The organism is Streptomyces sp. NPDC055189 (assembly GCF_053606765.1).
Map to the genome: position 1 here is coordinate 114,164 of NZ_JBSGSG010000014.1, position 48,883 is coordinate 163,046.

Here is a 48,883-nt window from a genome sequence, read left to right on the forward strand (position 1 = left end):
AGGCGGAGTGAGGGTGCGGGCAGCATGCCGGGTGCAGGACATCGGCGGTGATCCGGCGACCTGCAGGGCTCTCGCACGGGGCGAACGTCGTGCGAGAGCCGGTGGCCGTCAGGCGCCGGGCAGGCTCACCGTCCCGTAGATCGGGTAGTGATCGGACTTTCCGGCGTCGGGGGTGACAGTGCACGAAGTGAACTGTGCGGTGTCCGGGGCGAAGATGTAGTCGATCTTGATCTTCCGGCCACTGAGCGGCTTCGTCACCTCGCCGTTCCGGGGGCTCCCGGCGATGCTCCCTTCGTCGCACTCACGGTGCGCCGCGTAGGTGTCGGTCAGGACCGTGTTGGGGCCATCGGATTGCGTGTAGTCCGGCGGTACGGAGTTGAAGTCACCGCCGAAAACGACCCGGTAACCCTTCTTCTCGTACTCTGCCACGATGCCCCCGAGCTCCTTCGCCTGCTTGGTGCGCCACACCCCGTCCTTGTCGCCGTAGTCCGCCCCGCCCGCGCTGAAGTGGGCATTGCACACCATGACGGCCCGTGAAGGCAGAGCGGCACACAGAGCCGAACGCTCCTCGAACTCGGAGGTGTCCGGAGACGAGAGGGCGTGCTGCTTGTACCAGGCGTTCTCGTCGGGCACCGCGATGGCCACGCCGTAAGCTCCCCGGTCCGCGCTGTCGGGCTTGGGCCCCATGGCGCATTGTTTCTGGACCGGGGGACCGCCCGATTGGTGGTGGAGGGGGGCGAAGCGCACATCCCACCCGCGCCCAGTGCCACCTTCTGCTACAGGTTTTTCGAGCATCCACTCGACGCGCTTGGCATGCTTCTCGCAGAACTCCTGGAAGAAGATGACATCAGGATCCTTGAGCCGGCTCTGGATCTGCTCGTTGAGTTCAGCGTAACCGGCGCGTTCGTCACTCCACCCGCAATCGTCGTTGTTGTTCGCGCACACGTTCCACGACATCACGTCGAGAGTCGATGCGGCCGCCGGGCCCGGCGTCGGCAGGGCGCCGCCGCCGGCACTGGTCACGGGTTCCAGAACGAACTTCTCCCAGGAGCCGACCGAGGTGGCCCGCGCCCGCAACAGACCGTCGCCTGTTTCGCTCGCGTCGGCGGAGACGTACATCGGTGTCGTGCCGTCCGTCTCGCTGACCTTCAACGCCAGCACCCGCGACCCCGCAGGTGACCCCGACGGCGCCCCCGTGGCGTAGAACACCGGTGTGAACTGCTGCCACAGCCCGAGCCCGGCGCCCCGAGCCCTGAGCATCCCCTTCTGTTCCCCGCCGTACTGGAACTCCGCCGTGACGAAGAATCCGGTGACCTCGGACCGGAAGCCGACTGTCTTCGCCCTGTGATTGGTGTGCAGCGTGAGCCGCTCCCAGGAGCCGACCGAATCGGCGCGGGCCTGCAGCCGCCACTGCAACTGCGTGTCCGTCTCCTGGAGCGCGACGGAGACGTACTTCCCGGTCGCCAGCGACTTCAAGGCCCACTTCTGACCGGCCGATTTGGCGATTGCCTCGGCGTCCTGTGACACCTCTGCAGCGCCTGCCGATGGCGCGGCAAGCACCTGCAGTCCGGCTATCACGGCACAAAATGCCGCGAGTAGCCTAAAAAATCGACGCATCCTGTCTCTCCCCCCTATGTGAACACGTGTGCTCATAGGGGGAGCACTCTAAGTGATTGGCTGTCGATGTTGACCAAGAGGTCATCATGTAGCGGGCTGCATAGTGCAGTTGCAGGTCCCGAGTCTGGTTCTGCCGGAGTGCGGCCGGTCAGCCGGCGTGACAGTCGTCGCACACCCCAGTCAGTTCGAGAGTGTGGTCCACGGCGTGGAAGCCGGTGGAACGCGTGACCTCGGCCGCCCACCGCTCGACCTCCTCGGAGTCGACGGCGAGACTGAGTCCGCACTGTCGGCACAGCAGATAGTGCCGGTGACCATCGGCGGGCCGGGGCCGGTAGAGACGTTCGCCGTCGCCGTCGCGCACCATGTCCACCTGGCCCGCGGTCTCCAGCAGGTGGAGTGTGCGGTAGACGGTGGTGAGGCCGACCTCGATCCCGTCTGCCGTGAGCGCCGCGTGCAGGGTCTGGGCCGAGGTGAAACCGTCGCAGGTGGCCAACGCCGCGAGGACGGCCGCCCGTTGCCGGGTGGATCGCCACTCGCCGCGGGTCGTTCCGTACATCGCTGTGCCTCCGTCACAGTGGGGACGGCCGGGCGGGGCGCCCCGAACACGCTCGGCCGCCCCGTGTGGGTCAGACGGCTGTCGCGAGGGGCGGCGATCCGTGTGCGTGCTCGAGTTCGCAGACCTCTCCGGTGTCCCATCCGGGGAAGGGATCGGACGCGGGCTCCGGCTCTCCCCCGACCATGAGGCACCGGGCCAGGGCGGTACGCAGGGTGTCCGCCCGCAGGCCGACACCGATGAACACCACCTCCTGCGCGTACGGCACCTCACCGTCCCGCGTTCCCGAGGGCTCGAACCGGGCGACGGAGCCGGCCTGGGACCACAGGCCCGTCACCCCGTCGCGTCCGGCCAGGGTGAAGAAGCCCTTGGAGCGCAGGATGCGTCCGTGCGATCCGCTGTCCAGCTCCCGAGTGACGAAGTCCCAGAGCCTGACGGGGTGGAAGGGGGCGGCGGACCGGAAGACGAGGGAGGAGATGCCGTACTCCTCGGTCTCCGGGACGTGGTCGCCGTTGAGTTCTTGGACCCAGCCCGGTGCCTGCTGGGCGCGTTCCAGGTCGAAGCGGCCGGTCTGGAGGACATCGCGGGCGTCGACGCGGCCGTGCACCGAGGTGATCAGCCGCGCGTGGGGGTTGAGCCGGGTGAGTACCCCGCGAAGCCGGTCGGCGTCGGCTGCGTCGACCAGGTCCAGCTTGTTGAGCACGAGCACGTCGGCGAACTCGACCTGGTCGATCAGCAGGTCGCTGACGGTGCGTTCGTCGTCCTCGTAGGGCGCCAGTCCGCGTTCGGCGAGGTCGTCACCTTCTGCCAGTTCGGTCAGGAAGTTGGCCGCGTCGACCACGGTGACCATGGTGTCGAGGCATGCCACCTCGTCCAGGGTGGCTCCGTCGTCGCGGGCGAAGGCGAACGTGGCGGCCACCGGCATCGGCTCGGAGATGCCGCTGGACTCGATGAGCAGGTAGTCGAAGCGGCCCTCCCTGGCGAGCCGGTCGACCTCCTGGAGCAGATCGTCCCGGAGGGTGCAGCAGATGCAGCCATTGGTCATCTCCACCAGCCGCTCCTCGGTCCGGGAGAGCGCGGCCTCACCCCCGCGCACCAGGGCGGCGTCGATGTTGATCTCGCTCATGTCGTTGACGATCACCGCCACGCGCAGTCCCTCGCGGTTGGTGAGGACATGGTTGAGCAGGGTCGTCTTTCCTGCGCCGAGGAACCCCGACAGCACGGTGACCGGCAGGCGTCGCGACCGCATCCCCTCAACCCTCCGGGCGCAGCAGGCCGCGCCGGTAGGTGTTGCTCCGGGACATCTTGCGTTTGGGGACGGCCATGGCGGGGCCCTTTCGACAGGATTCGACAGGAATGGTGTTCGGGCTGATCGGGGGGTCGGGTGTACGGCTTTCCAGCCCACGCCCGCGTCGACGGACCAGCAGCGTCGCCTGCACCGTGGACCCCGACGCTACATGAAAACGGTGTTCATTGTTAACGGGGCGGGGTGGGGCGGTGTAACGGCTCGGCGGGTCAGAGGGTTTGCCAGATCCGGGCCAGCGCCGACGTGGTGAGAACCTGGTCGGGGTGTCCCTGCCCGGCGAGGCGGCCGCCCTGGAGCAGGAGGCAGGCGTCCGCCGCGCGTGCGGCCTCCAGATCGTGTGTGGCCTGGACGACTGTCACGCCGTCGGCGACGAGAGCGGTCAGCAGCGTCCCGATCCGCTCCCGCGCCTCCGGATCCAGGCCCGTGGTCGGCTCGTCCAGTAGTAGCAGGTCCGATTCCTGCGCCAATCCTTGCGCGATGAGAGCGCGTTGGCGTTGTCCACCCGAGAGTTCTCCCAGTTGGCGTGCGGCGAGGTCGCCGATGCCGAGGCGGTCGAGCGCGGCGTCCACGGTCGCGTGGTCCCGGCGGGTCAGTCTGCGCCACGGTCCGCGCTCGCCCCAGCGTCCCATCTGGACGGTCTGCCGGACGGTGAGGGGCAGGGTGTCGCCGACGGCGCCGCGCTGCGGCACGAAGGCGGGCGGCAGGTCTCCGGCGTGGAGCAGTTCACCGGATGTCGGGCGGATCACACCGGCGAGGGCGCCGAGCAGGGTCGACTTGCCGCTGCCGTTCGGGCCGACGAGCGCCGTGGTCGCCAACTGCGGTATCTCGGCGCTGAGTTGGTGCAGCACGGGGCGCCCCGGATAGCCGGCGCACAGGTCGGTGAAGCGTACGTGGGGGATCCGTTCCCGGGGAGCGGCGGGCGTGGGGACTGGTTTGTTGAACATGATTTTCATTGTAGTGTCCCCGGCATGGAATGGTTGACGGCCCCGTTCGAGGTCACCTTCGTGCAGCGAGCCCTGTGGGGCGGAATCCTGGTGTCCGCGATTTGTGCGCTGGCCGGTACCTGGGTGGTGCTCAGGGGGATGGCCTTCCTCGGCGACGCCATGTCCCACGGCCTGCTGCCGGGAGTCGCACTGGCCGCGCTGTTCGGCGGGAACCTGCTGGTGGGCGCGGTGGCCAGTGCGGCTGTCATGACAGCGGGCGTCACCGTGCTCGGGCGCACACCGAGGCTGTCGCAGGACACCGGCATCGGGCTGCTCTTCGTCGGCATGCTCTCGCTCGGCGTGATCATCGTTTCGCGCTCGCAGTCCTTCGCGGTGGACCTGACCGGCTTCCTCTTCGGCGACGTCCTCGCCGTCCGGCAACAGGACCTCTTGCTGCTCGCGGCGGCACTGCTCGCGGCGCTGGTGGTGTCAGTCCTCGGCCACCGCGCCTTCCTGGCCCTGGCGTTCGACTCACGCAAGGCGACGACCCTGGGGCTGCGCCCGCGCCTGGCCCACGCCGTGCTGCTTGGCCTGCTCGGTCTGGCGATCGTCGCCTCGTTCCACATCGTGGGAACACTGCTGGTCCTGGGCCTGCTCATCGCCCCGCCCGCGGCGGCCCTGCCGTGGGCACGCAGTGTCCGCGCGGTCATGGCGCTCGCCGCGCTCCTCGGCTCCGCCGCCACCTTCGGCGGCCTGCTGCTGTCCTGGCACCTGGGCACCGCCGCCGGCGCGACCGTCTCGGCCCTGGCGGTGAGCCTGTTCTTCCTTTCCCACGTGGTGTCCGGCCTGCGTCACCGCCGTACGCGCCTCGCGCCTGCCCCCGCACTCGAAGTCAACTGAAAGAAGCTTGAGGCGAACGTCATGACCGTCCGCAGAAACGTCACTCCGTGGGCTTCGGCCGCACTGGTACTCACCGCATTGCTCACCACGAGCTGCTCGGGTGAGAAGAGCAACGACGCACGACCGGCTAAGGGCTCTTCGTCCGCCACCCCGCACGGCTACGTGGAGGGAGCACAAGAAGCCGCCGAGCAGCAATCCCGCCTGCTGCTCAACGACCCCGACAGCGGAAGCAGCCGGGTGCTCGACCTCATCACCGGCAAGGTGCACAACACGGCTCAGGTGAAGGGTGCCGCCCGGCTGGGCACCGATGGAAGGTTCGGCTACCTCCACGCATCCGGCAAGACCCACGTGCTCGACAGCGGCGCCTGGATGGTGGACCACGGGGACCACGTCCACTACTACAGCGCGGCGATACGGGACGTCGGCGAGCTCCCCGTGGGCAGCCGGGCACAGGTGCGCGGCGACAAGGCGGTGTCCGCGGTGACCGACCAGGACGGGAAGACCGTTCTGTACGACCGGGGCAAGCTGGAGAAAGGCAAGATCACGTCCTCCCGGACACTGAAAGGCACCTACTCCGGCGCCGTCGTGCCGTACGAGGAGCACCTCCTGGCCTTTGCCGGCGAAGGCAGCACCACGAAGCTCGTGGTGCTCGACCGCAACGGCAAGCGCGTCGCCTCCCCGGACGCGGAGTGCGAGGAACCCCGGGGCGACGCCGTCACCCGACGCGGCGTGGTCCTGGGCTGTGCCGACGGCGCGCTGCTCGTCCGTGAGGAGGACGGCGCCTTCACCGCCGAGGAGATTCCCTACGGCGAGGACGTACCGGCGAAGGAACGCGCCGCCTCCTTCCGCCAGCGCCCCGGCAGCGACACTCTCACCGCACCGGCCGGGAAGGACGCCGTATGGGTCCTGGACGTCACCGAACGGAAGTGGACCCGGGTGGAGACCGGGCCCGTCGTCGCGGCCAACACCGCGGGGGAGGGGTCCCCGCTGCTCGTCCTGGAGACCGACGGCTCGCTGCACGGCTACGACATCGCCAGCGGCAAGGAGACCGCGCAAACCAAGCCGCTCCTGACCGGAGAGGTGCGCTCCGGCACCGACTCCGGCGCCCCTGTGGTCGAGATCGACCGCAGCCGCGCCTACGTCAATGATCCCAAGGGCAAGAAGGTCTTCGAGATCGACTACAACGACGACCTGCGCGTGGCACGCTCCTTCGATCTGGACATCGAGCCGGTCCTCATGGCGGAGACCGGCCGATGAGCGGGGCCGCGGCGAAGCAGCGCGTACGGGTGGGCACGGCGCGGCTGCGCAGTCTGATCGTGGGCCTGCTCGCCCTGGTGACGGCCGCGGCCGCCTCCGCCTGCACCACCGGTGAGGAGCAGCCCCGGATCGTCGTCACGACCAACATCCTCGGTGACATCACCCGCGAGATCGTCGGCGACGAAGCCGAGGTCACCGTCCTGATGAAGCCCAACGCCGACCCGCACTCCTTCGGCCTGTCGGCCGTGCAGGCCGCCCAGCTGGAACGGGCCGACCTGGTTGTCTACAACGGTTTGGGGCTCGAGGAGAACGTCCTGCGGCACGTGGACGCCGCTCGCGAGTCCGGCGTCGCCACCTTCGCGGCGGGGGAGGCGGCCGACCCGCTCACTTTCCACTCGGCCGACGACGGCGGCCCCGCGGACGGGGACGGCCGGCCCGACCCGCACTTCTGGACCGACCCGGACCGGGTGCGCAAGGCCACCGGCCTGCTAGCCGACCAGGTGGTCGAGCACGTCGACGGTGTGGACGACAGCGCGATACGGGCCAACGCAGCCCGCTACGGCGAACAACTCGCGGACCTGACCGGCTGGATGGAGAAGTCCTTCGACCGCGTTCCGGAAAACAAACGCGCGCTGGTGACCAACCACCACGTCTTCGGCTACCTCGCCGACCGCTTCGGCTTCAAGGTGATCGGCGCGGTCATCCCCAGCGGCACCACGCTGGCCTCACCCAGCTCATCCGACCTCCGCTCGCTCACCCTGGCGATGCAAAAGGCCAACGTACGCACCGTGTTCGCCGACTCCTCCCGGCCCGCACGGCTCGCCGAGGTCCTGCGCACCGAACTGGGCGGCAAGGTCCAGGTCGTCGAGCTGTATTCGGAGTCGCTCACCGCGAAGGGCGAGGGCGCCGACACCTATCTGCGGATGATGCGCGCCAACACCACCGCCATGACCGACGGCCTGACCGCCGCCACCAGCGGCGACTGAACTGCGAACGGCAACACACACCGGCCGATCGGGCCGAGAACCTCGCACACCACTGCCGCCACCGCGCGGCGAGGAAAAGGGAGAACGATGAACAAGTCCATACGCAGCAGAGCCCTCACGGGCACGGCACTCGCCCTGGCGGTAGCCACGGTCCTGACCGCCTGCGGAGGGAAGGACAGCTCCTCCGGCGCCAAGACGGCGGACAGCGCGACCGATGCACCCGCCGCGGTCAAGGACCCGCTGGTCGCCAGCTTCGACGGCGGCCTGTACATCCTGGACGGCAAGAGTCTCAAGGTGGCCAAGACCATCAAGCTCTCCGGCTTCAACCGGGTCAACCCGGCCGGCGACAAGGACCATGTAGTCGTCTCCACCGACACCGGCTTCCGCGTGCTGGACGCCACCGGCCAGGCCTTCACCGACATCGAGTACAAGGGTGCCAAGCCCGGCCACGTCGTGCGTCACGCGGGCAAGACGGTGCTCTTCACCGACGGCACCGGAGAGGTCAACGTCTTCGACCCCGCCGACCTGAGCAGCGGAAAGAAGCCCGACGGACGCACCTACGCCTCCGCCGAGGCACATCACGGCGTTGCCATCGAACTGGCCAACGGTGAACTCCTCAGCACCCTGGGCACCGAGGAGAAGCGGACCGGCACTCTGGTCCTGGACAAGAACAACAAGGAAGTCACGCGCAACGAGAAGTGCCCCGGCGTCCACGGTGAGGCGGCTGCCCGGGACGAGGCCATCGCCGTCGGCTGTGAGGACGGCGTACTGGTCTACCAGGACGGCAAGTTCACCAAGGTCGACGCCCCCGACGACTACGGCCGCATCGGCAACCAGGCCGGAAGCGACGCATCGCCGGTCCTGCTGGGCGACTACAAGACCGACCCGGAGGCCGAGTTGGAGCGGCCCACCCGCGTCTCCCTCATCGACACCGAGAAGAAGAAGCTCAGCCTGGTCGACCTGGGCACCAGCTACTCCTTCCGCTCGCTGGCCCGCGGCCCGCAGGGCGAGGCACTCGTCCTGGGCACCGACGGCGCGATCCACGTGATCGATCCGGAGAGCGGCAAGATCGAGAAGAAGATCCCGGCCGTGGGCAAGTGGCAGGAACCGCTGGACTGGCAGCAGGCCCGGCCCACCCTGTTCGTCCGCGGCAACACCGCCTACGTCTCCGACCCCAGCAAAAAGACGCTGCAGGCCATCGACTTGACGACCGGCAAGAAGACCACCTCCGTCACCCTGCCGCAGAGCACCAACGAACTGTCGGGAGTCGTCGCGGAACACTGACCGCACGCGCTGTCCCCGCAGCTCCAGAGCCGCGGGGACAGCGCGGTGTGAGCGCTGTTATGAAGTGGTGCAGGGCTCGCACAGGAGCCCCTGGGCGAAGCGCTTGAAGGCTGCCTTGGTTCCTGCTCCGGCAACTCCGTCGATCCTGCCGTTGTAGTTCCAGTTGTCATGCCGGAGCTTGCGCTGCAACGCCTTGATCGTTCCGCTTCCGACGACTCCGTCGATGTCGCCGGTGTACCCGTGTTCCCTGAGGTGGCGCTGGAAAGCCTTCCAGCTTGCGGTGCCGAGGTATCCGTCGATCGCCCCCTTGTAGCCGTGGTGTCCCGCCAGCCACTCCTGGACGGCCTTGGCCTGCCTGCGGTCGAGACCGAGATTGACAACAGCCTGTGTGGTGATGCCAGACGAACTCATCGTTGCTGCCTTCGGCGCCTCGGCGGAAGACGCCGCGAAGCCGGTTCCCGCAGTCGCCAGGCTCGCTCCGGCGATGGCGGCAACCAGAGCAAGGCCGACGAGTGGTCTGGTCAGAACCTTCGTACGCATATACCGCTCCCCGTTGATGAACCGCACTCGGCGCGAGTGCGCCAAGCTGTTCGTGGAGGCTATGCGACGCGTGGGGCAGCTCCCCACGCGTGTTGATCTGTTGTGACTGCTGAGTGACGGAACCGGTGCACTGGGAGTGCCGAGCGGTGGCAGCCAGGCTTGTCAGTGCCGACTGGCACGATCAAGGGCATGACCAGCCGCACCGACGCCCCCGTCCCGCTCCCGGCCAACCACCGCATCTCCGAGACCTACGCCGACTGGGCGCGCACCCGTGATCCGGGTGCCGAGCCCGCCGCGCGCGCCGTGCTCGGCTGACCAGTTGTTCGGTGTGGCGGTCGGGAGTTGAGGAGTGTGTGTCGGGCAGGGCCGGACGCATGAGCGCGTGTCCCCGCTCAGTGAGCGGGGTTCGTGCGCAGGTGGGCGGCGCCCGAACGCACCGCCCACCCGAAGACCGCGAAGGCGACGACGCCCACCACGACCGAGTCGTACGGCGCGGGCAGGCGCCCGGAGCCACCGAACGTGCCCAGCCACGACAACAAGGTCAGCGCCGCCAGGATGAACACGAGCCAGGCGCCCAGGCGCAGTTCCCCGGCCGCGGAGCCGCCTCCCGTCCTGCGTCGTTGCAGCAGGAACAGCGGGACACCGACCAGGACGAGCGGCAGGGCGAGTCGCAGATCGTCCCAGCCCGACCAGTAGACGAACTCGATCGCCACGGCGAAACTGACCGGCGCGATCCAGCGCACCCCCGGCATGTGGCCGTCCGCCAGGGGCACGCCGCGCTCCCGGTCGTGCGCCCGGAAGGACGCCACGGCCACCGCCGAGGCAGCGTAGATGATCAGGTACATGTCGCCCATCACGCTCACGATGTCCTGCCAGCCGCCGAACGGCAGCATGAAGAGGATGATCACCGCGAGGTTGAGGACCAGGGCGCGCCGCGCGATGCCGGAGCGGGGATCGATGCGCATGAAGAAGCGGGGCAGCAGGCCGTTCTTCGAGAGGGCGTAGGTGTGGCGGGCGTCGATCGCGACGCCCACGTAGGCGGAGCCGCCGGGGGAGACCACCGCGTCGGCGTAGAGCAGCGTGGCAAGCCAGTGCAGGTTCAGGACGAGGGCGAGCTGCCCGAACGGCGACTCGAAGTTGACCCCCTGCCAGCCGTGCGCGAGCAGGGAGTCGGGCACCGTGTAGAGGAAGGCGAGTTGGAGCCCGAGGTAGACGAGCACCGCGAGGCCGATGCCGGTGAGGACGGCGGCGGGTACGTTGCGGCGCGGGTTGCGGGCTTCTCCGGAGAAGTCCAGCGGGGCCTGGAACCCGTTCACGGAGTACACGATGCCGCCGCCGGCCAGTGCGGTGAGGCAGGCTGCGTATCCGTACGGGGCAAACCCGCCGTGGTCCGTGAGGCGGCCCGAGTGGGTGCCGGAAAGGAACAGGGCGGCCACCGTGAGCACCGGGACGATGACCTTGAACACCGACACCAGGTTGTTCACGCGGGCGAACATCTTCACCGCGAACCAGTTCAGCGCGGTGAGCAGCACGCTCAGTGCGGCGGCGACACCCAGGCCCGACGCGGTGATGCTGCCTCCGTGGTAGAGCCCGGGCACGTAGTGGTCGGCGTACTGCATGATCGCGCTGATCTCGGCCGCGGTGCCGCCCACGGAGAGCATCACGGACCAGCCCACGACCGTGCCGACGAGACGGCCGTTCGCGTACAGGGGCCAGCGGGCCGTGCCGCCGCCTTCCGGCCTGGTGGCGCCGAGTTCGACCATGACCAGGGCCACAAGGGCGCAGAGCACACCGGCCGCGATCCAGGAGAGCAGCGCGGCGGGCCCCGCGGTCTGGGCGGCGTACATGGCGGCGAACAGCCAGCCCGAGCCGAGGATGTTGGAGAAGCCGATCGCGGTCAGGCCCCAGAACCCGAGGTCCTTGCGCAGCCGGTTCTCCTCGGCGCGGACGTCCGGGGCACCGGCAGTCTCCGCCGGCATTTGCTGTGCCACGTGGCAAACCTCCTCGACGATCACGGACCCAAGGGGTCAGCGTGCCACGCAGCACCTCGTGTGTATCGAAGGGTGGGCGTCCCGCGCCGTCGGGCAGGCCGCGTCCTTGCCGCGGTCACATAAGCAGCAAGGCGGCGCGGAGAACAGAGCGCTGATGGTCAGGCAGCGGGACGAAGCCACGCACGTGCTCATCCTGCCCGCACGGCCCAACCGGTCTCTGAGCTGTAGAGACGGCACTTTCGGCGGGCGCGGTGCTGTAACAGCGTCCGGGGCGGCGCCTCGGCGTGCAAAGGATCGGCTGCTGTCATTTCCGCAACTTCCCTTTCTGGTAGGGGTGTTGATCGGCACAATGGCGCATGTGCCACATGACGAATACATCGAGTTCACTCTCGGCGACGGGGCGGAGGTCCGCCTCGAACTCGCGCCGGTCGGCGAGCGTCCTCCTCCGCCGCAGGGCGACGCCGATCTGCCGGACGGCATTGCCGGAGGGACTCCGGTGGGGCGGGGCGCCCGCGTCGGGGCGCTGGCCACGGATGCGCTGCGGACCGTGCTGAGCCCCCTGGGGCCCGTCCTGCAGCAGGTGCACGACGCGGTGCGCAGCATCCCCGACCCGCCGCACGAGATCAGCGTCGACTTCGGGATCCAGGTCGGCCAGGACCTGAAGATCGGCATCGTCGGCGCAAACGGCCAGGCCAGCATGACGATCTCGGCCACGTGGCAGCTGCCTGGCGAGAGACCGACGTGACCTGGTTCGCGACGGCACTGGATGAGACGGCCGCGGACGCCCGCGGCGGGCTGGTGCGGGTCCTGTCCAAGGACGGGACGGCGACGGCGGGGGCCGGGGTGTATCTGGCGGGAAGATCCCTTCTGACCTGCGCTCATGTCGTCAATGCGGCGCTCGGGCTGAGCGTCCTGAACCCCGGGGATCCCGGCAACGTCGTCCTCGACGTGGCCTTCCCCGCGTTGTCCCCCGCCCACACCTGGCGGGCGCGGCTCGCGGCCTGGATACCTCCGCGCTCCCAGCGCCAGGGGGCCATCCCCGATGGCACCCTGCGCTGGGACGGCGACCTGGCCGTCCTGGAGCTGGAGGACGATCCGCCCACGCCGGTGGGCCCGCTGCGCTGGCTGGAGATGGCGATGGGCCAGCAGGTGCGTGCGTGGTACGGCGGCGGGCAGGCCTTCTCGTACGCCGATGTACGCGTCGCCTCGTACGAGGACGGGGTCGGCTACCTCGACGGACAGCTGTCGGGTGCGGCGATCGGTGAGGGCTACAGCGGCGGACCGCTGTGGTCGGTGACCGACCGCGCTGCCGTGGGCCTGGTGATGGGCCGGATCAACGCCCCGGACACGGCGTTCGCCGCGCAGCACACCGTCCGCCGTAGCTGGGGACGGAGCTGGCAGTCGGTCATGGCGGAACTGCACCGGGCCGGGGCCGTTCCCGGACCGCACCTGGCCGCCCTGGCAGCAGGACCCGCTGCCTTCGGCGTGGACGAGTCGGTGCGCGACATGATGGTGGGCCCGCTGCACACCCTGCTCGGTGACCCCGCGGCGCGCGCCGCGCACGCCGGGGCGCTCGCCCCCCAACTGGGCCTGCGGGCCCCCGTGGACGGCAGCGCGCCGTCCGTGGAGGAGCTGGCGCAGTTGCTCGGCGGAACGGAACGCGCGCTGCCCACGCTCGCCGAGTCGCTGTCGCCCGCAGTGGCCGACGATCCACGCGGCCGAGTCGAACTCGACCGGCTGCTGGCCGTGGGCCGGTTCACCGACGCGGCCCGCCTGCTGTCGGTGGCCGAACACCGCGTCCTGCTGGCCAAGTTGCAACACCTCGCCGCGTCGGACCCGGGGTTGCTGCACCGTGCCGCCAACGCGGCGCTGCCCTACCTCGACCTGCCCCGCTCGCTGCAGACCACCCGCCTTGCGCCGTCCGCCGTGCCCGGCGTGCTGCGGGAGCTGGAGACCTGGCACGGCGACGGATCGCCGGTGCCCGAGGAGACCCCACGGCTGCCCGCCCTGCTGCGCGTGGTGGAGTACGTCGCCGCCGAGACCGGTGGGCTGGCCTGCCAAGCGCTCCAGGAGTGGAGCCGGCGGGTCGCGACACGCCTGGGCGTGCACGCGTCGGCGCTGCACGAGCGGCGGGCCGACGCCGAGCGCTGGTCACGACGGACCGTCCCGGCCGGATCCCGGATCCTGGTGGAACTCGACCGGTATGCCAAGGACCCCGCCGGGACCTATCGCTGCTCGGTGTGGCGGGTGCGGCCCGACGGCAGCGCCGCGCGCGCCGTCACCGGCACCGAACGGCCCCGCACCGGCAGGGAGATCGCGCATCTGATCCGCGACGCGGCGGACTCCGCCGACGACGGGGTGGCGCTGGTCGCCGTGTCAGTGCCGCCGGACGCGCTCGAACTGCCCGTGGACGAGTGGGACGGGGCGGGTGCCGACGAGGACATTCCCGCCCCGCTGGGCGAGGACTTCCATCTGGTGCTGCGCTGCCCGAAGCTGCGCACCCGCTCACGCACCGGAGCCGCCGACCTCAAGCGGCGGTGGCGGGCCCGTGCCCAGAGCCCGCCGCTCGTGGCGGATCACACCGTCGGCGGGCGCGCGGGGCTCATCGGCATGCTCAAGACAACCCACAGGGACGGTGCCCGCGTCTACCTGCAGGGGTCCGCCGAACACCGCGGCGAACTCCTACCTGTCTGCCTGGTGATGGGGGTACCGATCGTGCTCTGGGACCGAGAGGACCGCGGAAACCGCGCGGAGCACGACTGCGGATCCGACAGCGGTCCGCCGCTCGCCGCAGTCGTCGCAGAGGGGAGCGTCGACGAACTGCCCGAGCGGCTGCGGCACTTCAGGGTCCGGGGCGCCGCGCAGGCCGCCGGGGCCGCGCGCCCGTCGCTGGTGTGGGAGGACACGGGACTGCCGCTGCCGGACGAACTCCGGCTGGCCGACCCCTCGCAGGGAACGGAGCAGGCGCTATGACGAGCGGCGACGAATGGCGGCTGTTCCGCGGTGAGGGCGGGGTCCGGCCGGTGGACTTCCCCCAGGCTCCGCCGTGGCGGCGGTTCACCGATGCCACGAACGGCCGCGGCCGGCCGCGCCCGTATCTGATCGGGCGAACCGAAGCCGACGTGGTCAGCGCCGCCCTGCATCTGCGCCGACCGCTGCTGGTCACCGGACATCCGGGCACGGGGAAGTCGTCACTGGCCCACGCCATCGCCCGCGAGCTGGCTCTGGGCTCCGTACTCCACTGGCCCGTCAACAGCCGTTCGGTCCTCAAAGACGCCCTGTACGGGTACGACGCGGTCGGCCGGCTCAGAGAGACCCATCTGCGCAAGGAACGCGGCGACACCGAGCCCGACGTCGGCACCTTCATCCGGCTGGGCCCGCTCGGCACGGCGCTCGTACCGCGTGATCGGCCACGCGTCCTGCTGGTGGACGAGCTGGACAAGGGCGACGTGGACCTGCCCAACGACCTGCTGACCGTATTTGAGGAAGGCGAATTCGAGATCCCCGAGCTGTCCCGGCTGTCCGAGGCCCAGTCCGAGGTGTCCATCTTCACGCACGGCGCGGACGACGACCTGATCAGAGTGGCCAGGGGACGGGTGCGGTGCCGGGAATTTCCCGTCGTGGTCATCACCAGCAACGGCGAACGGGACTTCCCGCCGGCCTTCATGCGCCGCTGCGTGCGCCTGGACCTGCCCGACCCGGACGAGGCGCGACTGCGCGACATCGTGGCCGCGCACCTCGGCGAGGAGGCACTCGCCGGTGTCGACGACCTCCTGCACACCTTCCTCAACCGGCGGGCACCCGGCGAACTCGCCACGGACCAGCTGCTCAACGCGGTGTTCCTGCGCAAGGGCGGAGTCGACCTCGACGCCGACGGGCTCCTTGACGCCGTTCTGCACCGGCTCGGCGGGGAGATCTGAGCGGCCATGGGACTCGGAGGCCCGGAACGCCGCGTGGGGCGGAGCGCCTAGATGCCGGGCGCGGAGGAAGGGCGAAGTGCCGCCGGGCCATCGGGCGACGATGACCGGCCGCCCCTGACCGCACTGGGCAGACTGGCACAGCTGACCGGGCACGAGCTGTCCCTCCACGAGCTGCTCGACACCGTCTGGCTGGCCGCGCGGCTGCCCGGCGGAGCGGACGCCCCGCTCGCGCGCTGCCTGAACGGCGCCCTCTCACCCGGTTCGGGACCCCACACGGCCGACGGCGCCCCGGCGCCCGACGACCCGTCACCCACCCGGCCGGCTCCCGACCCCTCACCGGCAGCGGAATCCGTGCCTCAGCCTCCGCCCCCGGCGCAGCTGCTTGGCGCCCTGCACGCCGCGGCCGCCGCACGCAGCGCCCCCGAACTGGCCGAACTCGGCGGGGAATACCGGTCGGACGTGCCCGAGGGAGCGTTGCCGGTACGCGTTCCGGAGGAGAAGGCGCTCGGGGAGGACGAGCTGCGTTTCTCGCGCGCGCTGCGGGCGCTGAAGCAGTCGGGTCCCGACCCTTTCCGGACCGTGTTCGACGAGGAGGCCACGACGGCGGCACTCGCCGAGACGGGACTGCCTGACCTGGTCACGCGCCCCGCGCGACAGCGCCGCCTGAACCTCGTCCTGCTCATCGACGAGGGCATCTCCATGCTGCTGTGGCGGCGTCTCGCCATGGAACTGCGCACTCTGCTGGAGCGCCTAGGCGCCTTCCGCGACGTCCGCGTGCACGGCCTCGACTCGCGATCGGCGCGGGCACCGCTGCTCCGCGCCCGCCCCTTCGACCCGGGTGCCCCCGCGTTGTCCCCCGCCTCCGTCGTCGACCCGTCGGGACGCACGCTGGTCCTGGTCATCAGCGACGGAGTCGGGATGTGCTGGCGGGACGGCCGGCTGACGAAGGCTCTGGAACGCTGGGCCCGGAACGGACCGACCGCGATCATGCACACGCTGCCCGCGCACCTGTGGGACGGGTCGGGCATCCGCTCCGAACCGTGGCTGGTGACGAGCAGGCGGCGCGGCGCGGCCAACGACACATGGGAGGTCACCGACCCGCTGCTGCCACCGGGGCTCGGTGAGGAGTTCGCCGGAATACCGGTGCCGGTCCTCGAACCGTACCCGCCGGCGATCGCCACCTGGGCGCGTCTGGTCGCATCGCCCGGTGCCAGCGCCCGGCTGTCGCTGCTGCGGCCACCAGACGCCGGGGCCCCGCGCGGCAGCGCCGACACCCGCGGTGCGGACGCGCCGAGCGCGGTCCTGCGGTTCCGGGACGCGGCGTCCCCCGCGGCGTACCGCCTGGCCGCCCATCTCGCCGCGGTGTCACCGCTGACCGTGCCGGTGATGCGACTCGTACAGGCGGCCGTGCCGTGGCAGACCGACACCGCGCATCTCGCCGAGGTGTTCCTGGGCGGCCTGATGCGCCAGGTCGATCCGGGTGACGAGCGGCTTCCCGCGCAGCACCGACGGTTCGGATTTCCCAAGGACGCCCAGGACATCCTGCTCGACACCGCATCCCCGGTGGATCTGCTGCGCACCACGCGCACGGTCACCGACCGGTTGCGGTCCCTGGTGGGCCGCTCGCCCGACTTCCCGGCCTGGCTCGCGCACCCCTCGGGCACCGGCGAACTGCTGCCCGGCACCCGTCCGTTCGCCTGGCTCGAAGACCGCCTCCTGACGCATCTGGGCGCCCGGCCCATGGCCCCGGTGCCCGAGCGGCCGGTCGCGTTCGAGGAAGTGCGCCTGCCCTCGGGAATCGACACCTCACCGACCTGGCTGCCCCTGCGCCTGCAGGACCTGCACACACTGGGCCCCTACACGCTGTTGCAGCGCGACGGATCGAGCAGCAGGCCCACCGCCTACATCGGCGAAGACGAGCAGGGCCAACAGGTCCTGCTGCGGGTGTCGGCGTCGTTCGCCTCGTCCGTGGGCCGGGAACTGCTGGACGTCGAGCGGCGTGCGCTGCGCCGCATGGACGGTGCCTACGCGCCCGTCGTCGTCGGCAGCGACCTGGAGGGCGTGCCCGCACCGTGGCTCGCCCTGCGGCTCGACACCCTGGCCGACGGCCGTCCTGCCCCCACCCTGCGAGCGCTGCTGGATGCGGTCGGGCCACAGCCCGGCACCCCGCTGTTCACCTGGCTGGGCTGGCATCTGGCCCGCGCAGTGGCCCGCTGCCACCGGCGGGGCATCGTGCACGGCGCGCTCTCCCCGGGTGCCGTCCTGGTCACGGAGGAGACGCTGCACATCATCAGCTGGACCTCGGCCCGTATCGACGGTGCCTGGAGCGCGTCGACGGCATCCGTGCCCGCACACTCCCGCTACCGGGCACCGGAAGTCACCTACTGGGCGGAATCGCGGATCGCGGCGGGCGACGTCTACTCGCTGGGCGCGATCTTGCTCCATGCCGCGACCGGCCGGGCCTGGCAGGGCTACGAACGCGGCGGCCTGGAGAACAGTATGGGTTTCGCCGAACTCGACGAGGAAATAGCGGAGTTGCTGCTGCGCTGTGTGGCCGCCGAACCGGAGGACCGGCCCACCGCCGGCGAAGTCGCCAGGGCGCTGGGCGCGCGGCTGCCGGGCGGCGCCGAATGGGCGGGCATCGAGGAGGACGCCTGGTCCCCTCCGTCCCGCTCCGCGTCGGACGAGGACGGAGGAGGGGACGGAGCGAGCGGGCCGGCGATCGACAGCGCCCGGTGGACCGCCACGATCAGGGCCCCTCTCCAACGGCCGCTGCACATCGCTCTGCTGGGCGTCAAGGACGGAGTCGGCTGTACGACTACGACCATGATGCTCGGCGCGGTCCTCGCCGACCAGCGGCAGGAGCACGTGCTGGCGGTCGACGCCGACCGGCACGTGGGAAGCCAGGTGCGCATCACCCGTCGGGTCTTTCGCAACACGATGGCGGGCCTGAGCGACCTGGCCGTCTCCCTGCGCGATGTGCACACCTTCGAGGACCTTCAGTTGTTCCTGTCGCCGCACCGCTCGGGTCTGATGGTCCTGGCCGATGACTCGCTGCCCCCGCGGAGGGTGGGCGCCTCGTTCTCCGACCAGGAATTCGCCCGGGTAGCCGCCGTCACCGGTCACCACTTCCCTCTGACCCTGGTGGACGCGGACACGCCGCTGGCCGCAGTCCTCGGGTACGCCGACCGCGTGGTCATCGTCTCCCGCGCGGATCCGGCCGGGCTCACCCAGGCCCATCGCACCATGGACCGGCTGGTCTCCATCAACCGTCCGGACCTGATCAAGGAGGCGGTCGTCGTGCTCAACCACAGCCGACCGGCCGCCGGCTGGAACCTCGACCCGGCCGCACGCCGCGCCCTCAGCTCACGCTGCCGCGGACTGGTCACGGTCCCACGTGACGGTCACCTGGCGATGGGCAGCACAGTCGAACTGTCCTGGCTGACCCCCGAGGCGTATACGGCGTACCTGCGGCTCGCGGCGCTGTTGCTCGGGCCCCGGCCGATCTTTTCCTGAGCGCGACGGGTGACCTCGACGCGGAACTCAGGGATGCATGACGATCTTCCCCACGTGCCCCCTGCGGGCGAGTTCTTCCTGCGCCTCGGCGGCCTGGTCCAGTGGGAAGGTCGCAGCGATGATGGGGTGGATCTCGGCCCGGCGGGCCAGGTCCATGAGGAGACCGAAGTGTGTGGGGGTGTGCATCGCGGACCCGATGACCTGGGCGTTGTGCAGGTAGAGACGGCGCACGTCGAACGTCACGTCGTATCCGCCCAGTGCGCCGGCGATGACCCACCGGCCCCCTTCGCGCAGCAGCGGCAGCCCATCACCCACCAGCTCGCCGGCCACGACGTCCAGGGCGACGTCGATGCCCTCCGGGGCGGCGGCGCGCAGCTGCTCGGTGACGTCCCCGGCGCGGTCGATGACCTCGTGCGCGCCTGCGTCGCGCACCGCGTCGATCTTGGCTCCGCTGCTGATGGCCACCACCCTGGCGCCGCGCGCCCGGGCGATCTGCACCGCCGCGATGCCGACGCCGCCGGATGCTCCCGAGACCAGGGCGGTTTCGCCCTTGCGGAGCCGGCCGCGCTCGATCATGCCCAGTGCCGTGCCGTAGGCGGTCGGCAGCGTCGCGAGCTGGTCGTCCGTGAGAGGAGAATCCGTCACGTCGTGGACGCGCTCGGCCGGTGCCGTCACGTACTGGGCGTAGCCGCCGTCGCGTTCGCTGCCCATCAGGCCCACCGGGTTGGCGTCCGGCTCGTCGCTGTCGTAGATCGCGGGGTCGACGACCACACGGCGGCCGACGAGGCTGCCCTCGACTCCGGCGCCGACGGCCACAACCCGGCCGGCCACGTCGGCGCCCTGGATGCGCGGGAAATCGATCGGGCCGCGCCAGCCCGACGTCGCCTTGGGGTCTCCGGGGCGGCCGTAGGCACCCTGCCGGGTCCACAGGTCGGTGTTGTTCAGGGCCACGGCGCTGACCTCGACCAGCACGTCTCCTGCCTGAGGGACAGGGACGGCGACTTCCGTCAGCTCGAGAACCTCCGGTCCTCCGTGTTCCGTGATTCGCACCGCTCGCATGAACTGGGGCGCACGCATTACTAGAACCTCCGTCCGGTATACCGATCGGTTTACATCTCCCACCGTACACCGGTCACGTAAAAGACCCGCAGGGCAGGAAGCGCGGCTCATTACGCCCGCTGGGGTTCCTCGCGCTCGGAGGAGGCGGGGCCTACTCCGTGGCAGCGCCGGAGTCCGGCGGAAGTTCGAGATCCGTCGTCTCGCGCGACGCCGTCGGGATGCTGCCCGGCGCCCAGCCGAGAACTTCCTCGAAACGGCGGGCCGTGAAGGGAAGGGGTGGATGTCCGGGCTCCCGCTCGTGCAGCCTGATGGTCGCCTGGCTCAACCGGGTACGGAGCGCGAGCTCCTTCACGGAGATGCCCTCGGCTTCCCGGAACTCGATGAGAGCTTTCGCCAGCCGCTCGGATTCTCCGTCCATGGCCGAAGCATCCCGCATCACGGCCGTACGGTCAGCCTCCTGACGTGATCCGCAGACGGGAAGACGGCCTGCGTCCGTGCGATGCGCCCCCGCTGGGCCAGATCGCCGGGGGCGGGTCAGGCGATGGTGATGGCCCCGGTGAGCAGCGCGAAGGCGATGTAGGCGAGGGAGACGGGGATGCCCCAGCGCAGAGCGGTCTTCTGGAAGTCGCCGAGGTCGGCCTTGACGAGGCCGAGCAGGACCCACAGCGGTGCCGATGTGGGTCCCATGCTGTGCAGGATCTGGCCGATGGCGCCGGCGCGGGCGATCTCGTTGGCGTGGATGCCGTAGTGGCTCGCGGACTCCGCGAGGACGGGTACGACGCCGAACCAGTAGGCGTCGTTCGACATGAAGAAACCGAGTGGGAGCGCGAGGAGAGCGGTGAACAGGGGCACGATATTGCCCCAGCCGTCGGGGACGAGCGCGAGCGCGGCATCGGCCATCGCCTTGATCATGCCGGCGTCGGTCATGATGCCGGTGAAGATCCCCGCGGCGAGGACCAGCATCACGACGGGTACGGCGTTGGCCGCCTGACGCTTGATGAGTTCCTGCTGTGCCTCGATGGTGCGCAGGTTGAGCAGCAGGGCGATGACGAACGCGACCATGAACAGCACGACGAGGTCGGCGACTTCGAGGATGAGCAGCGCCATGAGCAGCACGGTGAGGGCGGCGTTGGTCCACATGCGCCAGGTGGCCTGTACGGCGGGGATGGCCTCGCCGGAGGCGACCGCGAGTTGGTAGGCGTTGAGCTTGTCGGGGTCGAGGTTGCGGCGTTCGCGCAGGCCGAGCCAGTAGGCGGCGGCGATGATGGTGAGGCTGGTCAGCAGCATCGGGCCGATCATGTGGACGAAGTAGTCGCTCGCGTTGAGGTGCAGGGCGCTGATGCCGCGGGTCGCGGCGCCGCCCCAGGGGGTGGTGCCGGAGATGGTGCCCAGCGCCATGGTGGCGAGGGCGGCCAGGATCAGCGGGTTCATGCCCAGGCGCCGGTAGATCGGCAGGAACGCGGAGCAGACGATCATGTAGCTGGTGGTGCCGTCGCCGTCGAGGGCGACAAGCAGCGAGAGCACCGCGGTACCCACCACGATGCGCATCGGGTCGCCCTTGGAGGCGCGGATGATGAATGCCGATATCGGGTCGAAGAGCTTGGCCTCCATCATCAGGCCGAAGTAGAGGACGGCGAAGAGGAGGAGGACTGCGGTGGGGGCGACGGTCTCCAGGCCGCCCATGATCATGTCGCCGATTTGGGCGCCCTTGCCGATGAGGACGGCGGCGGCGATCGGGGTGAGCATGATGGCGGTGAAGGCGGAGAGGTACTTGCGCATCACGAGCAGCATGAAGCTGCCCAGTGTGGCGAAGCCGAGGACGGCGAGCATCGTTGCTCCTTGGGGCAGGACCGGGGCCGCCCTTCAGGGCGGCCTCGTGCGGCGCGAATCCGCGCAGGGGTGATGGCCGGGCGTGCGGAGAGGCGAACCTGTGGGGGCGGCTCAGGGTTCGTCCGGGCGCGGCCAGTGCGGCTAACCGGTTTACCGGTTGGCCGGTAGGTAACTAGACTGACGGCTGATTCGTCAATACCGAAGTCGTGCCGATGTGCCGTCGGGGCCCGCCCGGGCCTGTGGCGGCCCGTCCGGCACTGCCCGCCGAAGCGAGGAAATTCATGGCCGAACTCTCGAGAATCACGGTCGAGCCGCGGGAACCGCTGGCCGCCGAGGTGTCGCGCCGCCTCATCGAGTACCTGATGTCCGGCGCGGTCCAGCCCGGCGACCGCATCCCGTCGGAGCGCCGGCTGACCGAGATGCTCGGAGTCAACCGCCCCACCGTGCGCGAAGCCATCAAGTCACTCGGGTTCCTGGGGCTCGTGGAGATCCGGCAGTCCAGCGGCACGTACTTCCGCGGCACCGACTCCGACGTGCTCTACCGGCTCTTCGAGCTCGGCCTGGTGCTGGGGGAGCGCGGTGCGAAGGACATGGTGCAGGCGCGCGCCGAACTGGAGGTCGTCGTCGCGGGCCTGGCCGCCGAAGCGCGCGACGAGGCGGGGGTGGAGCTCTTGCGTGCCCGGCTCAGGATGATGCGCGAGTGCCCGGACGCGGAGTTCGCCGAGGCCGACACCGCCTTCCATGCCGCCCTCGCGGAACTGTCCGGCAATTCGGTGCTGCGGGACATGCTCAAGGGCATGCGCGCGATGATCCAGCGCGGCTGGGTGGAACGCACCGGCGCCGTACGGACCCGCAAGGTCGCCTACGACGACCACGTCCCGATCTTCGAGGCGATCGAGAAGGGCGACAAAGCGGCCGCCCGGGACGCCATGGCCCGGCATATGCGGGACGCGTCCCGCCGCCTGAGCGAGGCGCTGGAGCAGCGCGTCGAGGACTGAGCGGACCGGCTGGGCCGGGGCTCGTCTTCCGGGGCTCGTCTTCCGGGGGTGACCCGCGAGCGGGCTCCGCACATCCATCGCCGGTCAACCGGTTGACCGGTTATCCGGATCTGCTTAGAGTGACGTCGCGGTACCGAACCAAGCAGTGCCGCCAACCGGAAGAGCCGGTCGAACCGGCAGAGGGGAAACCCGGTGCACCACCCACCCTTGATCGCCATGATTCACGCCGTCCCGGCAGCCGCCCGGACCGCCGAGGCCGCCTTCGCCCGGGAGTTCCCCGAGGCCCGGCTGTGGAACCTGCTGGACGACCAGCTCCTGGAAGACGCCCGCGAAGCCGGCGGCCTCACCCCCGCCCTGCGACGGCGCATGCTGCGCCTGGTCCACCACGCCGTGGAGGGCGGCGCCCACGGCGTCCTGCTGACCTGCTCCTCGTACGGCGACGTCGTCGAGACGGCCCGCGCCCTGTGGCAGATCCCCGTCCTGAAGTCGGACGAGTCGATGTTCCACGCGGCGCTCACCGGCCCCTACGGTGCCCTGGCCGTTGCCGCCTCCGCACCCCCGGCCGTCCCGGCCGCGATCGCCCAACTCGACGACCTGAGCACCCGGTTGCGGCCCGGCCGCCCGGCCCGGATCACCGCCGTCCTCAGCGAGCCGGCCGCCGCCGCGGCCACACCGCAGGCCGCAGCGCACCACCTCGCGGACGCCCTGCACGCCTCCGGCGCCGAGGGCGTCCAGGCCGTGCTGCTCGCCCAGTACTCCCTGGCCCCGGCCGGACCCGCCCTGGCCGAACTCCTCGGCCTGCCGGTCCTGGACGGGGCCGGCGCCGCCGCACAGGAACTGCGCGCGGCCCTGCTGCCCCACAGCCCCGCCACGGTCGCGCCATGACCCGCCCGCCGGACACCCTGCCCTGGCCGCTGGCCTACACCGTCTCGTCCGACGACTGCCGTACGCCGATGCCCCTGGGTTTCGACGCGCCGCTCGCCGAGGCCGCCCAGCAGCTGGCCGAGATCGGCTACGACAGCGTGGAGGTCCAGGTCCGGGACGTCGGCGCCCGGGACGCGGCGGTCCTGCGTGCCGCAGTGGAGCCCGCCGGTGTGCGCATCACCGCCCTGGGCACCGGCCCCATCACCGCGCAGGACGGCCTGAGCCTCACCGACCCGGCCCCCGATGTGCGCCGCCAGGCACTGGAGCGATTGCTCGGCGCGACCCGCCTGGCCGCCGCGCTCGGCGTCCCGCTCACCCTCGGCCAGTCCCGCGGCACCTTCCTGCCCGGCCTGGAGGAACCGCAGCGGCACTGGGCGGAACAGGCGGTGCGCCAACTGGCCGCCGAGGCCGCCGCGCTGGGCACCCGACTGCTGATCGAACCGCAGACCCGGACCAACACGTCGCTGTGGCACACCCCGGAGGAGACCCTCGCCTTCACCGCCACCGCCGAGGTGCCCACCGGCCTCGCGCTTGACACCCACCACCTGCAGGCCGAAGGCCTCGACCCGGTGATCGCCGTCGCCAGATACGTGAGCGTGACCGGCTGCGTGCAACTCGCCTCCGACACCGGGCGCGGACCGCTCATCGCAGGCGACACCCGGCTGCCCCCGCTGCTGCGGACGCTGCGCGAGAGCGCCTTCACCGGCTGGCTGACCTGCGAGCACGTACAGGAGGGCGACAGCAGCCGGGCGGCGGCCCGCTCCCTGACCGCCCTGCAGGGCGCCGCGGCGCTCGCCCTGAACTGAATTTCCGACCTGCACCACCTGACCGGAGAGGAACCCGACATGAGCACCACCTACCGCCTCGGCGTCCTGGAGGGCGACGGCATCGGCGCCGAAATCGTCCCGTCCGCCGTGGAGATCGCCACCGCCGCGGCCCGCGCCGCCGGCACCACGATCGACTGGATCACGCTGCCGCTCGGCGCGTCATCGATCGAAACCCACGGCACCCCGGTCCCCGAGGAGACCAAGTCCGCCCTGGACACCCTCGACGGCTGGTACCTCGGCCCGCACGACTCGGTGTCCTACCCCGAGCCGCACAAGTCGGACCTGAACCCCTCGGGCACCCTGCGCAAGCACTTCCAGCTCTTTGCCAACATCCGCCCGGCCAAGTCGTTCCCGGGCGCCACGGCAGTCTGCGACAACGCCGACCTCGTCATCGTCCGCGAGAACACCGAGGGCTTCTACGCCGACCGCAACACCTTCGCCGGCACGGGCGAGTTCATGCCCACCCCCGACACGGCGATCATGCTGGGCATCATCACCCGCCAGGCCACCGAACGCGTCGCCCGCGTCGCCTTCGACCTGGCCCGCGCACGCCGCAAGAAGCTGACGATCGTCCACAAGGCCAACGTCCTCAAGCTCACCACCGGCCTGTTCCGGACCGTGTGCCAGGAAGTCGCCCGGGAGTACCCGGACGTCGCCGTCGACGACTTCCACATCGACGCCATGACCGTCCACCTGGTGCGCCGCGCCCAGGACTTCGACGTGATCGTCACCGAGAACATGTTCGGCGACATCCTCTCCGACCTCGCCGGCGAGATCTCCGGATCGCTGGGCACCGCCCCCTCCATCAACGCCTCCGCGGATCGCGCCATGGCCCAGGCCTCGCACGGCTCGGCCCCCGACATCGCCGGCCAGAACACCGCCAACCCCGTCGCCATGATCCTCTCCGGCGCGATGCTCCTCGAATGGCTGGCCGCCCGCCACGAGGACCCCGCCCTGGCCAAGGCCGCCAAGATCATCGAGGCGGGTGTCGCACAGGCCATCGCCTCGGGCATCTCCACCCGGGACCTGGGCGGCTCGGCGTCCACCACCGAGTTCACCGCCACCGTCATCAAGGCCATCGAGGCGGGCGCAGGCCGGCACTGACCCTTTCCGACCGTGCGGCGGGCGTCCTCACCGCCCTGACCGGCGCCCGCCCGCACTGCTTCCCCACGCCCCGGGAGACCGTCCATGACCTGCGCACCGGCTGCATAGCCGACGACTTCACCGGCGGCACCGAGCCCTTCTGCCCTTGACCGCGTACTACGCGATGCGCACCGGGACCTGCCCCGGCTCCCGTACCACGCGCCCCGGCGACAGCCGACTCGAACCGCTCGCGGAACGAACTGCCCGCACCCACCACGCCGTGCTCCTCGCCAACCACGGCCCCGTCGTCGCCGGAGCAACCCTCCTCCTCCAAGGCCAGCGCCGCACCCGCCCCCTCACTCCCGAACAGGCCGCCCTCACTTCCAAGGACACGCCGTGACGCAGCTTCACCGCCCGATCCCCACCGCCGACCTCGTCGACCAGCACGGCACCGAGCTGCGCGTCTGCGACCTCCAATTCCGCCAGTACGGCGGCCACCGCGCCTTCGCGGGCCCGATCCGCACCGTCTCCTGCCACCAGGACAACGGCCTGCTGCGCGACCTGCTGCGCACCCCCGGCGACGGCCACATCCTGGTCGTCGACGGCGGCGGCTCCCTGCGCACAGCGCTGACCGGAGACCTCATCGCCACCGCCGCCCGGGACAACGGCTGGGCGGGACTCGTCCTGCACAGCGCGGTACGCGACAGCACCGCCCTGGCCCGACTCGAACTCGGCATCAAGGCACTGGGCACCATTCCGCGCAAGAGCAGCAAGGAGGGACGGGGAGAGCTCGACGTACCCGTCACCTTCGGCGGTGTCACCTTCGCACCGGGCGACATCCTCCACGCCGACGATGACGGCGTCGCACTCCTGCCCCGTACCACCTGACCAATCACCCGGCAGGACAGCCGACATGTTCCCGGCGGTGAGCAGCGCCCTCCTGCCGCATCCCTTGCCGTCGCGATCCGCGGCGCCCCCAAGAACAGCGGAGACAACCTCCCTCATGATCACCTCACGCAACCCGGCCACCGACACCGAACTCGCCCGCTACACCCCGCAGTCCCCGCAGGACGTCGACGACATCCTCCAGGCGGCTGCCGGCGCCCAGAGGGCTTGGCGCCGCCGCCCCGTCGCCGAACGCACGCCTCTCCTGGCGGAGATGGCCCGCGTCCTGCGCGAGGGCCGCGAGACCTACGCGGCGCTCATCACCGCGGAGATGGGCAAGCCGATCACCGAGGCGCGCGCGGAGATCGACAAGTGCGCGTTCACCTGCGACTACTACGCGGACCGTGCTCCGGACCAGCTCGCCGACCGGCCCGTTGCCTCCAACGCTGCCGAGAGCGCCGTCGTGTACGACCCGCTGGGGGTGATCCTCGCGGTGATGCCGTGGAACTACCCGTTCTGGCAGTTCTTCCGGTTCGCCGCGCCCGCCCTGGCCGCCGGCAACGGCGCCCTGCTCAAGCACGCCAACAATGTGCCGCAGTGCGCCCTCGCCGTCGAGGAGGTCGTCCGCAAGGCAGGCGCTCCCGAGGGCCTGTGCCGCACCCTGCTCATCGACGTCGACCAGGTCGCGGGAATCATCGCCGACCCGCGCGTCGCCGCCGTCACCCTCACCGGGTCCACCGAGGTCGGCGCGATCGTCGCCGCGCAGTCCGCCGCGGTACTCAAGAAGCAGGTCCTGGAACTCGGCGGCTCCGACCCGTACGTCGTCCTCGCCGACGCCGACATCCCGCAGGCCGCCGCCACAGCCGTCAAGGCCCGGTATGTCAACGCGGGCCAGTCCTGCGTCAACGCCAAGCGCTTCATCGTGGAGGACACGGTGGCCGACGCGTTCGTGGCCGCGTTCACCACGGCAGCCGCCGCGCTCCGGGGCGGCGATCCGACCGACCCGGCCACCGAGATCGGGCCGATGGCGCGCGCGAACCTCCGCGCCACCCTGCACGACCAGGTCGAACGCACCATCGCCGCCGGCGCCGTCCTCAAGAGCGGCGGACATGTCCCGGAGGGGCCCGGCTGCTACTACCCGCCCACCGTCCTGGACCGCGTCCGTCCCGGCATGGCCGCCTTCGACGAGGAGACCTTCGGCCCGGTGGCCGCCATCACCCGCGCAGCCGACGCCGACGAGGCCATCACCCTCGCCAACCAGACCGAGTACGGCCTGGGCGCCGCCCTGTGGACCTCCGACCTGGACCGCGCCCGCCGCCTCGCCCGTGTCCTGGACGCCGGCGCCGTCTTCGTCAACGGCATGGTCGCTTCCGACCCCCGGCTGCCCTTCGGCGGCATCAAGCGCTCCGGCTACGGCCGGGAGCTCGGCGCCGAGGGCATCCGCGAATTCGTCAACACCAAGACGGTCTGGATCGGCCCCGCTTCCACCTGACCTCTCGCACACTCGCTGACACGGAGAACCGCCCATGCGCACCACCGACACCGCCGCCGACGCCAACCAGCCCTGCTGCGGCACCTTCGCACCCGCCGTCCTGCGCCCCGCCGAACTGCCCTCCTTCGGCCGCGGCGGCGGCGCACGCACCATCCCGCTGGTCACCCGGGCCGTCGGCGCCGAGGTGTTCCTCACCGGCCAGACCCTTTTCGACGGCGGCGCCGGCATCCCGCTGCACACCCACAACTGTCCCGAGAGCGTGACCATCCTCGAAGGCGACGCCATCGTCGAAATCGACGGGGCCGAGCACCGAGTGACCCGCTTCGACACGACGTACGTCGCGGCCGGCACCCCCCACCGCTTCCGCAACGCCTCTGACACCGCGCCCATGCGCATCCTGTGGATCTACGCTTCGGTCGACGCCACGCGCACCCTCGTCGAGACAGGAGTCACCGCGCGCGTGGACGCCGAGCACGACAAGACCGCCGCGCAACGCTAAGAGGAGAGGCAGACACCACCATGATCACCGAGATCGCGCAGATTGATGTCCTGCCCGGCCACGAGGACGACTTCGAGCAGGCCGTCGCCCTGGCCCGGCCCCACTTCCTCGCGGCCGACGGCTGCCACGGCGTCGATCTGCTCCGCAGCCACGAACACCCTGCCCGCTACCGCCTCATGGTCCAGTGGGCGACGGTCGAACATCACACCGTCGGCTTCCGCGGCTCCGACGGCTTCGCCCGGTGGCGGGCCCTGGCCGGACCGCATTTCGCGGCCCCGCCTCAGGTCGAGCACGTGTACTCCGTCCTTTCTCCGTGATGGGTGCCCCGCCTCGCTGCGCGCATCCACCGGGGCTTGCGCAGGACACTAGGCGCGGCGGTGCAGTTCGATGGCCAGGGGTGTGGCGGTGAACATCGAGGAGTACGTGCCCACCACGAGGCCGATGAGGAGGGCCAGGGCGAAGTCGGTCAGGGATTCGCCGCCCAGCACGGCCAGCGCGGTGAGGATGAATGCGGCGCCCATGCCGGTGTTGACGGTGCGGGGCAGGGTCTGCACGAGCGCCCGGTTGGCGATGTGGGAGAAGGGCTTCTCACGGTCACCGCGGGCGAGTTCCCTGATCCGGTCGAAGACGACGACGGAGTCGTTGACGGAGTAGCCGATGACGGTCAGCAGCGCGGCCAGGAAGACGCCGTCGATGGGCTTGCCGAGCCAGGCGAAGATGCCGACGAGGATCACGACGTCGTGGGCGAGGGCGGCGACAGCGGAGGTTCCGAGGAGCCAGCGGAAGCGTGCCGCGAGATAGATGAGCTGGGCGCCCAGGGCGACGAGGAGGGCGATGAGGGCGCCTTGGCGCAGCTCCTTGCCGAGGCTGGGTCCGATGGCTTCGTCGCGGATCTTGTCGGCCTGGCGTGCCAGGTCGCCGACGGTGTCGGTGATGGTCGCCGCCTGGGCGTTGCTCAGCTGGTGGGTACGGACGGTGAGTTGGTTCTCGCCGGAGGTCTGGACGACGGCCCGTGGAAATCCGGCGTCGGCGAGCGCGGTGCGCAGCCGGTCGGTGTCGACGGGGGTGGCCGTGGTGTATTCGATGAGGCGGCCACCGGTGAATTCGACACCGAAGTCGAGGCCGCGCACGGCGATACCGGAGGCCGCCACGACGAGGGCGACCGCCGAGCCGGCCAGCCACCGGCGCGGGTGACGCATCAGGTTCGGGTTGGTGCGGCTGAGGCGGTCGCGGACGGTTCCGGTGTGGGCGATGCCCGTGAGGTGGGGGCGGCGGCGCAGGCCGGGGCGGGCGACGGCGTAGTCGGCGAGGGCGCGGGTGATGACCAGGGCGCTGACCATGGAGGCGAGAACGCCGATGCCCAGCGTGACGCCGAACCCGCGCACGGGGCCGGAGGCGAGGAAGAACAGCAGGCCGGCGGCGATGAGGGTGGTGATGTTGGAGTCGGCGATCGCGCTGAGGGCTCTGCGGAATCCGGCGGTCATCGACGAGCGCACGGTGGGGCGTAGCCGCGTGGCGTGTTCCTCGCGGGCACGTTCGAAGACGAGCACGTTGGCGTCGACCGCCATGCCGATGGCCAGGACGAACCCGGCGAGCCCGGGCAGGGTGAGGGTGGCGCCGAGGGCTGCGAGAGCGGCGTAGGAGATGAGGCCGTAACAGGCCAGGGCCACGGCGGCCAGAACGCCCATGATCCGGTAGACGGCGATGATGAACAACGAGGTCAGGGCGGTGCCGATGACGGCGGCCCAGGTGCTGGCCGTGATGGCCTCCGCTCCCAGGGTGGGGCCGACGGTGCGCTGCTCGACGGTTTCGACCGGTACCGGAAGAGCGCCGCCGTTGACGAGCAGAGCCAGTTCCTTGGCTTCGCTGTCGTCGAAGCTTCCGGTGATCTGGGTGGAGCCGCCGCTGATGCCGGTCCGGCAGGCCACCGAGGGGTCGACCTGCGGCGAAGAAATGATCTTGTCGTCCAGGACGATGGCGACCCGGCGGGCCGGATCCCCGGCCGCATGACAGGCGGCCTCGCCGGTCAGCCGGGCCCAGCCGTCCTTGCCCGACCCCTTGAAGTCGACGGTGACATGCCAGCCGGCACCACCCTGCTGGTCGAGGCGGGCGGCCGCCTTCTCGACATCCTTGCCGGTCAGTGATGCCGCCTGCAGGCGCAGGGGTTGGCCGGACTCGTCGGCCAGCACTTGCTCGCGGGGCCGTTCGGACCGTGGTTGGGGCGTGTCATCGGTGTTGGCTGCCGTGCCAAGGACCTGGTGGAAGGTGAGCTGGGCGGTGCGCCCGAGCACGTCGGCCGCCTCCCGCGGATCCTGCAGCCCGGGGAGTTCGACGACGATCCGGTCGCTGCCGGAGCGGGTGATGGTGGGTTCGGCGACACCGAGCGCGTCGATACGGCCGCGCAGCACCTCCACGGTGCGGTCCGTCGCCTCACCGTCGGTATCGCTGTCGGTATGGGTGTCGGCGGTGGGGCGGGTTTCCAGCACGATCTGGGTGCCGCCCCGCAGATCGAGTCCGAGGTGGACGGGGACGGTGAGCGCGACATACAGGGACAGCGCGACGACAGCGAGGGCGATCAGCCCTCTGATGCGCGTGGATCGTGGCACAGCAGGCCTCCGGCGGGCACACCGCGGCCAGGGCAGTGGCCGCGGTCAAGAAGGGAGAAGGGGAGTTCGGATGCCGGAAGGCGGGGGCGGGGCGCGCACCCCGTGGCCGAGCGCCCGGTACGCCGACGCAGGCGGGGACGCCGCCGGTGCCGGGGCGGGCGTGAACTGGAGTGGGTTGCTCGCGGGGCCACGTGACGAGCCGGGGGCGGAGAGCGGCGGAGCATGACGCTCGCCGGTGGCCTCCCGGTGGCTTCGCACGGCGGCGGTGTAGTCGGTGGGTTCTGCGTGTTCTGAGTGCTGTGCGTGCTCTGCGTAGGGATCGCTCGGTGCCGGGTGCCCTGCGCGCGGCATGGCTCCCGCCGGCGCAGCGGTATCGGCGCCGACCACGGTGCCGCCCGGCAGCCAGGGGTGCTCGCCACCGACGACAGACGGGCCGAGCAAGGTGATGAGGACGGCGAGCAGGACGGCCGACATCGCCGCCGGGCCACGGCTGCACGAAGCCGCCGGGCCGCGCGTGCGTGAAGCCGCCGGGCCACGCCTGCGTGAACCGGTGTGCGCGATGCGGGCCATTCCCCCCTCCCTCATTTCATCGTGATGGCACTCTGCCGGGAACCGGCGGGGAGCCCCAAGGACCCGACCGGGGAGTAGGCGGCCGGAGCCTTGGGGCAGTCAGGTGGGTCAGGCTTCGATGAGACCGACGCGGATCGCGTAGCGGGTGAGTTCAAGCCGGTCGCGCATACCGAGCTTGTGCAGCAGGTTCTCCCGGTGGCGGTGGACGGTCTTGATGCTGATGTAGAGCATCTCGGCGATCTCCTTGGAAGAGTGACCCTCGGCGACGAGTTTGAGGACCTCCTCCTCGCGCGCGGTCAGCACCTGCTCGGGAGGCTCCTCGCCAAGACGGACACGGTCGAGGTGTCTGCGGATGAGCGCCGTGACCGCGCCCGGATACAGGAAGGGCTCGTCACGCATGGCGGCCCGGCATGCCGCCACCAGGTCGCGATCGGCCACCGACTTCAGTACATATCCGCTGGCACCGGCCTTCAGCGCCTGAAAGAAGTACTGCTCGTTGTCATGCATCGTCAGCATCAGCACCCGCACTCCGGGTTTCAGCGCGAGGAGTTCCCGGGTCGCCTGCAGACCGGTCATCCGGGGCATGGCGATGTCCATCACCGCCAGATCGACCTCGTGGGTGCGGACCAGGTCGATGGCCTCCGCCCCGTCCCCGGCCTCGGCGACGACCTCGAGGTCCGGCTCCCGGTCGAGGATGAGCCGCACCCCGCGACGTACCAGCGCGTGGTCGTCGGCGAGGAGGATACGGATCGCGGATGTGTGGGGCTGGGTCATGGCTGCTTCCTGAGGAGGGGCACGGTCAGCCGGACCGTCGTACCGGCCTGCTGCTGGGAGATGACGTCCAAAGTGGCCCCGCTCAGCAGGGCCCGCTCGCGCATCCCGCGGATGCCCGCCCCCTCGCGGGCCACCCCGGTACCGCGGCCGTCGTCGACGACGCTCAGCACCACCGCCTCGTCCATGTGTTCCAGGCTCACCTCGACGTGTTCGGCCTCGGCATGGCGGGCCGCGTTGGTCAGGGCCTCCTGGGCGACGCGGTACAGGACCAGTTCCGACTGCTGGTCCAGCGCCGGCAGACCGGCGGCGAAGCGATGCACCACACGCAGCCCCGCGTGGGTGGCGAACTCCGTGGTCAGGGAGGTCAGGGCGCTGATCAGACCGAGGTCGTCCAGTACGCCAGGCCGCAGCCTGCGCACCAGGCGGCGTACTTCGTCCAGGCTGCCCCGGGTGATCTCCTGTGCCTGTTGCAGTTCCCCGCGCAGAGGTTCGTCCGCCTCGTCCGATGCGCGCTTGAGGGCCAGCAGGAGCGCGGTCATGGTCTGGCCGACCTCGTCGTGCAGGTCCTGGGCGATGCGGCGCCGTTCGGATTCCTGGGCGAGCAGGACGCGGGCGCTGCTGGCGGCCCGTTCCTGCTCGAGCCGTTCGAGCATGGCGTTGAAGGTACGAATCACCTCGGCGGTCTCCGCACTGCCCTGCTCCGGCAGACGGTGGCCGGGGCGCAACAGGTCGACGGTGGTCATCAGCCGGGTGAGCCGCCCCAGTGGGGCGAGGCCGATGTGCAGCAGGGAGGCGTTGGCGACCAGCATGACGCCCAGGCCGGTGACGAGGATGACGGCCTCGGTCAGGACCACCGGAACGGAGACGGTCACCGGCGCCCACAGCAGCAGCGCGGTGGCGCCTCCGAGCACCACCGCGTTGAGCGCGAAGATCCGCCAGAACAGGGACAACGGGATGACGCCTTTCTCCGGGTGACACGGGTTCGTCTCTACGGTCGGTCACCGCACACCCCGAGGGTGAGCCGCAGCCACTGGTTTTGACCGGGCTGCCGTCCAGGTTGCCCGCTTCTGGAACGAACGTCGATGGGCTCCAGTGCCCATTTCACGGACCTGGTCTGCACACGCCGTGATGGGCCCGGATCCGGGGACAGCCGCAAATGGGTATCGCGCCCGATGGGCTTTACCCGCTGGAGCGGCCACGGTGGAGGCATGGAGCGCAGCCCGCGACTCCTCCCGATTTCCCGGCCCGTCCGCGACCCACCCGCTGAAAGAAGGAACCGCCATGTCACTCGATGTGCCCCGGACCGAAGCCCCCGTCGAGCGGCTGTCGGCACACGAGGCCCTCCAGCGCCTCGAGCACGAACGCGCCACCCGTCTCACCCAGTTGCGGGCCATCGACGAGGCCGGTCCGGAAGCAGAGGACCAGATGATGTCGACGCAGAAAGAAGCGGTCCTGCGCGTCCTCACCGAAGTCGAGGCCGCTGTCGCCCGCGTACAGGACGGCAGTTACGGCCTCTGCCGGAACTGCACCGCGGCCATTCCCGTCGAGCGGCTGGAAATTCTGCCCTACACCCCGTTCTGCGTCCCCTGCCAGCGCGGCGTCGCCTGACCACCGACGACCCTGGGCTTCGAGCCCTGCCAGCCCCTCCTTCCGCCCTGCCCAAGGGGTGAATCGGTGAACCACCAGATCATCGACCGCGAGACCACTCTGTCGACCGAGATCCTCGCCGCGCTGCGCGAGAACCTCCACGAACAACGCCTCTTCCGCCGGGAACAGCTCCAGCAGCTCTCGGTCGCCGGCGCGACCCGCACTGACGCGCTGCGCGCCCGGCAGAGCTCCTCCCGGCTGGAAGTCCACGTCAAGCTCACCGCCTCGGCCCGCATGGTCCTCGCCGACGTCGAGGCGGCTCTTGAGCGGATGGACCACGGCAGCTACGGATCCTGTCACCTGTGCCGCGGAACCATCGCCCGCGAGCGACTGATGATCGTGCCGCAGGCGCGCTACTGCGCACGCTGTCAGCAGGTCAGGGAGGCCGGCCGGTGACCACCCCGTCCCGTCGCGACCGCGTGCCGGCCCGCCACCGCTCGTGGCCCTGGTGCCGGCAGTGCTTCGGCATCGCCCTCGACCTGGGCAGCGCCCGCACCCGGGCCTGGACGTCCGGGCGGCGCATGATCCTCGACGTGCCCACGATCACCTTCCCCGGCGCCGGTGCGGCCTATCCCATCCAGCGCGGCACCATCGTCGACACCCCCGGAACCGCCCGCATGCTCGACCGATTGCTCGGTCACCGCCTGCCCCGCTTCGGCCGCCCCCTGCTCATCCTGACGACGCCCGTACTGGGCGGCATGGCCTACCGCGCCGAAGCCCGTACCGCGGTCGAAGGTCTGGGTGCGCGCTCGGTATTGACCGTTCCCACCGCGCGCGCCGTGGCCATGGCCGCGGACGCCGACCTGAGCCGTCCCCTGCTTGTGGTGGACATCGGCGCCCACCTCACCGAGGTGACACTGCTCGCCGACGGCGCGGTGGTCGACGCCCGGCACACCGCTCTGGGCACCAGCGACCTGGACCGCCGCACGCCGCCGGAACAGATCACCGAGGCGATCGTCTCGATGACCACCACCATGCTGGAACAGGACCGCACCACCCAGACGCTCGATGCCCTGATGCGGGGCGCCCTGCTTGCCGGCGGGGGCGCGCTGCGACCCGAGATCATCTACCCTCTCGCCGACCGGCTGCACGCCCCCGTACGCCAGGTCCCCGCCCCGCACACCGCGGCCGTCCGCGGCGCCGCGAAGCTCTTGCAAAGCGCCCACACCCACCCCTCGGTGCCCGCGCTCGACGCGGACCGGGATGAGCCGACTGCCAAGGGGTGAGGCGAGGCATGGTCCATGCCGACCGAGGGCCGGGCGGACCCCGGGGAGGGGGCCCGCCCGGCCCGGTGTGCACGGAGCTGCCGTCAGCGGGGCGTTTACTCCAGCAGCTCCGCGTACGAACCCATGGCGAGCGCGATGTCCGCCTGGGCCCAGAACCGGTGGTACGTAAACGTCGGCGCCGCGCCGCCCGCCAGATAGGCCTCCACCTTCGACCAGTTGGGGTCGTCCTTGTAGAAGGAGCGCAGCGAGGAGAACGTGGACGAGGAGTCGATCTTGTCGCCGTTGGGCATCGTGCCCGTCCAGCCGCCGGGCACGTAGACCGGGTCGTCGAACCGGCTGTAGTCGGCCCTGGTCTCGGGCACCGCGATGCCCAGCGCGTCCTGGTTGTGCTCCCACATGCCGTCCAGCAGCGCCTTCGCCGTCGTCTTCGCCTGTGTGTCACCGGACTTGTCGGCGTAGTACGTCAGGGTCTTGGCGTAGGCCGCGGCGACACCGACGTCGTTGGTGTAGTCGGCGACCGTGACGTGCAGGCCTGCGTTCCCGCCGGGACTTGAGGCGTTCCAGGTGTCGGGCTTGCCCGACCACTTCAGCGTGGAGGGGATCCGGAACGTGCCGTCGGGGTTGACGGTGGTCTCGGACAGGGCCCAGTCGACCCACTTGTCCAGGACCGACTTGGCGTCGGCGTCGCCCGTCTGCTGGTAGTACTCGGCCACGCGCTCCATCGACCAGGCCTGGAAGCCGAACCACTGGTTGGAGGGCGGGTCGTGGTAGACGGGCGCCTCGTCGTAGTACATGCCGTAGAACGTCGGCGTGCCGGACGGAGGGGTGCTGTAGCTGCCGCCCCAGCTGTTGGTCGCGCCGCCGGCGATGGCGCCCTCGTCCGACTGCAGCCAGCGGTAGAACTCCAGCTGCCGGTCGAGCGATTTGGCCCAGTCGGCCTGTCCCGTGGCCGACTTGGGCTTCAGGTCGGCGGCCGAGGAGAGGGCGTAGGCGGCGAGGGGGTTCTGGTAGCCGCCGTGGGTGTGGCTGGAGCCGATGCGCCAGGACCAGCCCGCCGAGGTGTCGGTCGCGCCGCCCCAGGCGTAGTACCAGGACATCAGGTAGTGCGAGGCGTCCTTGCCGGTGCCGGCCGGGCAGGTGGTCGGGCCGGTGCAGTTGCCGACCTTCTTGAAGTACTTGTCGTACATCGAGTAGCGCAGGTAGTCGCCCATCTTGGCGGCCTTGCCGACGGTCGCCGAGATGTCGGAGCCCTTGCCCTGCTCCTTGGCCCACAGGTTCGCCCAGTAGGCGGCCTGCACCGCACGCGCGTCGGCGTCCGGGGCGTTGGTGAACTTCCACTGCTTGGCGTAGGAGGAGTCACCGGTGAACAGGTCCAAGTACCCGTTCTTGCCGCCGTACTTGAAGGCGTCGCAGGTGGGCTGCGGCACCGTCTCCCACACCGATTCCTGCGCGCCGCGCTGGAAGGTGTTGATGTAGGAGGGGCCGGTGGCGGTCGGGCCCGCCTCGCACTTGCCGGGTTCGTTCCCGTAGCCGTAGACGTTGTCGACGTCCTGCAGCCAGTGCATGCCGTAGATGTCGTCCGTGCCGTACGCGCTCTTCAGTTCAGCGGCAATGGGGTCGCTGCCGACGGAGACCGACGGGTCGAGTTTGGCCGGGTACTGGGAGGGCAGGTCGTGCTCGGGCGCGTACGTCGCGGGCTTGGAGGCGTTGTAGGAGGAGTTCGTCGGCTGGTCGGCGTGGGTGGGGATCATGTACTTCTCCATGATTTCCCACGCGCCGTTGAACTTCGACCAGTCGCCGCTGACCTTGCCGTACATCGCCTGGAGCCACAGGAGGTAGCTGTAGGCCTCCGACGTCGTCTCGTGGCCGTGGTCGGGCGCCTCGACGATCAGTGTCTCGACCGAGTGGTAGGGGACGCCCTCCGGCGAGAAGTAGCCGTTCGCCGGGTTGGTGATCTTCCCGTAGAGGTCGAGGAAGCGCGCGTCGTACGTCTTGGACGCGGCGAGCTGGGTGACCGTGACCGCGGCCTTGGTGTGGCCCGGGGCCGTCACGCTGAAGGTGGCCGCGCCCGTGCCGGAGGAATCAGCCGCGATGGTCACCTTCTGTGCGGTGTTCCAGTTCGATGGCGTGAAGATCAGGCTCGCGCCGGAGGAGACGGACAGACCCGTGTTGCCGCTCGTGCGGGCCGTCGCGACCGTGACGTTCGACGCCGGCTGCGTCGACAGCTTCACGTCGAAGGTGCCGGACTTGCCCTGCTGGACGCCGAGTTGGCTCGGGGTGGCGACCAGGGCCGGTCCCGCCGCGACCGTGATGCCGACCGGCGTCGACTCGCCGGACGCGCCCTGGCTGTCGTACGCCTTCGCGTACAGGGAGTGCGTCCCGGCCGCCAGAGTGTCCGCGCTGAGCCCGTACGGGGCGGTGGTGTCCGTGCCGAGCAGGGTCGTGTCGTCGTAGAACTCGACCTTGTCGATGCTCGCTCCGTCGGCCGCCGCGGCGGTGGCGGCGAGCGGGACGGCGTCGCCGGCCGAGTAGACCGCGCCGGCCTTGGGGCTGGTGAGCACGGTGATCGGCGGCTGGTGGGCGCCCGCGCATGTGGTGCCGTTGACGGCGAAATCGGTGGGCGCTGAATTCGCGCCACTGTAGGTGAATTGCGCGCCTGCGGTGGCGGCGGCTCCGGGTGCGATCTTCGCGTTGTACGAGAGGCTTTTCGCGGTGATCGCTTTTCCGGACTGCGACCAGGTCGCGTTCCAGCCGTTGGCCAGTTTCTGGTTGCCGCTGTAGTTGTAGGTCAGGGCCCATCCGTCGATCGCCGTGGCGCCGCGATTGGTGATCGTCAGGTCGGCGGTGAAGCCGGAGCCCCAGTCGTTGGTCTTGTAGTCCACACTGCACTCAACTGCCGCTGCCTGAGCGGTAGTTGGCAGTGCGGTGAGGGTGGCGAGCGGTAGTGCCAGGGTGGCCGCGACAGCGGTCCACAGCCGCCGGGCCCGTCTTTGTGGCATGACCCTGGTTCCTCCTTGCGACTCGGAGAGCGAGGGGTGGGGTTGTGATGTGGCGTCACAACCTGTGAACCAGTGGGAGCGCTCCCAAGGATGGGGACGGGGGAATTGAGGGTCAAGAGGCTTGAAGAGTCGAATTAATTCGACAGAAGAAAATTCGGAACTCCTCTGTTGCTTGACGGCAGTTCCTTCTCTACAGTCCACCAGCAACCAGTGGGAGCGGTTCCATCAGTCGACGCGCCGGCCTTGTGCCGGTCGCGCCCGAGCTGCAAGGAGTCGCTCATGCGCCACCCCCCGCGTCACGCATTACAAGCAACCCTGCTCGCGTGCGTCGTCGTCTCGGCGGCCACGCTCGCTCCCCGGGCCGACGCCGCGTCCGCGGCCGCCCCCGCCTGCACGGTGGAGTACTCCGTCACCGGACAGTGGGACAGCGGCTTCCAGGCCGCGGTGAAGGTCACCAACAACGGTGCGGCCAAGGACAGCTGGAGCCTGACCTTCGCCTTCGCCGACGGACAGAAGGTCACACAGGGCTGGTCCGCCAAGTGGTCGCAGGCCGGCACGGCCGTGACCGCGACCAACGAGTCCTGGAACGGTGCGCTGCCCTCCGGCGGCAGCGTCTCGGCCGGGTTCATCGGATCGAGGTCGGGCGCCAACACCGTACCGACGGCCTTCAAGCTCAACGGCACGACCTGCAACACCGACGACACCGACCCGACCGATCCGACGGACCCCACGGACCCGACAGACCCGACCGATCCGGGCGGCGACGGTGAAGCCCCGGCCCTGAAGGTCTCCGGGAACAAGCTCGTCGACGCCTCAGGTGCCACCCGCCGGATCCTGGGCGTGAACCGCTCGGGCGCCGAGTTCATGTGCGTACAGGGTTACGGGATCTTCGACGGCCCGGTCGACGACGCGTCCGTCGCGGCCATCGCCGACTGGAAATCCAACGCCGTCCGGATCCCGCTCAACGAGGAGTGCTGGCTGGGCCTGGACAACATCAAGCCCGAGTACGCGGGCGCCAACTACCAAACCGCCATCAAGGAGCTGGTCACCAAGGTCAAGGCCCACGGCATGACGCCGATCCTGGAGATGCACTGGTCGTACGGTCAGTACACCGGGAACTCGGCGGGCTGCGGCGACATCCACGCCACCTGCCAGAAGCCGATGCCCGACGCCCGCTACGCACCCGGCTTCTGGTCGTCGGTCGCCGGCGCCTACAAGGACGATCCGACGGTCGTCTTCGACCTCTTCAACGAGCCGTATCCGGACCGCGCGACCTCGAACCTCTCGGACGCGTGGGCCTGCTGGAAGGACGGCGGCACCTGCCCCGGCATCGGCTACGAAGTCGCCGGCATGCAGGACCTCGTCGACTCCGTCCGTTCCACGGGCGCCAAGAACGTGATTCTGGCGGGCGGCCTTGCCTACTCAAACGATCTGGGCCAGTGGCTCGCGCACCGGCCCTCGGACCCGGCGGGCAATCTCGCCGCGGCCTGGCACGTCTACAACTTCAACACCTGTGCCACCGAGAGCTGCTGGGACTCCACGCTCGCGCCCGTCGCCGCCCAAGTACCGCTGGTAGCCGGGGAGATCGGCGAGAACACCTGCTCGCACGGGTTCATCGACCGCGTCATGAAGTGGTTCGACGACCGCAAGCAGTCCTACCTCGGCTGGACCTGGAACACCTGGGACTGCTCCTCCGGACCGTCTCTCATCAGCTCCTACGACGGCACACCGACCGCGTTCGGGACCGGCCTGCGCGATCACCTGCGCAGCGTGAACGGATGACCACGACCGCCCGGCACCGTACGGCCGGCTCGCAACGTACGACCAGCCCTGCACGTACGACCAGCCCATCACGCACGACCCTGCTCACCTCAGGAAAGGGACACCGCAACTCATGAGCCGATTCAGATCGAGAGCCGGCACCGCCGTGCTCACCGCCCTCGCCCTCACCGGCGCCGCCTGCGTCGGCACCGCCGCCGCGATGCCCGACGACGCCGGGGCCGCGGCTGCCGCCTGCAGCGTCGACTACAAGGTGCAGAACGACTGGGGGAGCGGCTTCACCACCGCCGTCACCGTCACCAACAACGGCGCCGCGGTGAACAGTTGGAACCTCACCTGGTCCTACGCGGGCAACCAGAAGGTCACCAACGGCTGGAACGCCGACATCTCCCAGTCCGGCGCCGCCGTCACCGCCAAGAACGCCTCCTACAACGGCACGCTCGCCACCGGCGGCTCCGCCTCGTTCGGCTTCAACGGCACCTACAGCGGCAGCAACGCCCTGCCGACCGCCTTCAAGCTGAACGGCGTCACCTGCAACGGAGACACCGACCCGACCGACCCCACCGATCCCACGGACCCGACCGAACCCGGTGACCGCGTCGACAACCCGTACGCCGGCGCCAAGGTGTACGTGAACCCGGAGTGGTCCGCCAAGGCCAAGGCCGAGACCGGCGGCTCCCGCATCGCGAGCCAGCCCACCGGCGTCTGGCTCGACCGCATCGCCGCCATCAACGGCGTGGGCGACGGCATGGGCCTGCGCGACCACCTCGACGCGGCCCTCGCCCAGAAGGGCAGCGGCGAAGAAGTCGTCCAACTCGTCGTCTACGACCTGCCGGGCCGCGACTGCGCCGCCCTGGCGTCCAACGGCGAACTCGGCCCGACGGAGATCGACAAGTACAAGACGGACTTCATCGACCCGATCGCCGCGATCCTCGCCGACCCCAAGTACGCCGGCCTGCGCATCGTCACCACGATCGAGATCGACTCGCTGCCCAACCTCGTCACCAACGTCTCCGGCCGGCCCACGGCCACGCCCAACTGCGACGTGATGAAGGCCAACGGCAACTACCAGAAGGGCGTCGGCTACGCCCTCGACAAGCTCGGTGACATCAAGAACGTCTACAACTACATCGACGCGGGCCACCACGGCTGGCTCGGCTGGGACGACAACTTCGGCGCCTCCGCCGAGCTGTTCAAGACGGCCGCATCCGGCAACGGCGCGAAGCTGTCCGACGTCCACGGCTTCATCGTGAACACGGCCAACTACAGCGCACTCAAGGAGAACAACTTCGCCATCGGCGACAGCGTCGCGGGCAAGTCGGTGCGCGAGTCCAAGTGGGTCGACTGGAACCGCTACACCGACGAACTGTCCTACGCCCAGGCCATGCGCACCAAGCTGGTCTCGCTCGGCTTCGACCAGAACCTCGGCATGCTGATCGACACCTCCCGCAACGGCTGGGGCGGCACGGCACGGCCCGCCGGACCCGGCGCCACCACGGACGTCGACACGTACGTGGACGGCGGGCGCTATGACCGCCGTATCCACCTGGGCAACTGGTGCAACCAGTCGGGCGCCGGCCTCGGCGAGCGGCCGCAGGCCAACCCGGCCACCGGCATCGACGCCTATGTGTGGATGAAGCCGCCGGGCGAGTCCGACGGTTCGAGCACCGCCATCGACAACGACGAGGGCAAGGGCTTTGACCGCATGTGCGACCCGACGTACACCGGCAACCCGCGCAACAACAACCACATGTCCGGGGCACTGCCCAACGCACCGGTCTCCGGGCACTGGTTCTCCGCCCAGTTCCAGGAGCTCATGAAGAACGCCTACCCCGCGCTGTAGGCACACCGCAGTCCGTCGGGACCCGGAGGGTACGGCCCCGGGCCCCGGCGGACAGCCGTCTTCACCACCGATTTGCTCGAACAGCAAGGCCACCGCGGATACCTCTGGCAGGCGCTGCAAGCGCCAACAACGCATATATCAAGGCAAGTTGATATGACACACTACTCAACGCCAGCCACCCGCCTGCCTCCCCGCGACGATGGAGCCCGCCCATGACGGCACCCTCACCCCGCCCTCGCATCGACACCAGTCAGGCGCACCCTGCACGGGTTTACGACTGGTTGCTCGGCGGCAAGGACAACTACCCCGTCGACGAGGCAGTGGGCGAGAAGCTGCCGCCCGAGGTGCGCATCGGCGCCCTGCAGAACCGCGCGTTCATGAACCGGGCCGCCGCCCATCTCGCGGGGCTGGGCATCGACCAGTTCCTCGACATCGGCGCCGGTATCCCCACCGCGCCCAATCTGCACCAGATCGTGCAGCGCATTACGCCGGCCGCGAAGGTCGTCTACACCGACAACGACCCCATCGTGCTGCGCCACGCGGAGGCCCTGCTGGTCAGCAGCCCCGAAGGCGAAACCGATTACGTCCAGGCCGACGTGCGTGAGCCGGAGGCGATCCTCGAACACGCCCGCACCGTCCTGGACTTCAGCCGTCCGATCGGTCTTTCGCTGATCGCGCTGATGCACTTCGTCGCGGACGAGCAGGACCCGTACGGCATCGTCGCCACGCTGGTCTCGGCCCTGCCCTCCGGCAGCCACCTGGTGCTCTCGCACGCCTCCAACGACATCTTCCCCGAGGTGGCGGAGCAGGCGACCGAGCAGTACGCGAGGAGCGGTATGACGCTCGCGCTCCGCTCCCGCGAGGAGACGATCCGCTTTGTCGAGGGTCTGGAGCCCGTCGAGCCCGGCCTGGTGACGGCCCCCGAGTGGTTCCGTGCGCAACCCGCACCGCGGCCCGAGCCGAGCGGGATGTACGCGGTGGTGGCACGGGTGCCCTGACCGCGGGTCACGGCCGCCAGGCGGTGTGGCCCCCGTCGGGCTGGTCGATGAGGGGGGCGCGGTGCATGCGGGGCAGGGCGGGCGCCCTTGTCCGGCGTGCGGAGCGGCCGGTGACGGATGTGCCTTGACGCTTTACGGGGGCGGTGCTTCGGTCGAAGGGATTGCGGCCCGCAAGGTCGCACTGCCGATGAGTACCGGGAGCTGGTCATGGGCACTACGCCGTCCGCCGCCGACTTCACCGTCGGTTTCCGCAGCCTGCACACGGAGATCGACGTTGCCGATCTGCCCGTCAAGGGGAGCCTGCCCGGCTGGCTGACGGGCAGGCTGCTGCGCAACGGCCCGGCCCGCTACGAGGCGGGTGAGCGCAGTGTGCGCCACTGGTTCGACGGGCAGGCCATGGTGCACCGCTTCACGTTCGAGGCCGGCCGGGTGGGCTATGCGAACCGCTTTCTCGACACGCCGAGCCACCGCTCCATGGCAGAGTCGGGGCGCATCTCTTATCCGGAGTTCGCGACCGATCCGTGCCGTTCGCTGTTCGGCCGGTTCTTCACACGGTTCGTCCGCAAGCCCGTGACGAACGCCAATGTCAACGTCGCCCGCTTCGGGGACCGTTGGGTGGCCATGACCGAGGCGCCGCTGCCGGTCGCATTCGACCCGGACACCCTGGCGACCGCCGGAGTGGTGGGCTACCAGGACGGCCTCAGCGGGCAGTTGACCACGGCCCACCCGCACCAGGACCCGGCAACCGGCGACCTGGTCAACTACCTGCTGCACTTCTCCCGGACCAGTGAATACCGCCTCTACCGCCAGCGCGCTTCCGGCCTGGCCCGCGAGGTGATCGGCTCGCGCAAGGTGGTCCACCCCTCCTACATGCACAGCTTCGCGATCACCGGGAAGTACGCCGTCCTGGTGGAGTTCCCGTTCGTCGTGACCCCGCTGAGCATCCTGCTGAGCGGCCGTCCGTTCATCGAGAACTACCGCTGGGAACCCGAACGCGGCACCCGCTTCACGGTCATGGATTTGCGCGACGGCAGTGTCCGCGGCGAGTACGGGGGTCCGGCGCTCTTCGCCTTCCACCACATCAACGCCTTCGACGACGGCGACGAGCTGGTCGTGGACCTCTGTGCCTACGAGGACGCCTCCATCATCAAGGCGCTCTACCTCGACCGTATACGCGACGCCGGCAACATGCCCCTCGCGTGGCCCACCCGCTGCCGGATCAATCCGACGAACGACCGGGTGGGCATCGAGCGGCTGTCGGACGAGGCGCTGGAGATGCCGCGCATCGCCTACGAACGGCACAACGGATCGCCCTACCGCTACGTGTACGGCGTCGGCGCCCGCGACGGACGCGGTGACGACTTCGTCAACCAGCTCGTCAAGCTCGACGTGACAAGTGGTGCCACACAAATCTGGTCCGAGGCAGACCGCTATCCGGGCGAGCCCGTGTTCGTGCCTGCTCCCGCCAGCGAGCGGACCAAGGAGAGCGAGACCGCCGAGACCGCCGAGTACACCGAGGACGCCGGGGTCGTGCTGTCGCTCGTGCTGGACACCGCGGCACGCACCTCCTTCCTGCTCGTCCTCGACGCCCGCACATTTCACGAAGTGGCCCGGGCGGAGGTCCCGCATGCCATTCCGTTCGACTTCCACGGCGTGTTCAGCCACGGCGACTGACGTCGTCGGGACCGGCACGGTGGCGTGCCGGCCCCGGTTCCCGGCTTTGGGTCCGTGAGCCTCAGACCTGCACTCGCGGACCCGGGCGCTGGCCTTCGGCCCCGAGGAGCGCTTCGTACGACCGCCACGAGACCGGCGAGCTGCAACACATCGGTACTGAACCGTTCGTCGGTGAGGGCTGGGAGATCCCGCGCCTCCTGACGGAGACGCGGAGAGCCGAGGACGTCTGGTTCGACGCCAATGCCCAAGTCGTGTTGCACACCAGGAGCAAGGACCGAGTCGTCCTCCTCGGTGACTCCGGCTACTGCGTGGCCCCCACCTGGGGATGCGGCACGTCCCAGGCACTCATCGGCGCGTACGCACTGGCCGGCGAGCTGGCTCGGGCCCGCGGCAACCACACGGCGGCGTTCACGTCCTACGAGCACGCGATGAGGCCGTTCGTCACCGACCACCAGGCCGTGGGACGCCAGGGCACACAGCGGTTCTCATGCCTGCCCCCACTCAGGAGGTGCTGGACATACTCGCTGCCGCTGCCCCGGAGCACACCCGCACGGGAGTGATCCGCCCCCCCGACTACGCAGCACCCTGCTGGTGAAGTCACCGCGCCACCGAGATTGGGGCAATCGAAAGGTGCACCGGACTGGAAGGGGCCGGAGTAGAGGCCCCAGCCCCTCCGCCCAGCTGGCCGCACCTTCGATCCGCCGGTACCGCATCAGAGGGACGCCAGCCAGGAGTCGGCGTCGCTGGGGTGGCTGAAGCGGAGCGTGTTGAGTGGGGCGAAGCGCGGGTCGTGGATCCGGCGCCCGATATCGCGGCGGCGTGTCGCGTGCTGGGACCAGGCCCACCAGGCCGGATGTTCCCGGCTCAGCCAGTCCCTCCAGGTCTCCTGGTTACCGCTGAAGAGCACCTCCCGCGTCACGGTGCGGCGCAAGGACCGGCGCAGGACTCGGGGCATGACGACACGTTTGGGATAGTCCAGCCAGATCACCGTGTCGGCCCGCACCCACAGCAGATCACGGATTTCAGGAGTTCCGAGGGAGTCAAAAATCCAGCGCGATCCGGACGCCAGTTTTGATACGTCCTCGGCGAGCCTGTTGTTTGTGGCCCAATTGGGGCCGTTGTAGTGCAGCGCATCCATCTCGCTGTAGGGCAGGCCCAGACGACTGCTCAGAACGCGGGCCAACGTCGATTTACCCGCACCCGTGACGCCCACCACCAAGATCCGTTCCACGGAGTGCAACATATCCCAGCGCATGATGCATGAGCCGGACGAGGTCAGCCGTGTGCTCGGGGTCCTCCCGGACCAAACACCTGGCTGCCCGCGCCGCTTGGGGCCGACGCCACGCCCGTGGCCAGGTAGGTGACCGTAACCTTCACTTCCAAGGGCCCGCAGCCGACGCCCGTCGCCATCGCATCCCGTATCGGTCCTGCTGCCCGTCAGCCCTTGCGCTGTGCGGCGACTGCGTCCGTGTAGAGCTCTCTCGTCAAGTTTTCCGCGCCGATGCCGAGTTCGACGAGAGTGGCTCGGATATCGTCAAGGGCCGGAGTCACGTCGCTCGCGTCTACAAGGGTCTCGATTTCCAGAAAGGTTCCGTCGATTTCCGGCACGCGGACCAGAGTGGCCAGCATCCGTCTGTTACGTGCCTCAAATACGTAGTTGCGGCAGCGCTTTTCGAAGGCGATGAATTCGACGTACCCCAGCCCGCGCAGAATGGCGTGCACGGCAGCGGCATCGTCGACGTGAGTTTCGTACTCGGGTTTTGAGCCGGAGGCCGTGTCGACGGCTTCGCCCTTGAACGTGAGAACCGTGCGGGTTCCTTCCGAGCCGTGGACGGTCCGTACCCGCAGTTCCTCTCCACCCTGTTCCAGAGTGCGATTGGGGCGGTCGTAGTACGTGTCCCGATAGACCTCGACGCGGGCTGCGGCGAGTGTTTCGAGATGCCGCATGACAGCCTCAGGAGCGTGAACTCTGGCCTTCAACTCCGCTTCGATCACGAGTGGTTCCCCTTCCCGTCACACCGCGCGGCGCCCGCTGTCGATCACCGCTTCGAACATCCTGCGAAACCCCCGGAACAGCGGCCCGTGCGGTGTCTCCATGACCTTGTACGTTGCTGATTCGTGGCCCTCCCATCCCGCGTCGAAGGCGCTGACGAACATGGTGGAGTCGATACGGATGAGCCGCCAAGTGGGCAGCATGCAGTACCGGTACACCTGGACGTCGCGGACCTCGGCAAGCTCTCGCAGTCTGGCCTCCGTCAATCGGACTCCGCCCGACAGCGACTCAGCGGACTCTCCGATCTCGGCCGCTCGCCGGGTGAGAGCGTCACTGTCCGGATCAAGCAGGGCGACCCGGATTCGAAGGTCCTTGCGGTCGTGGCCTTGTTCGCGCACGAGGCAACCGCGGAGAAGGCTGTCGTTCAGCCCGATCAAGCCGAGCCCGCGCACGGCGAGCACATCCACCTCCATTGCGGCACCCGCCTGCTCCCGGATCTCTCCGGATCTCTCTGGCTGCCGAGCTTTGCGTTGCGTACACGCGCACGACCTCGGGAAACGCCGCGAGGTCGAAGGCAGCCCCGCCGACCTTCTGCTCCCGGCTCGCGGCGAGGCCGAGTAGGTGGCGTGCGTCGTCAGGCATGTGCAGACCATCGGCGATGCGCTCGTACACGTCGAGGCGGGTTACCTCGCGACGGCGGTTGATGATCTCGTTGACTCGGGCCTGAGTCATGCCTGCCGCGGTGGCGATCCTGGATTGGCTCGCGCCCGTGTACTGCTGCACATGACGAAACACGGCACCCATGTCGCGCGCCCTCAGAGCCTTCCTGACCTCGGCCTGTTCCCATGCCCAGTCGGGCAACTCGATCGGTTCCAGTGTTGTCGGCACGATGGCCCCCGGTATCGCCCACGGAATGGAGAACCATCCCACCGTGAGATTACCGGCGGGGGATCGAGACTGCGTCGATTCCACAGGATCCTGGTGCGATCAAGAAGCCCGGGGCGACCGCGCGAACGGCCCCGAGGCATGGCCGATATGAGAGCAGACCGGAATGACGGACCTTAGCCAGCAGCGAGCCAGTGAGGGCACGGACTCCGAGATCATCGAGCAGTATCCGGTCGGCGTCTTGGTCATCGACGTGCGGCGGCAGCGTCTGGGCCGTGTGATGGGGCATGAAGGCCCGTATTTGCAACTGCGCCCGCCGGGCGGGGGCCGAGAGTGGGATGCTGACCCCGCCCGCGTCCGCAAGGCGCAGGGGGACGAGATCCTTCGTGCGAGCGTGCACGAGGTGAGCCACCCGGCCCCGGAGCGGACGCAGTGAAGGTAAGCGTGGTCCGCCCTGGCGTGCTTCCCGATCCGAAGACACTGAGCAATCTGCAACTCTCCGAGCAGGCGTGCGCGTTGTGCGGCCGGCGCCTGTTTCGTGATCGGTTGCTCGGCTGCGTCACGTACCGGGACTGCTTCGGCAGGACGATCACTGCGGAGTTGTGGGCGTGCGCGCCGGCGTGTCCGCGGTGATCAAGACCTGCCGGGAGTGCCGCGAGGACACGAGCGAGCCGATCCCCGTCGGCCTCGAGCCCATGGTCTCCTGCGGCGGTCGCGTCATCTACCTGTGTCCGCCGTGCTTGTCGGACCTCGGGGTCGTGCCCCTGTCGCAGCACCCCGAAGGCTCCCTGGGGCGCGTGCTGTACGCGGAGCCGGCCCCTGAACCGGGCGACGGCGAGCCGGCCCCTGAGGCCCTCGCCGCCGACCGTGGCGCCCCTGCTCTCTCATGCTGCCGGAGCGGGGGCGTCGTCTGATATGTGAGGCGGACTTCGACTGTCGGCTCGCGGCGCATTACGGACAGCTGGATTCCGGCGCTCCGATGGCGGGTCGGGCTTATGGCGCAGGTCGCGCAATCAGTCGGCTTCCGGCGTGCCGAGCGTAGGCGCCGGCCCGCCGTGGTGGCATGCGGCCGGTGGCGTGTGCTCTGCCTCCGGAGGTGGCACGGGAAGCCCCGCCCGGATGGAGGGAAGCGTCAGGACGACGGTAACGGCCGCGAGCTGCCACACCGCGCCGAAACCCAGGACTGCCGCCGTGCCGACCAGTGCGGAGACCGGTCCGGCGGCGGCCAGCGCCAGCGGGCCGAGTGCGAAGGCCCCGAAGGAGGCATAGGCGTTGACCCGGGCGAGCATGCCCGGCGGAACCTGACGCTGGGTGGCGGTCGCGTACAGCGTGCCGCAGATCGCCGATCCCGCGCCGGCGACCAGCGTGGTGCCGCACACCCACGGCAGCGATCGGCCCGTGGCCAGAGCGGCAGACGGCAGCGACCAGCCAACGGTGGCCAGCGTGGCAACCAGGAGCGGGCGCCGTGGACGGCGGCCGAGCATGACCAGGCCGCCGAC

At 69.9% G+C, this 48,883-nt stretch carries 46 protein-coding genes and 1 pseudogene (1 of these 47 only partly in view); 29 read left to right on the plus strand and 18 right to left on the minus strand.

Going from position 1 to position 48,883, the window contains the following annotated elements:
• Positions 1-11, plus strand: partial view of a hypothetical protein gene (locus ACWFR3_RS13595; protein WP_453734716.1) — the 3' end only. Its footprint begins 913 nt before the window's first position; 11 of the gene's 924 nt are visible here — the last part of the coding sequence; the start codon falls outside the window, past its left edge; the stop codon is at positions 9-11.
• 97 nt (positions 12-108) lie between these two features.
• On the opposite strand, the gene ACWFR3_RS13600 is transcribed toward ACWFR3_RS13595, so the two are convergent.
• From ACWFR3_RS13600 to aztA, 4 genes are all read right to left on the minus strand, one after another.
• Entirely contained in the window at positions 109-1,653 is a 1,545-nt protein-coding gene (locus ACWFR3_RS13600) for an endonuclease/exonuclease/phosphatase family protein (protein ID WP_453734717.1), read from the minus strand.
• Between the two features lie 112 nt (positions 1,654-1,765).
• Entirely contained in the window at positions 1,766-2,173 is a 408-nt protein-coding gene (locus ACWFR3_RS13605) for a Fur family transcriptional regulator (protein WP_453734718.1), read from the minus strand.
• A 70-nt stretch (positions 2,174-2,243) separates the two neighbouring features.
• The gene (locus tag ACWFR3_RS13610) at positions 2,244-3,419 is read right to left on the minus strand and encodes a GTP-binding protein (RefSeq protein WP_453734719.1); all 1,176 of its coding nucleotides are present in this window, start codon (positions 3,417-3,419) and stop codon (positions 2,244-2,246) included.
• Positions 3,420-3,685: 266 nt separating this feature from the next.
• Positions 3,686-4,429 (minus strand): zinc ABC transporter ATP-binding protein AztA, encoded by a 744-nt coding sequence (gene aztA / locus ACWFR3_RS13615; protein ID WP_453734720.1) that lies wholly within the window; start codon positions 4,427-4,429, stop codon positions 3,686-3,688.
• Between the two features lie 15 nt (positions 4,430-4,444).
• Between aztA and aztB the strand changes: the two genes are divergently transcribed.
• From aztB to aztD, 4 genes are all read left to right on the plus strand, one after another.
• Complete coding sequence (gene aztB / locus ACWFR3_RS13620) at positions 4,445-5,299, plus strand: zinc ABC transporter permease AztB (RefSeq protein WP_453734721.1); 855 nt, start codon at positions 4,445-4,447, stop codon at positions 5,297-5,299.
• 21 nt (positions 5,300-5,320) lie between these two features.
• Positions 5,321-6,556 carry a hypothetical protein gene (locus ACWFR3_RS13625; RefSeq protein WP_453734722.1) on the plus strand — a complete coding sequence of 412 codons (1,236 nt, stop codon included), beginning with the start codon at positions 5,321-5,323 and terminating at the stop codon, positions 6,554-6,556.
• Entirely contained in the window at positions 6,553-7,542 is a 990-nt protein-coding gene (gene aztC / locus ACWFR3_RS13630; protein ID WP_453734723.1) for a zinc ABC transporter substrate-binding protein AztC, read from the plus strand. Before ACWFR3_RS13625 ends, aztC begins: the two co-directional genes overlap by 4 nt.
• A gap of 87 nt (positions 7,543-7,629) precedes the next feature.
• Complete coding sequence (gene aztD / locus ACWFR3_RS13635; protein ID WP_453734724.1) at positions 7,630-8,826, plus strand: zinc metallochaperone AztD; 1,197 nt, start codon at positions 7,630-7,632, stop codon at positions 8,824-8,826.
• 57 nt (positions 8,827-8,883) lie between these two features.
• On the opposite strand, the gene ACWFR3_RS13640 is transcribed toward aztD, so the two are convergent.
• Positions 8,884-9,366, minus strand: a complete 483-nt coding sequence (locus ACWFR3_RS13640; RefSeq protein ID WP_453734725.1) for a peptidoglycan-binding domain-containing protein — start codon at positions 9,364-9,366, stop codon at positions 8,884-8,886.
• Between the two features lie 189 nt (positions 9,367-9,555).
• Between ACWFR3_RS13640 and ACWFR3_RS13645 the strand changes: the two genes are divergently transcribed.
• Positions 9,556-9,681: a hypothetical protein gene (locus tag ACWFR3_RS13645; protein WP_453734726.1), complete on the plus strand. Its 126-nt coding sequence runs from the start codon at positions 9,556-9,558 to the stop codon at positions 9,679-9,681.
• Between the two features lie 77 nt (positions 9,682-9,758).
• Here ACWFR3_RS13645 and ACWFR3_RS13650 read toward each other — a convergent pair whose 3' ends face one another.
• Positions 9,759-11,345, minus strand: coding sequence for an APC family permease (locus ACWFR3_RS13650; protein WP_453734767.1), 1,587 nt, complete (start codon positions 11,343-11,345; stop codon positions 9,759-9,761).
• A 361-nt stretch (positions 11,346-11,706) separates the two neighbouring features.
• Here ACWFR3_RS13650 and ACWFR3_RS13655 point away from each other — a divergent pair, with 361 nt between their 5' ends.
• From ACWFR3_RS13655 to ACWFR3_RS13670, 4 genes are read left to right on the plus strand one after another with little or no spacing between them, the layout of a single operon-like run.
• The gene (locus ACWFR3_RS13655) at positions 11,707-12,102 is read left to right on the plus strand and encodes a CU044_2847 family protein (protein ID WP_453734727.1); all 396 of its coding nucleotides are present in this window, start codon (positions 11,707-11,709) and stop codon (positions 12,100-12,102) included.
• A complete protein-coding gene (locus tag ACWFR3_RS13660; RefSeq protein WP_453734728.1) occupies positions 12,072-14,330 on the plus strand; it encodes a VMAP-C domain-containing protein in 2,259 nt (752 codons plus the stop codon). Before ACWFR3_RS13655 ends, ACWFR3_RS13660 begins: the two co-directional genes overlap by 31 nt.
• The gene (locus ACWFR3_RS13665) at positions 14,327-15,277 is read left to right on the plus strand and encodes an AAA family ATPase (protein ID WP_453734729.1); all 951 of its coding nucleotides are present in this window, start codon (positions 14,327-14,329) and stop codon (positions 15,275-15,277) included. The genes ACWFR3_RS13660 and ACWFR3_RS13665 overlap by 4 nt, the downstream gene beginning before the upstream one ends.
• A gap of 51 nt (positions 15,278-15,328) precedes the next feature.
• Positions 15,329-18,793 carry an SAV_2336 N-terminal domain-related protein gene (locus ACWFR3_RS13670; RefSeq protein ID WP_453734730.1) on the plus strand — a complete coding sequence of 1,155 codons (3,465 nt, stop codon included), beginning with the start codon at positions 15,329-15,331 and terminating at the stop codon, positions 18,791-18,793.
• A 27-nt stretch (positions 18,794-18,820) separates the two neighbouring features.
• On the opposite strand, the gene ACWFR3_RS13675 is transcribed toward ACWFR3_RS13670, so the two are convergent.
• The 3 genes from ACWFR3_RS13675 to ACWFR3_RS13685 all read right to left on the minus strand — a co-directional run bounded on the left by ACWFR3_RS13675 (position 18,821) and on the right by ACWFR3_RS13685 (position 21,682).
• Positions 18,821-19,870 carry a zinc-binding dehydrogenase gene (locus ACWFR3_RS13675; protein WP_453734731.1) on the minus strand — a complete coding sequence of 350 codons (1,050 nt, stop codon included), beginning with the start codon at positions 19,868-19,870 and terminating at the stop codon, positions 18,821-18,823.
• Between the two features lie 133 nt (positions 19,871-20,003).
• Positions 20,004-20,270: a helix-turn-helix domain-containing protein gene (locus ACWFR3_RS13680; protein WP_453734732.1), complete on the minus strand. Its 267-nt coding sequence runs from the start codon at positions 20,268-20,270 to the stop codon at positions 20,004-20,006.
• Positions 20,271-20,386: 116 nt separating this feature from the next.
• Positions 20,387-21,682: a CitMHS family transporter gene (locus ACWFR3_RS13685; RefSeq protein ID WP_453734733.1), complete on the minus strand. Its 1,296-nt coding sequence runs from the start codon at positions 21,680-21,682 to the stop codon at positions 20,387-20,389.
• A 281-nt stretch (positions 21,683-21,963) separates the two neighbouring features.
• Between ACWFR3_RS13685 and ACWFR3_RS13690 the strand changes: the two genes are divergently transcribed.
• The 9 genes from ACWFR3_RS13690 (at position 21,964) to ACWFR3_RS13730 (ending at position 28,707) form a co-directional block, all read left to right on the plus strand.
• Entirely contained in the window at positions 21,964-22,680 is a 717-nt protein-coding gene (locus tag ACWFR3_RS13690; protein WP_453734734.1) for a FadR/GntR family transcriptional regulator, read from the plus strand.
• A gap of 216 nt (positions 22,681-22,896) precedes the next feature.
• Positions 22,897-23,565: an aspartate/glutamate racemase family protein gene (locus ACWFR3_RS13695; protein ID WP_453734735.1), complete on the plus strand. Its 669-nt coding sequence runs from the start codon at positions 22,897-22,899 to the stop codon at positions 23,563-23,565.
• Complete coding sequence (locus ACWFR3_RS13700) at positions 23,562-24,410, plus strand: sugar phosphate isomerase/epimerase family protein (RefSeq protein ID WP_453734736.1); 849 nt, start codon at positions 23,562-23,564, stop codon at positions 24,408-24,410. Before ACWFR3_RS13695 ends, ACWFR3_RS13700 begins: the two co-directional genes overlap by 4 nt.
• A gap of 39 nt (positions 24,411-24,449) precedes the next feature.
• Positions 24,450-25,535, plus strand: coding sequence for an isocitrate/isopropylmalate dehydrogenase family protein (locus ACWFR3_RS13705; RefSeq protein ID WP_453734737.1), 1,086 nt, complete (start codon positions 24,450-24,452; stop codon positions 25,533-25,535).
• Positions 25,536-25,635: 100 nt separating this feature from the next.
• Positions 25,636-25,914, plus strand: coding sequence for a class II aldolase/adducin family protein (locus ACWFR3_RS13710; RefSeq protein WP_453734768.1), 279 nt, complete (start codon positions 25,636-25,638; stop codon positions 25,912-25,914).
• Positions 25,911-26,402, plus strand: a complete 492-nt coding sequence (gene rraA / locus ACWFR3_RS13715) for a ribonuclease E activity regulator RraA (RefSeq protein ID WP_453734738.1) — start codon at positions 25,911-25,913, stop codon at positions 26,400-26,402. Before ACWFR3_RS13710 ends, rraA begins: the two co-directional genes overlap by 4 nt.
• 115 nt (positions 26,403-26,517) lie before the next feature.
• Positions 26,518-27,891, plus strand: a complete 1,374-nt coding sequence (locus tag ACWFR3_RS13720; protein ID WP_453734739.1) for an NAD-dependent succinate-semialdehyde dehydrogenase — start codon at positions 26,518-26,520, stop codon at positions 27,889-27,891.
• A 34-nt stretch (positions 27,892-27,925) separates the two neighbouring features.
• On the plus strand, positions 27,926-28,390 hold the full coding sequence (locus ACWFR3_RS13725) for a cupin domain-containing protein (RefSeq protein ID WP_453734740.1): 465 nt from the start codon (positions 27,926-27,928) through the stop codon (positions 28,388-28,390).
• A gap of 20 nt (positions 28,391-28,410) precedes the next feature.
• Complete coding sequence (locus ACWFR3_RS13730; protein WP_453734741.1) at positions 28,411-28,707, plus strand: antibiotic biosynthesis monooxygenase family protein; 297 nt, start codon at positions 28,411-28,413, stop codon at positions 28,705-28,707.
• A 48-nt stretch (positions 28,708-28,755) separates the two neighbouring features.
• Here ACWFR3_RS13730 and secD read toward each other — a convergent pair whose 3' ends face one another.
• From secD to ACWFR3_RS13745, 3 genes are all read right to left on the minus strand, one after another.
• The gene (gene secD, locus ACWFR3_RS13735) at positions 28,756-30,996 is read right to left on the minus strand and encodes a protein translocase subunit SecD (RefSeq protein WP_453734742.1); all 2,241 of its coding nucleotides are present in this window, start codon (positions 30,994-30,996) and stop codon (positions 28,756-28,758) included.
• Positions 30,997-31,674: 678 nt separating this feature from the next.
• On the minus strand, positions 31,675-32,340 hold the full coding sequence (locus ACWFR3_RS13740; protein ID WP_453734743.1) for a response regulator: 666 nt from the start codon (positions 32,338-32,340) through the stop codon (positions 31,675-31,677).
• The gene (locus tag ACWFR3_RS13745; protein ID WP_453734744.1) at positions 32,337-33,290 is read right to left on the minus strand and encodes a HAMP domain-containing sensor histidine kinase; all 954 of its coding nucleotides are present in this window, start codon (positions 33,288-33,290) and stop codon (positions 32,337-32,339) included. The genes ACWFR3_RS13740 and ACWFR3_RS13745 overlap by 4 nt, the downstream gene beginning before the upstream one ends.
• A 331-nt stretch (positions 33,291-33,621) precedes the next feature.
• Between ACWFR3_RS13745 and ACWFR3_RS13750 the strand changes: the two genes are divergently transcribed.
• From ACWFR3_RS13750 to ACWFR3_RS13760, 3 genes are all read left to right on the plus strand, one after another.
• Entirely contained in the window at positions 33,622-33,948 is a 327-nt protein-coding gene (locus ACWFR3_RS13750) for a TraR/DksA family transcriptional regulator (protein ID WP_453734745.1), read from the plus strand.
• A gap of 66 nt (positions 33,949-34,014) precedes the next feature.
• A complete protein-coding gene (locus tag ACWFR3_RS13755) occupies positions 34,015-34,383 on the plus strand; it encodes a TraR/DksA family transcriptional regulator (RefSeq protein WP_453734746.1) in 369 nt (122 codons plus the stop codon).
• Positions 34,380-35,213 (plus strand): rod shape-determining protein, encoded by an 834-nt coding sequence (locus ACWFR3_RS13760; protein ID WP_453734747.1) that lies wholly within the window; start codon positions 34,380-34,382, stop codon positions 35,211-35,213. The genes ACWFR3_RS13755 and ACWFR3_RS13760 overlap by 4 nt, the downstream gene beginning before the upstream one ends.
• A 95-nt stretch (positions 35,214-35,308) precedes the next feature.
• On the opposite strand, the gene ACWFR3_RS13765 is transcribed toward ACWFR3_RS13760, so the two are convergent.
• Entirely contained in the window at positions 35,309-38,212 is a 2,904-nt protein-coding gene (locus ACWFR3_RS13765; protein ID WP_453734748.1) for a glycoside hydrolase family 48 protein, read from the minus strand.
• A gap of 279 nt (positions 38,213-38,491) precedes the next feature.
• Here ACWFR3_RS13765 and ACWFR3_RS13770 point away from each other — a divergent pair, with 279 nt between their 5' ends.
• The 5 genes from ACWFR3_RS13770 (at position 38,492) to ACWFR3_RS13790 (ending at position 45,066) form a co-directional block, all read left to right on the plus strand.
• A complete protein-coding gene (locus ACWFR3_RS13770) occupies positions 38,492-39,994 on the plus strand; it encodes a cellulose binding domain-containing protein (RefSeq protein WP_453734749.1) in 1,503 nt (500 codons plus the stop codon).
• A 112-nt stretch (positions 39,995-40,106) separates the two neighbouring features.
• Positions 40,107-41,834, plus strand: coding sequence for a glycoside hydrolase family 6 protein (locus ACWFR3_RS13775; RefSeq protein ID WP_453734750.1), 1,728 nt, complete (start codon positions 40,107-40,109; stop codon positions 41,832-41,834).
• Between the two features lie 212 nt (positions 41,835-42,046).
• Positions 42,047-42,832 (plus strand): SAM-dependent methyltransferase, encoded by a 786-nt coding sequence (locus ACWFR3_RS13780; protein WP_453734751.1) that lies wholly within the window; start codon positions 42,047-42,049, stop codon positions 42,830-42,832.
• A 207-nt stretch (positions 42,833-43,039) separates the two neighbouring features.
• Positions 43,040-44,506, plus strand: a complete 1,467-nt coding sequence (locus ACWFR3_RS13785) for a carotenoid oxygenase family protein (protein ID WP_453734752.1) — start codon at positions 43,040-43,042, stop codon at positions 44,504-44,506.
• Positions 44,507-44,757: 251 nt separating this feature from the next.
• Positions 44,758-45,066 carry a hypothetical protein gene (locus ACWFR3_RS13790; protein ID WP_453734753.1) on the plus strand — a complete coding sequence of 103 codons (309 nt, stop codon included), beginning with the start codon at positions 44,758-44,760 and terminating at the stop codon, positions 45,064-45,066.
• 152 nt (positions 45,067-45,218) lie between these two features.
• Here ACWFR3_RS13790 and ACWFR3_RS13795 read toward each other — a convergent pair whose 3' ends face one another.
• The 4 genes from ACWFR3_RS13795 to ACWFR3_RS13810 all read right to left on the minus strand — a co-directional run bounded on the left by ACWFR3_RS13795 (position 45,219) and on the right by ACWFR3_RS13810 (position 47,303).
• Entirely contained in the window at positions 45,219-45,737 is a 519-nt protein-coding gene (locus ACWFR3_RS13795) for an adenylate kinase (protein WP_453734754.1), read from the minus strand.
• Positions 45,738-45,943: 206 nt separating this feature from the next.
• The gene (gene cyaB / locus ACWFR3_RS13800) at positions 45,944-46,501 is read right to left on the minus strand and encodes a class IV adenylate cyclase (RefSeq protein ID WP_453734755.1); all 558 of its coding nucleotides are present in this window, start codon (positions 46,499-46,501) and stop codon (positions 45,944-45,946) included.
• 18 nt (positions 46,502-46,519) lie between these two features.
• Positions 46,520-46,960 carry a hypothetical protein gene (locus ACWFR3_RS13805; protein ID WP_453734770.1) on the minus strand — a complete coding sequence of 147 codons (441 nt, stop codon included), beginning with the start codon at positions 46,958-46,960 and terminating at the stop codon, positions 46,520-46,522.
• Complete coding sequence (locus ACWFR3_RS13810; RefSeq protein ID WP_453734769.1) at positions 46,842-47,303, minus strand: helix-turn-helix domain-containing protein; 462 nt, start codon at positions 47,301-47,303, stop codon at positions 46,842-46,844. Before ACWFR3_RS13810 ends, ACWFR3_RS13805 begins: the two co-directional genes overlap by 119 nt.
• Before the next feature lie 247 nt (positions 47,304-47,550).
• On the opposite strand from ACWFR3_RS13810, the gene ACWFR3_RS13815 reads away from it, so the two are divergent.
• Complete coding sequence (locus tag ACWFR3_RS13815; protein WP_453734756.1) at positions 47,551-47,820, plus strand: hypothetical protein; 270 nt, start codon at positions 47,551-47,553, stop codon at positions 47,818-47,820.
• A 172-nt stretch (positions 47,821-47,992) separates the two neighbouring features.
• Complete coding sequence (locus tag ACWFR3_RS13820; RefSeq protein WP_453734757.1) at positions 47,993-48,298, plus strand: hypothetical protein; 306 nt, start codon at positions 47,993-47,995, stop codon at positions 48,296-48,298.
• 99 nt (positions 48,299-48,397) lie between these two features.
• On the opposite strand, the pseudogene ACWFR3_RS13825 reads toward ACWFR3_RS13820, so the two are convergent.
• Positions 48,398-48,883: pseudogene (locus tag ACWFR3_RS13825) on the minus strand (MFS transporter); the annotation flags it as partial.

Bases quoted from the DNA above. Each gene is read 5' to 3' on its own strand.
- ACWFR3_RS13685 (WP_453734733.1), bottom strand. From the start codon at position 21,682: ATGCTCGCCGTCCTCGGCTTCGCCACACTGGGCAGCTTCATGCTGCTC.
- aztC (WP_453734723.1), top strand. From the start codon at position 6,553: ATGAGCGGGGCCGCGGCGAAGCAGCGCGTACGGGTGGGCACGGCGCGG.
- ACWFR3_RS13605 (WP_453734718.1), bottom strand. From the start codon at position 2,173: ATGTACGGAACGACCCGCGGCGAGTGGCGATCCACCCGGCAACGGGCG.
- ACWFR3_RS13770 (WP_453734749.1), top strand. From the start codon at position 38,492: ATGCGCCACCCCCCGCGTCACGCATTACAAGCAACCCTGCTCGCGTGC.
- ACWFR3_RS13720 (WP_453734739.1), top strand. From the start codon at position 26,518: ATGATCACCTCACGCAACCCGGCCACCGACACCGAACTCGCCCGCTAC.
- ACWFR3_RS13750 (WP_453734745.1), top strand. From the start codon at position 33,622: ATGTCACTCGATGTGCCCCGGACCGAAGCCCCCGTCGAGCGGCTGTCG.
- ACWFR3_RS13695 (WP_453734735.1), top strand. From the start codon at position 22,897: ATGATTCACGCCGTCCCGGCAGCCGCCCGGACCGCCGAGGCCGCCTTC.
- ACWFR3_RS13650 (WP_453734767.1), bottom strand. From the start codon at position 11,345: ATGCCGGCGGAGACTGCCGGTGCCCCGGACGTCCGCGCCGAGGAGAAC.
- ACWFR3_RS13665 (WP_453734729.1), top strand. From the start codon at position 14,327: ATGACGAGCGGCGACGAATGGCGGCTGTTCCGCGGTGAGGGCGGGGTC.
- aztA (WP_453734720.1), bottom strand. From the start codon at position 4,429: ATGAAAATCATGTTCAACAAACCAGTCCCCACGCCCGCCGCTCCCCGG.
- ACWFR3_RS13765 (WP_453734748.1), bottom strand. From the start codon at position 38,212: ATGCCACAAAGACGGGCCCGGCGGCTGTGGACCGCTGTCGCGGCCACC.
- ACWFR3_RS13675 (WP_453734731.1), bottom strand. From the start codon at position 19,870: ATGCGTGCGCCCCAGTTCATGCGAGCGGTGCGAATCACGGAACACGGA.
- ACWFR3_RS13680 (WP_453734732.1), bottom strand. From the start codon at position 20,270: ATGGACGGAGAATCCGAGCGGCTGGCGAAAGCTCTCATCGAGTTCCGG.
- ACWFR3_RS13705 (WP_453734737.1), top strand. From the start codon at position 24,450: ATGAGCACCACCTACCGCCTCGGCGTCCTGGAGGGCGACGGCATCGGC.
- ACWFR3_RS13645 (WP_453734726.1), top strand. From the start codon at position 9,556: ATGACCAGCCGCACCGACGCCCCCGTCCCGCTCCCGGCCAACCACCGC.
- ACWFR3_RS13740 (WP_453734743.1), bottom strand. From the start codon at position 32,340: ATGACCCAGCCCCACACATCCGCGATCCGTATCCTCCTCGCCGACGAC.
- aztD (WP_453734724.1), top strand. From the start codon at position 7,630: ATGAACAAGTCCATACGCAGCAGAGCCCTCACGGGCACGGCACTCGCC.
- ACWFR3_RS13690 (WP_453734734.1), top strand. From the start codon at position 21,964: ATGGCCGAACTCTCGAGAATCACGGTCGAGCCGCGGGAACCGCTGGCC.
- ACWFR3_RS13810 (WP_453734769.1), bottom strand. From the start codon at position 47,303: ATGGGTGCCGTGTTTCGTCATGTGCAGCAGTACACGGGCGCGAGCCAA.
- ACWFR3_RS13640 (WP_453734725.1), bottom strand. From the start codon at position 9,366: ATGCGTACGAAGGTTCTGACCAGACCACTCGTCGGCCTTGCTCTGGTT.
- ACWFR3_RS13610 (WP_453734719.1), bottom strand. From the start codon at position 3,419: ATGCGGTCGCGACGCCTGCCGGTCACCGTGCTGTCGGGGTTCCTCGGC.
- ACWFR3_RS13600 (WP_453734717.1), bottom strand. From the start codon at position 1,653: ATGAGCACACGTGTTCACATAGGGGGGAGAGACAGGATGCGTCGATTT.
- ACWFR3_RS13780 (WP_453734751.1), top strand. From the start codon at position 42,047: ATGACGGCACCCTCACCCCGCCCTCGCATCGACACCAGTCAGGCGCAC.
- ACWFR3_RS13670 (WP_453734730.1), top strand. From the start codon at position 15,329: ATGCCGGGCGCGGAGGAAGGGCGAAGTGCCGCCGGGCCATCGGGCGAC.
- ACWFR3_RS13785 (WP_453734752.1), top strand. From the start codon at position 43,040: ATGGGCACTACGCCGTCCGCCGCCGACTTCACCGTCGGTTTCCGCAGC.
- ACWFR3_RS13625 (WP_453734722.1), top strand. From the start codon at position 5,321: ATGACCGTCCGCAGAAACGTCACTCCGTGGGCTTCGGCCGCACTGGTA.
- ACWFR3_RS13655 (WP_453734727.1), top strand. From the start codon at position 11,707: ATGGCGCATGTGCCACATGACGAATACATCGAGTTCACTCTCGGCGAC.
- ACWFR3_RS13815 (WP_453734756.1), top strand. From the start codon at position 47,551: ATGACGGACCTTAGCCAGCAGCGAGCCAGTGAGGGCACGGACTCCGAG.
- aztB (WP_453734721.1), top strand. From the start codon at position 4,445: ATGGAATGGTTGACGGCCCCGTTCGAGGTCACCTTCGTGCAGCGAGCC.
- ACWFR3_RS13700 (WP_453734736.1), top strand. From the start codon at position 23,562: ATGACCCGCCCGCCGGACACCCTGCCCTGGCCGCTGGCCTACACCGTC.
- ACWFR3_RS13775 (WP_453734750.1), top strand. From the start codon at position 40,107: ATGAGCCGATTCAGATCGAGAGCCGGCACCGCCGTGCTCACCGCCCTC.
- ACWFR3_RS13730 (WP_453734741.1), top strand. From the start codon at position 28,411: ATGATCACCGAGATCGCGCAGATTGATGTCCTGCCCGGCCACGAGGAC.
- ACWFR3_RS13725 (WP_453734740.1), top strand. From the start codon at position 27,926: ATGCGCACCACCGACACCGCCGCCGACGCCAACCAGCCCTGCTGCGGC.